The organism is Streptomyces cellostaticus (genome assembly GCF_001513965.1).
In the GTDB taxonomy this organism is placed as follows: Bacteria; Actinomycetota; Actinomycetes; order Streptomycetales; family Streptomycetaceae; genus Streptomyces; species Streptomyces cellostaticus.
Genome location: NZ_KQ948028.1, coordinates 171,021 through 227,433 on the forward strand (window position 1 = coordinate 171,021; position 56,413 = coordinate 227,433).

The window sequence follows — 56,413 nt, forward strand, 5'->3', positions numbered from 1 at the left end:
ATGAGCGGCGGCCGCATCAGCCCCAACTCCGGGGACCCCCGGCACTACGAGGGCGTGCAGAACAGCGGCCTCAAGCTGTACTGGCAGCCCGACTCCACCGCCCGCGACGGCGACAAGGCGCTCGGCTTCCCGCACCTGAAGGGCTTCCTGGCCGCCGCGATCCGCGAGGTGCGCAGCCCCGGGCTGAACCTGCCCTGGTACTCCACCGTCGGCAACCACGACGCCCTCCCGCTCGGCTGCTACGGCTCCCACGGCGACCCCTACCTCGCCGAGGCGGCCATCGGCGGCAAGAAGCTGATGAGCGTCTCCGCCGCCGACGCCAAGAAACTCCAGGACGCCATCAAGAACGCCACCGACCCCAAGGGCGCCGGCTACCGCGACTTCCTCAAGGCCCACGCCCGCTCGATGCACTCGGTCACCCCGGACGAGAAGCGGGCCCCGTACACCTCCGCGGACTATCTGAAGGCCCACCTGGACCCCGCCTACCAGGGCCACGGCCCGGCCGGCCACGGCTACTCCTCGGCGAACCTGGATGCGGGCACCCAGTTCTACGCCTTCCGTATCTCCGACGACGTCATCGGCATCAGCCTCGACACCACCGACGCCGGCGGGCACTACGAGGGGTCCATCGGCACCGCCCAGCTGAAGTGGCTGGACAAGACGCTCAAGGACAACAAGGACTCCCACGCGGTCGTCTTCAGCCACCACACCAGCAAGACGATGACCAACACCCGCCCCGACCCGGCCCGCCCGGGGGAGCGGCGCCACAACGGTGCCGAGGTGATCTCGCTCCTCGCCTCCCACGCCAACGTGCTGGCCTGGGTGAACGGCCACATCCACAAGAACGTCATCACCCCGCACCAGGCCTCGGGCGGCCGTTCCTTCTGGGAGATCTCCACCGCCTCGCACGTCGACTACCCCCAGCTCGCCCGGGTCATCGAGCTGGTGGACAACAAGGACGGCACGCTGTCCGTCTTCACCACCCTGATCGAGTCGGCCGCCCCGCACCGCACCGACTACGCCGACCTCTCCCAGACCGGCCTCGCCGCCCTCTACCGCGAGCTGTCGTACAACGCCCCCGGCGCCAACAAGACCCTCGCGGGCAGCGCGGCCGACCGGAACACGGAGCTGGTGCTGAAGAAGGGCTGAAATTCACCCAACTGCCCCACATAGAGGCAACCTTCGCGCACCCCCACCAGGTTTCTCCTCCCGACTGAACCGAACGGCACAGTTTGGGGGAAGAAATGCGCGTACGTACGGCTCTGGTGGGCGTCACCACCCTGCTTCTCTCGGCGGCCCTGGCGGGTCCGGCGCTCGCGGCCGGCCCCGCCACGGGCGGCCACTCGGGCGACGGTCACGTGGCCACCCGCCGCGCGATCGAGGCGGCGGTCCGGGCCGGCGTGCCCGGGGTGACCGCCACCGCGAAGGACGCCCACGGCACCTGGTCCACGACCGCCGGCGTGGGCGACCTCGGCACGGGCAGGCCGCGCTCGACGGCCGACCGCTACCGGGTCGGCAGCATCACCAAGAGCTTCGTCTCCACCGTCCTGCTCCAGCTGGAGGCGGAGGGCAGGCTGTCCCTGGACGACACGGTGGACACGTGGCTGCCCGGGGTCGTGCGCGGCCACGGCCACGACGGCCGCAGGATCACCGTCCGCCAGCTCCTCAACCACACCAGCGGCATCTACAGTTACACGGCCGACGACGACTTCGGCCGCGCCTACTTCACCAAGGACGGCTTCTTCGCGCACCGCTACGACACGCTCACCCCGCCCGACCTGGTGGCGATCGCGATGAAGCACAAGCCGGACTTCGCGCCGGGCACGTCCTGGAACTACTCCAACACCAACTACGTCGTGGCCGGCATGGTGATCGAGAAGGTGACGGGGCACTCGTACGCCACCGAAATCACCCGTCGCATCATCAGCCCCTTGCATCTCACGGCCACCTCCCTGCCCGGCACCCGGGTCACGGTCCCGCGCCCCAGCAGCCGCGCCTACTCGAAGTTCGAGGACCCGGCGGGCCCGTCGTACGACGTCACGCACCTCAATCCCTCGATCGCCTCCGCGGCCGGTGAAATGATCTCGAATTCCGCGGACCTCGACCGCTTCTACAGCGCTCTGCTGCGCGGAAAACTCCTTCCGCCCCAGCAGCTGAAGGAAATGAAGACCACGGTGAAGATCGACGGCGCCCCGAACACCCGCTACGGCCTCGGACTCATGGACACCACGCTGACCTGCGGCGTTCATGTCTGGGGCCATGACGGCGGGATCCACGGCTCCGCATCCTCGGCCGTGACGACGGCCGACGGCCGCCATGCTCTGGCGCTGAATTTCAACGGGGACTGGGCCGGGGACACGAACGCCGTGATCAATGGGGAATTCTGTTAGCCAACGTTTCACGCGCGTCGCTCCGTGTTAACGCGGACGCAATGTACGTACCGCCTCATATCGGCTAACCCGCTGTTCACGGGGATGGCTCGATTTTTGTGCAAGGCGGGTGGTCGTGTGCGTACAAGGCACGGACTGCGTGTGCTGTCGGTCTACGAGGGCTTCTTCTCCGGAGGGGCCCGGATCGTGCACAGCGACGTCGTACGGGGACTGGCCGAGGGCGGCCAGTCCCACCAGGTACTCAGCATCCATGGAGAGGTCCACCGCGAGGCCACCCGGCAGCGGATGGAGGACGACACCTGCTACCGGTCGCTCACGGCCGGTGGCGTGGGGGTCACGTCACTGGGGCGCAGCGCCGGCCTGGTGGACGGATCGGTCGCGGCGTCCGTTTTCAGCGGACCGGAGCTGGCCGAAACGGCACGGGCCATGGCGGCCGCGGACGTGATCCTCTCCCTCAAGGAACAGCCGCTCGCCCTCCTGAACCAGGCAGGCCTGCCGCGCCGCCCGGTCGTGGTCGGCCTGCACCGCTCCGACCCCGAGAACCAGGGCCCCGCCCTGGACGAGCTGAAGGCCGCGATCGCCGACGGCACGGTGGTGGCGTGCGTGTGCTGCGCCGAGTCGACCCGGGCGGCGTACGAGGCGGCGGGCATCCCCGGCGAGGTGCTGCATGTGATTCCCAACGGGGTGGACCTGCTCCGCTTCCGCCCGGACGCGGCCGCACGACTCGCCTTCCGCGCGTCTCTCGGCATCCCGGCCCCGGCACCGGTGGTCGTCTTCGCGGCCCGCTACGCGCACATGAAGAACGTCCCGCTCCTCCTCCGGGCCGCCCGCGCGTGGCTGGCCCGCGAGCCTGAGGGACGGGTGCTGATGTGCGGCGCGGGCATGACCGACGAGAACCCGGCCCTCTGGGCCGACATCGAGGTCGCGTTCGGCGAGGACCGGCACCTCGCCGAACGGATCAGGCTCCTCGGCGTACGCCGCGACATGGAGGCGGTGTACGCCGGCGCCGACGTCGTCGCCCTGACCTCCGTCTCCGGGGAGGCGGCGCCTCTGTGCCTGATCGAGGGCATGATGTGCGGTGCCGTCCCCGTGACGACGGACGTGGGCGACAGCGCGGAGATCGTGCGGGGCCACGGCTTCGTGACCCCGCAGGACCCGGAGGCCGTCGCGCGCGCCTGGACCGCGGCGGTCGCCGCCCGGGCCGACCTCACCCCGGCGCTGGTGGCGAGCCGCGAACGCTTCAGCCGTACGCGCATGATCGCGGCGTACGCCGCGCTGCTGGACGGCGTACACACGCAGGCTTCGCGGCTGCCCGAGCCGCGGTAGCGGCTGGACGCGGAAGGCGGCCCGGCTCGGGCAGCAGCGGGGTTCAGGTCGCGTCGGTCAGGGCGGGAAGGTAGCCGAGGGACTGTCCCGGAGCCGTGGGATGGTACGACTCGGTGATCGCCAGCAGGTCGACGCTGTGCAGCCAGGGGCTGGGGGAGCAGATCTCGTGGCCCGCGAAGGCGGCCCGGACATCGGCGAAGGTGAACCCGTGGTCGGCGGCGCGTTGGGCGATCACCGTGTTGAGGTGGTCCACGGCGTCGTTGACGGCGGCGCGCTCTGTGTCCGCAAGGCCCACCACGCAGGTGCCCCTGAGCTGGTAGAGGTGCGGATAGCCGAGCACCACGACATGGGCGGCGGGAGCCCTGCCGCGGATGGCCGAGTAGAGCCGGTCGAGGTTGTCCGCAAGGGGCCCGTCCATGGTGGCGCGCGCACTGGAGACGGCGGACAGGCACCCGGTGGTGCCGCCCAGCGCGCAGCTCGTCATGACGGTGGCGAAGCCCGTGTCGCTGCCGCCGACGGTGAGGGTGACCAGGCCGGTGCGTGCGCTGAGCGGGCCGAGCTGGTCGGCCAGGACGTCGCTCGCCCGGGCGCCGTTGCACGCGGCGAAGACGAAGGACGACGGCGCATGGGCCTCGGCCCACAGGACGGGGTACGCCCGGCTGCTGCGCTTGCAGTCCGTGCCGGAGGACAGATAGTCGCCCGCTCCGACACCGGCGGAGTAGGAGTCACCGAGGGCCACATATCCGGCGGCCACGGTTCGGGGCGCCACCTGTGCCGTCGCGGGGTCGGCGAAGGCACAGGCGGCCGCGAGGAGGAGGGAGGACGCACCTGCCGCTATTCGGGACTGTCTCATGAGTCTCCTCTATCGCGGCCCGCCCGCCCCCGCCCGCCGTGCTCGTCCGTCCGGGTGAGCCCTCACCCGGGCGGCGTACGAAAATTGGATTGACGGTGGAACTCGTCGTCCGGGATGGTCCACCCCGATGACACGAACTGACACGCCTCCCGCCTGGGACGAGCGCACCCAGCTGGCCACCTTCCTCGACTACGTCCGCGCCACCGCCCATGCGAAATGCGAGGGCGTCTCACCGGAGGACGCACGCAAGCCGCCGCTGCCCGGCTCCCCGTTGATGACGATGTGCGGGCTGATCAGCCACCTTCGCTGGGTGGAGTACTACTGGTTCGAGGTGGTGTTCCTGGGCCGGGAGGACGAGGGCCCGTGGACCGACGAGGACCCCGACCGGGAGATGCGCATCGCGGTCGACGTGCCCCTGGCCCAGCTGCTGGAGCAGTACGAGGCGCAGAGTGCCCGGTACCGGGAACTGGTCGCCTCGAGCGACCTCGACACGGAGGCCGAGCGCGAACGGCGCGACCTGGGCCGCCCCAACCTCCGCTGGATCATCCTCCACCTGATCGAGGAGACGGCCCGGCACAACGGCCACCTCGACATCATCCGCGAGCTGCTGGACGGAACGACCGGCGACTGAGCACCGCGGCACGCACGAGGAGGGGCCACCGGTGTGCGGCCCGGTGGCCCCTCCTCTCCCCTCCTGATGCTCCCCCGGTCCGTCACTACCGGGGGAGCACCACGACGTACGCGGCCGGATCACGGTCGCCGGACGCCATCAACGCCGTACGGACCACCGCCGCCTGCTGCTCCAGGGACTGCCTGAGCTTCTTGGGGGTGATGTAGACGACCGTGATTCCCAGGCGCTCCAAGTGCTCCCGCTTGCGCGCGTATTCCGACCACAGCGCGTCCTCGTCCTGGCGCGGAGCCCGCGTGTCCAGCTCCACCGCCACCGCCTGCTCCGGCCAGTAGGCGTCCACGCCGCCCAGGTGGGGGCCGCCGGGCAGGCGCAGGTCCACGTTCCAGACCGGGTCGGGCAGGCCGTACTCCCGGACCATCCGGTACAGCCGGTCCTCCGCGATCGCCCGGCCCTCGGCCAGCAGCGAGTCCACCGCGTCCACCACGTGCGGCCGGTTCAGCAGCTTCGCCACGGTCAACTCCCGTACCACCGAGGCCGGTTCGCAGTGGCCGCCGCGTACCGCCTCCGTCAGCAGGCGCCGTACCGCGCCCGCGTCCGTCAGTTCCGCCACCGCGTCCGCCAGTGCGCGCGGCACCGGCGCCACCGGAAGTCCCGTCACCGCGCGGGGAGTCGGGAGGGCCGGGGTGCGCAGGATCCGCACGTACCCCGCCGAGCGCAGCCGGCGCAGCCGGGGGACCAGGATGTCGACGCGGTCCAGGGACAGCAGCGGCGGGGTGGACGAGAAGCCGTGCAGGGTCAGGGCCGCCAGCCCCGTGATCACCGCCTCCGCGTACACCGGGCGGTGCGGGTCCTCGGCGGTGGGCTGGGACGGGACTCCCGGCGCCGACTCGCGCGCCGCGTACAGCAGCGCTCCGTGCAGCCGCTCCTCGCTCGTGGGCGGGCCGGGGTGGAGCAGGACCACGTTCGGCAGGAGCAGCTGCCAGGGGCCGCCGGGGCGGCACTGTTCGTTCAGTTCGGCCGACGTCACGCCGTGGGAGCGGAGCTGGGCCGCCGTCAGGACGCGGCGGTGGACCTCGGAGAGGTGACGGAGGGGGCGGGGGGAGACCGGGGTGTTGTGCGTCATGGCGTCGGGATTCCCGCGCTCGGTCCCCCCTTTAACCGCTGTTACACGGCCGTCGATAAATGCGGACAAGCTGGAACTAAAGGACAGGTGTTCGGGTGCCGAGTAGGCAGCGAAAACCCCTGGTCCAATCGGGTGCGGACCAGGGGTTACGGCTCCTATTGCCTGAATTCCGTAACGGTCACCGGGGCGACGACCTCAGGCCAAGGCTCAGCTGCCGGCCGCCGCCGCGTCGCACGCCTGGCCGCGCAGCGACCGCGCCAGGTCGTCCCGCGCCTCCAGCACGAGCCGGCGCAGCGCCGGAGCCGCGTCCGCGTGGGACCGAAGCCACGCGTCCGTCGCGTCCAGCGTCTCCGGCCGGTCCTGGAAGGAGGGGAACAGGCCCCGCACGACATCCATGCCGATCTGGATCGACCGCTCCTGCCAGATCCGCTCGATCGCCGCGAAGTACTTCCCGGCGTACGGCGCCGTCAGCTCCCGCTGCGAGGGCCGGCCGAAGCCCGCGATCGTCGCCTCCACCAGGGCGTTCGACAGAGTGTCGGACTCCACGACCTGCGCCCAGGCCTGCGCCTTGACCGCCGCCGACGGCCGCGCGGCCAGGCAGCGGACCTGGTGCCGCTTGCCGGACGCCGTGTCGTCACGGGCCAGTTCGGCCGCGAGTCGGGACTCGTCGGCCACCCCGTGGGCCGCCAGCGGCTCCAGGAACGCCCAGCGCAGCTCCTGGTCCACCTCCAGGCCCTCGACCGTCTCCGTGCCGTCCAGCAGGTCCTTCAGCAGGGCGAGGTCCGCCTCGGCGGAGGCCACCGTCGCGAAGAATCGCGCCCAGGCCAGCTGGTGCTCGCTGCCCGGCCCGGCCGCCCGCAGCTCCCGCAGCGCGCCCTCGGCGACCAGCTTCTCGCCCGTCGCCCGCCACTCGGGCGCCGCGTAGTGCACCAGCGCCGAGTCCGCCCACGCGTGCAGCATCTGGAGCACGCCGATGTCGGACTCGCGGCCCGAGAACCGCAGCACCAGATCCACGAAGTCCCGGGCCGGCAGCAGCGCGTCCCGGGTCAGGTTCCACAGCGCCGACCAGCACAGCGCGCGGGCCAGCGGGTCGGTCAGCGCGCCCAGGTGCTCGCGCAGGGTCACCAGCGAGGTCGCGTCGAAGCGGATCTTGCAGTACGTGAGGTCGTCGTCGTTGACCAGCACCAGTGCCGGAGCCTCGGCGCCGGTCAGCTCCGCCACGACCGTACGCGGACCCTCGACGTCCGTCTCCACGCGCGCGTACCGCTCCAGCGCACCCTCGGGCGTACGGCGGTACAGGCCCACCGCGACCCGGTGCGGGCGCAGCTCGGGGTGCGATTCCGGGGCGTCCTGGACCACGGACAGCTCGGCGATCCGGCCGCCCTCGGTGTCCAGCAGCACCTGCGGGGTCAGCGAGTTCACCCCGGCCGTCTGCAGCCACGCGTGCGCCCAGGTCGTCATGGACCGGCCGCTGGTCTCCGCCAGCACCGACAGCAGGTCGCCCAGGCGCGTGTTGCCGTACGCGTTCCGCTTGAAGTAGCGGCGGGCGCCCTCCAGGAAGGCCTCCTCGCCGACGTACGCCACCAGCTGCTTCAGCGCGGAGGCGCCCTTGGCGTACGTGATGCCGTCGAAGTTCAGCTTCGCGTCCTGGAGATCGCGGATGTCCGCCGTGATCGGGTGCGTGGAGGGCAGCTGGTCCGCGCGGTAGGCCCAGGCCTTGCGGCGGTTGGCGAAGGTGATCCAGGCGTCGGTGAAGCGCGTCGCGCCGACGTTCGCGAACGTGCCCATGAAGTCCGCGAAGGACTCCTTCAGCCACAGGTCGTCCCACCACTCCATGGTGACCAGGTCGCCGAACCACATGTGCGCCATCTCGTGCAGGACGACGTTCGCCCGGGCCTCGTACGACGTCTGCGTCACCTTCCCGCGGAAGATGTACTCCTCGCGGAAGGTCACCAGACCCGGGTTCTCCATCGCGCCCAGGTTGTACTCGGGCACGAACGCCTGGTCGTACTTCCCGAACGGGTACGGGTAGTCGAAGTGGTCGTGGAAGAAGTCCAGGCCCTGCTTGGTGACCAGGAAGACGTCGTCGGCGTCGAAGTGGGGCGCGAGGCCCTTGCGGCACAGGGCGCCGAGCGGGATCTCCAGCTTGGTCCCGTCCTCGAAGGTCCGCTCGTAGGAGTCGGTCACGTAGTGGTACGGGCCCGCCGTCACACAGGTGATGTACGTCGAGATCGGCTTCGTCTCCGCGAACCGCCAGACGCCGTCCACGCGTTCGCCCGCGCCGTTGCTCCACACCGTCCAGCCCTCGGGCGCCTGCACCTCGAAGCGGTACGGGGCCTTGAGGTCCGGCTGCTCGAAGTTCGCGAAGACACGGCGGGCGTCGGCCGGCTCGTACTGCGTGTAGAGGTAGACCTCGTCGTCCTCGGGGTCCACGAAGCGGTGCATGCCCTCGCCGGTGCGGGAGTAGGCGCACTGGGCGTCGACCGTCAGCTCGTTCTCCGCGGCCAGGTCCTCCAGGAGGATCCGGGAGCCGTCGAAGACCTCACCGGGGTCCAGATCCTTCCCGTTGAGCGTGATGGAGGTCACGCTCGGTGCGATCAGGTCGGCGAAGCTCGACGCGCCCGGCTCGTTGCAGCGGAACCTGATCGTGGTCACCGAGCGGAACGTGCGCGGCTCCCCGCCCCCGTCGCCGACGGCGGATCGCAGGTCCAGCGCCACCTCGTACCCGTCGACGGACAGCAGGGCGGCCCGCTCCCGGGCCTCGTCACGGGTCAGATTCTCACCGGGCACGGGCGGCACTCCTCTGTGATCGCTTGGTAGCGGCTGAACAGGACCGATCCTGCCACGCGCACCTGACACGGGGCAGCAGGGAATGGGGGTACGAGGGGCGATGTTGAGCCTTCAAAAGAACCGTTCGGCTGAGGAGAAGCATGTCCGAGACCGCGACCACCCCGTCCGGCAAGACCCCCGTGGACTTCTGGTTCGACCCGCTGTGCCCCTGGGCCTGGATGACCTCCCGCTGGGTGCTGGAGGTGGAGAAGGTCCGCGAGATCGAGGTCCGCTGGCACATCATGAGCCTCGCCGTCCTCAACGAGAACAAGCTGGACGAGCTGCCCGAGGAGTACCGGGAGATGCTCGCCGTCAAGGCGTGGCAGCCCGTGCGCGTGGTCACCGCGGCCTGGCAGAAGCACGGCGCGGACGTCCTCGGCCCGCTGTACACCGCGCTCGGCACCCGCATCCACAACAACGGCGAGGGCCCGACCCTGGAGGCCATCGCCGGTGCGCTCGCGGACGTCGGCCTGCCCGCCGAGCTGATCGAGTACGCCGAGCAGAAGGACTTCGAGTTCGACGCCGAGCTGCGCGCCTCCCACAAGGAGGGCATCGACAAGGTCGGCCAGGACGTCGGCACCCCGGTCATCGCGGTCCCGGGCGCCGACGGCGAGCAGATCGCCTTCTTCGGCCCCGTCGTCACCCCCGCCCCGAAGGGCGAGGAGGCGGCCCGCCTGTGGGACGGCACCCTGGCGGTCGCCTCCGTACCGGGCTTCTACGAGATCAAGCGGAGCAGGACGAAGGGCCCGGACTTCAGCAACCTGTAGACCTCCCCGCACGGGCCCGGTCAGCGCCGGGCCCGTTCCCGCGCCTCGGCCACCCGTTCCAGGTGCTCCTCGTACCCCTTCGCGTAGTACGCCGCCCGTGCCGCGTCCGGCTCGACGACGAGGGTCGGCTCGGTCCAGGCCGCCGCGTCCAGGGCGACGCCGTACCGCTCGGCCGCCGCCAGCACGGCGCCCCGCGCACCCACCTCGCCCTCGACCACCCGGAGCGGGCGGCCCAGGACGTCGGCCAGCAGCCGCATCCAGGCGGGGCTGCGGGTGCCGCCCCCGCACACCGCGAGCGAACCGGTCAGGCCCGCCGCCGCCAGGCAGTGCCGGGCCGCGTAACCGATGCCCTCGCAGGTCGCGCGGATCAGGTCGGCGGGCGTCGACTCCAGGCAGACACCGGTGAGTTCGGCGCGCAGCCGGGGCTCCACGAAGGGGGCCCGCTCGCCGGAGGGCGCGAAGTACGGCAGCACCCGCACCCCGTGGGCGCCGGGCGGGGTGGCGGCCAGCAGGGCGTCGACCTCGGAGTGCCGCACGCCCGTGGTCCGTAGCACCCAGTCCAGGGCCGCCGTCCCCACCATCGCGGGCATCGCCCGCAGCCAGTGGCCGGGCCGGTCGGTGGAGATGTACAGACCGGCCGGTTCACCGCCGAGGTCCAGCTCGGTGGTGGCGACCAGGGCGGCCAGGCAGGTACCGACGATCAGCAGGCCGTCCCCGGGGGCCGTGACGCCCGCGCCGAGCGCACAGGCGGGCAGGTCGTAGGGGCCGTTCGCCAGCCGGGTGCCGGACGGCAGGCCCGCGCCGCACGCCTCGGCCGTCGCCACCGGGTCGGCCACCGGGGCGAGCAGCCCCCGGCGGTGGGCCAGCCCGAGCAGCTCCACGACCCCGTTGTCGTAACGCCGGGTGCGCGGGTCCAGGAACGGCATCGACGCGTCCGACACATCCGTCACCGCACGTGCCCCGCCGGTCAGCCGCTGGAAGACCATGTCCTTGCAGGAGACGGCCGCCGCGGCCGTATCCAGCGACTTCGGCTCGTGCCGGTCCAGCCAGGCCAGCAGCGGGCCCGGGCAGCCGGGGAACACGGCGCTGCCGGTGCGCCGGAAGACGGTCTCGAAGGTGCCGTCCGCCAGCCACTGGTCCACCAGGTCATGGGCCCGGCCGTCCATCCAGGAGGCCGCGGGCCGTACCGGGCGGCCCGCCGCGTCCACCAGCCACACCCCGTCGCCCTGCCCGGTCAGCCCGGCCAGCTCCACGGGCTCCGGCACCCGCGCGGTCACCGCCTCCAGCACGGCGACGACGGCCGCGTACACCTCCTCCATGTCCTGCTCCACGGCGCCACCGCGCAGATCGAGGTCCACCGGCCGTGCCTCCACGGCCAGTTCGCGGCCGCCGGTGTCGAAGGCGGCGGCCTTCACCATGGACGTGCCCACATCGATCCCGACGTACATCACGCCTCCCGGTTCACGTCAGACAGTGCGCGAGCGGCTCCCCGCGCACCCAGCGCCCCACCTCGGCGGCGGCGATCCGCGCGGCCTTCTCCGCCACCGCCCGGCTGGCCCCGCCCAGGTGCGGGGTGAGGACGACACGGTCGGCCAGGCCGGGCAGCCGGGAGCCCGGCGGGAGCGGCTCGCGGGCGTAGGTGTCCAGGGCCGCCGCCGCGAGCCGCCCGCCCTCCAGCGCGTCGCACAGCGCGTCCTCGTCCAGCAGCGGCCCCCGGGCCGCGTTGACCACCACCGCGCCGGGCGGCAGCAGGGCCAGTTCGCGGGCGCCGATCAGACCGCGCGTCTCGGCGGTCAGCCGGGCGTGCAGGGTGATCACCCGGGAGCCGCTCAGCAGCTCGTCCAGTGAGGACATGCGCAGGCCGTGCACCTCCCCGCGCACATAGGGGTCGTACACCATCACCCGCGCCCCGAAGGCGCACAGCGCCCGCGCCACCCGGCTGCCCACCGCGCCGTAGCCGACCAGGCCGACCGGCAGGTCCTCCAGCTCCAGGCCGCTGTGCTCGTACGTGTAGTACGCCGATCCGGCCCAGCTCCCCCGGCGGGCCAGCAGCTCGTGGGCCTGGGGGATGCGGCGCAGGGCCGCGAGCAGCAGGCCGACGGTGAACTCGGCGGTGGCGGCGGCGTTGCGGCCGGGCGCGAAGCACACGCGGACGTCGTGCCGCCCCGCCGCCTCCACGTTGACGTTGACCGGTCCGCCCCGGCAGACCACGACCAGCCGCAGCTCCGGGCAGGCGCCGAGGACGCGTTCGGTGACCGGGCCCATCTGGGTGACCAGGACCTGTGCGCCCGCGAGCGCGCCGATCAGCTCGTCCTCGGCGTCGCTGGCCTCGCTCACCTCGGCGACAGGACCGAACGGCTCCAGGGGCCAGCCGAGCGTCAACTCCCGTACATCGCATGGACATTCGTAGCTGAGAGCCGACGCGATCAGTGACGGCAGGACGAAGTGGTCGCCGGCGGCCACCACACGCACACTGGAGGTCATCGAAGGGAGTCTCCCGTCTCGGCGTCGAAGACATGGGTGAGTCCGGCCGCCACCCGGACGTGTTCGTCGTGCGCGAGGCGCACCTCGGGTCCGGTGAGGGCGACCAGGAGGCGCTCCACCCCGTCGAGGGCGAGGGTGGCGATACCCGACTCCAGCAGGGGCTCATGGGCCACGACCCGGGCGGGGATGCCGGCTGTGCCGGTGAGGCTCAGGTCCTCGGGGCGGATGCCGACGACCACCGCACGCCCCTCGGCCACCGGCACCGGCAACGCGATCCGCACCCCGGCGGACAGCCGGGCGTGGCCGTCGGCGGTCGCGACGCCGGGCAGCAGGTTGACCGAGGGCTCCCCGACGAAGTCGGCGACGAAGGTGGTGGCGGGGCTGTCGTAGATCTCGTAGGGGGTGCCGAGCTGCTGGATCACGCCGTCCTTCATCACGGCGATGCGGTCGGCGAGGGAGAGGGCCTCCTCCTGGTCGTGGGTGACCAGGATCGTGGTGTGGCCCAAGTCGCGTTGAATACGCTTGAGTTCGCGGCGGGTGGTGTCGCGCTGGGCCGCGTCCAGGTGGGACAGCGGCTCGTCGAGGAGGAGGACGTCCGGTTCCCGGATCAGCGCGCGGGCCAGGGACACGCGCTGCTTCTGCCCGCTGGACAGGCCGGCCGGGCGGGCGCCGAGGACGTCGGTGAGCCCGACCCGCTCGGCGATCTCGGCGACCTTGCGGGAGACGTCCCCTCTGCGGCCTCTCGGGCGCGCCTTCAGCCCGAACGCCAGGTTCTCCGCGACCGTCAGCGGCGGATACAGCGCGTAGTTCTCGAACGCCACCCCGATGTTCCGCTGCTGCGCCGGACGGCCGGCCACCGAGGCGCCCCCGACCAGGATGTCTCCGCCGGTCACCGCCTCCAGACCCGCGATCATCCGCAGCGTCGTGGACTTGCCGCAGCCCGACGGGCCGAGCAGTCCGAGGAGTTCGCCCGGCTCCAGGCTCAGGTCGAGCCCCCGGACCGCATCCACCGCCGGGCGGCCCCGCGACCGGTAGGTCTTGCGCAGCTCACGTAGCTCCAGCGCGGCCATCGCCCTCCCTCGGATCCGTGGCGCACACCTCGTAGCGCACCTTGTGCTCGTCCAGGTCGCGCAGCGCCTCCGGCGACGCCCCGTCGTCCACCAGCAGCAGGTCGAAGCGGGAGAGCGGGGCCACCCGGTGCAGGGCGACCCGGCCCAGCTTGGTGTGGTCGACCAGCAGTACGTTGCGGGCGGCCGCGTCGGGCATCGCCCGCTTCACGGAGACGATGTGCTGCTCCTGGTGGTAGGCGTAGCCGCCGTGCACGCCCGATGTGGAGGCGAAGCACACGTCCACCCGCAGCTGTTCGACCGCCTCCACGCAGGACACCCCGAGGAAGGAGGAGTGCAGCCGGTCGTAGTCGCCGCCGAGCGCCATCAGATGGATGCCCCGCTGGTCGGCGAGGAGGTTGATCGCCTCCAGGAAGTTGGTGACCACCGTGAGCGGGGTGATCGCGCCGAGACGGAGCAGGCGGGCTATCTCCAGGGTGGACGTGGAGTCGTCGAGGAGGATCGCCATGCCGGGCTCTATCCGCCGCAGGGCCTGCGAGGCGAGCGCGGCCTTGTGCGGGCGCATGGTCTTCAGCCGGTACTGCACGTTCGACTCGAACACCCCGGACGGCTGCGCGGTCACCCCGCCCCGGAACTTCCGCACGATCCCCTGTCGTTCGAGTTCGTCCAGGTCCCGGTGGATGGTCATCAGGCTCACCCCGAACCGCTCGGCCAGCTCGGCCGCGCCGGCCGAGCCCTCGGCCAGGACGAGTTCGGCCATGGCGGCCTGCCGGGCCGCGGGTCCCTGCTGTGCACCAGTGCTGCTCATCGTCGCTCTATCCGTCGTCCTGGGCGCTCCGGCCGGTCGGCCTCGAACACCAGCAGGCTCTCAGGACGGACGGCCGGGCGGACCGGATCGTCGACACGCAGCCCGCCCGCCTCGCTCCGGGCCGCGACCAGCGACAGCTGCTGCGCGCCGATCCGCACCGTGACCTCGACGGACCGGCCGAGCACCTCGGTGACGTACACGCTCCCGGCGAGCCGGTGGCCGTCCCCGGTCATGTCCCCGGTCAGGGACACGTCCCGGGGGCGTACGCCGACCAGCACCTCGGTGCCGCGCGGCACCGGTACCGCAAGCGGCAGCTCGACGGCGCCGTCCGCCGACCGGAAGACCCCGCCGCCGGTGACCGTCCCCGGCAACAGATTGATCCGCGGCCGTCCGAAGGCGCGGGCGACCTCGGTGTCGTGGGGCCGGTACCAGATGTCCTCCCGGGTGCCGGTCTGCACGATCCGCCCCTGCCGGATGACCCCGATCCGGTCCCCGAGGGCCAGTGCCTCGACGGAGTCGTGGGTGACGTAGAGCGTGGTCGTGCGCCGGACCGCCCCGATCGCCTTCAGCTCGGCCCGCATCTGCTGGCGCAGCTTGGCGTCCAGGTGGGAGAGGGGCTCGTCGAGGAGGAAGGCGCGGGCCGGGCGGACCAGCACCCGGCCGAGGGCGACCCGCTGCCGCTGCCCGTTGGACAGCTGCCCCACCGGCCGGTCCAGCAGCGCGCTGATGCCGAGCAGTTCGGCGATGGCACCGACCCGGTCGCGGGCCTCGGCGGCGGGCAGCCGGTGCCTCGGGGAACGCAGGGGGGAGGCGAGGTTGTCGTACACCGAGCGGTGCGGGTAGAGGGCGTAGCTCTCGAAGCACATGGCCACGCCCCGGTCGTAGGGCTCCACGTCCCGCACGTCCCGGCCGCCGATCTCGACGCTCCCGCGGTCGGGCCGCTCCAGACCGGCGACGGTCTTCAACGTCGTGGTCTTGCCCGCCCCGGACGGCCCGAGCAGACAGAAGAACTCGCCCTCCTCCACCCGGAGTTCGATCCCGTCGAGGGCTTTCGTCCTCCCGTACCTCTTGTGCACGTCCCGCAGCGCGACGCTCATGACTTCACCGCCCCGAACGACAGCCCCCGCACCAGATACCGCTGGATGGTGAGCGCCAGCAGCAGCGGCGGTACGACGGAGACCAGCGCGGCCGCGGCCGTCAGGTTGTACCTGGGCCGGTCGCCGCCGAGGAAGGACAGCGCGCCCACGGTCACGGTCTGCGCCGAGCTGGAGGTGAGGATGAGCGGGAAGACGAAGTTGTTCCAGGCGAAGATGAACGCCAGCAGGGACACGGCCGCGATGCCCGGCTTCACCAGCGGCAGGGCCACCTTGAAGAACGCCTGCTTGCGCGAGTAGCCGTCGAGCAGCGCCGCCTGCTCCAGCTCGGGGGTGAGATCGGCGAAGTACGACCTCATGATCCACACCACCAGCGGCAGCGTGACCAGTTGCAGCACCCACACCATGCCGACGTACGTGTCGAACAGCCCCAGTTTCTGGTACAGCACGAACAGCGGGATGATCACGGTGAGTTCGGGCGCGAACCGGAACGACAGCAGCGTGAACATCAGGTTCTCCGAGCCCTTGAACCGCCAGCGCGCCGAGGCGTACGCCGCCGGCAGTCCGACCACCAGCGACAGCGCGACCGCGCCCACCGACACCACCAGGCTGTTGACGAAGAACCGCACGAAGGGGATGCCCTCGCTGTCGCCCAGCACGGTCCGGTAGGAGCCCAGGGTCGGGGTGAAGGAGAAGTAGGTGGAGAAGAGCTGGTCGGCGGGCTTGAGGGAGAGGATCACCATCCAGGCGATCGGGAAGAGCGCGAAGAGGAAGTAGAGGACCAGCGCGGCATCCGCCAGCCACCCCAACAGGCGCTTTTTGTGCGTCACTTGACCTCGGCCGCCTTCCGCTGGCTCCGCCCCAGATGCCGGACGAGCACCATCGCGGCCAGATACACCACGGCCCACAGCACGATCGTGTAGCTGATCCCGAAGGAGTACCGCTGGAACCGGATCGCCTCCAGGTAGGCCCGGATCTGGAGGGCGACCGTGGAGTCGCCCGGGCCGCCCTCCGTCAGCGCGTAGATGATGTCGAAGACCTTCAGCGAGTCCATGAACCGGAAGATCACCGCGACCAGGACGTACGGCCACAGCATCGGCAGGGTGAGCCGCCGGAAGGTGTACCACCAGCCGGCGCCGTCCACGGCCGCCGCCTCGAAGGGGGAGGTGGGCAGCGACCGCAGACCGGCCAGCGCCAGTATCGCCACGAACGGGGTGTAGACCCAGACGTCCACGGCGATCGACGACAACAGGGCCCCGGTCGGGGTGTCCGTCCACTGGACCCCGCCGAGCCCGAAGGGTTTCAGCAGGTGGTCGACCACGCCGACCGACGGCTGGAGCATCAGCTTCCACATGATCGCCGCGATCACCGGGGCGATCATCAGGGGCAGGATCAGGATCTTCTCCAGGACCCGGCCGACCAGGGACGACCGGTGCAGCAGCAGGGCGACGGCGACCCCGAGCACGGTCTCCACGGCGGCCGCGCCGACCGCGTACTGCACGGTCACCCAGGCCGAGTTCCAGAAGGCGTCCTCGGTGAAGACCGTCTCGTAGTTGTGCAGGCGGACCATGTCCGGCTGCGGTTTGCTCGCCGAGAAGTCGAACAGGGTGTAGTACAGGCCGAGCCCGAAGGGGTAGAGAATCCCGCAGGTCAGCAGCAGCGCGGGGGCGATGAGGAGGTACGGGCGCAGGGCGAGTCGCAGGCGCATCAGCCGACCTTCGACTTCAGGTCGCTCGCCAGCCCGTCCAGCACGGACTTCGCGTTCTTGCCGCCGTAGATCTCCTGGAGGGCTGCGGCCCAGCTGGTGGTGGCGTCGAAGAACTGGGCCTGCGGGGTGAACTGGATCTTCGTCTGGTCCACGACCGTCTCGAAGGTCTCGATGAAGCCCGGCAGGTGCCGCATCCTGTCCTTGTAGGCGCCGTCCTGGCCGACCGACTTCCGCACGGGGTCGATGTGGTTCCCGGTGAGGGCGGCCTTGCGGAGGTGCTCCTTGCCGGTCGCCCACTGAAGGAACAGCCAACTGGCGCTCTTGTGCTTGCTCCTGGCGCTCATGCCGAGCGACCAGATCCACATGTTGGTGGCGAGGGACCCGTCCGGCCCCTTGGGCCCGGGATGGAAGGCGATCTTCCCGGAGGCCGGGCTCGCCCCCTTCACCGCCTGGAAATAGGCGGCCGTGTCCGCGTCGAACAGCATCCCGGCCTTCTTCGCGCCGAGGTCGCCGGAGCACTGGTACCAGGTGTACGACGTCCAGGACGGCGGACCGCCCTGCCTGACCATGCCGGCCCAGTCCTCGGTGAAGGCGACGGCCTTCGGGCTGTTCATGGCGGGGGTGAGCTTCCCGTTCTCGACGGTGAAGTCATGCAGCCCGTTGCGGGCGTACATGGTCATGAACCCGGGGTGGATGGTGGCCCAGCTCCTCGACCCCCGCACGGCGATCCCGTACATCCCGTCGAACCCGGCGCCGGGAGCCTTCTTCTTGATCGCGCCCGCCAGCTCGCGCAGCTCGTCGAAGGACTCGGCCGGCTTCAGCCCCAGTCTGCCGAACACCTCGGTGTTGTAGGCGACCACGTTGGTCTCCCAGCCCCACGGCAGTGCGTACTGCCCGCCCTGGCCGAGCGGTTCGCCCGCCGTCAGCGACCACTGGTCGGCCTGGAGGAGGTTGGGGAAGAAGTCGGCCTGGTCCCACTCTGCGCCGGTGGCGGAGGAGTTGCGCATCCAGGGGCCGAGATCCTCCAGCCATCCCGGCGGCCCGTACTGCCACACCATGTAGGCGCCGAGCATGAAGACGTCGTAGGAGGTGCGCCCGCTGGAGAGGTCGACGGTGAGCTTGTCGAAGTAGTTGTCCTCGGGGAAGACGTCGTACTCGACCTTGATGCCGGTCTTCTCGGTGAAGGACTTCAGGTCGGCGATCAGGGCGTCCGTGTACGGGTGCTTGTTGAGCAGCGCCTTGACGGTCTTGCCCTTCTCCCGTTTCCAGTCGAAGGAGCCGGTGACGTCGTTCGCGGCCGAACCGCCCCGCTCGGGGCCGCCGGGGTTGCCGTCGCCGAAGCCGGTGTCGCAGGCGGACAGCAGCGGGGCCGCGGCGGTGGCTGCGGTGAGGGCTCCGGTGAGGGCGAGGAAGCGCCGGCGGTCGTACAGGTGCCTGTCCATCCGTGACCTCCGTCGGTGGGGCGGTGGGGCCGGGCGGGGTTAACAGCGCGAGTCGACTCGACAACAGAGGGTGTAACGGCGAAGGAAGGCCGTCAATCCCTTGTGCACGGGGAAATCAGGGGGAAATCTCAGAAGAGCGTGGGAACTTCACATCCGATCGCGATGTACGGGAGGTCTGGATGGAGTCGGCGTGGCTCGGGATCGATCTGGGCACGCAAGGGGTGCGTGCCCTGCTCGTGACGGCCGACGGCAGCGTCCTCGGCAGCGGTGCGGCACCCCTGCGGCGCGGGCGGCGGGAGGGGGTGCGGCACGAGCAGGATCCGGGGGAGTGGTGGGAGGCGGTGTGCACGGCCTGCCGGGGCGCGCTCGGCGGGGTGCGGGTGCGGGTGGGTGGCCTCGCGGTGTGCGGCACCTCGGGGACCGTGCTGCTCACGGACGGTGCCGGTCGCCCGCTGGGGCCCGCGCTGATGTACGACGACCGGCGGGCGGCGGCCGAGGCGGGACGGCTGCGGTCGGCGGGGCTCGCGGTGCAGGACACCTGGGCGCTGCCGAAGGTGCGGTGGCTCGTCGACCGGTTCGGCCCCGGCCGGGTGGCGCACCAGCCCGACCTGATCAACGCGCACCTCGTCGGCGAGCCGGTCCCCGCCGACTCCAGCCACGCCCTGAAGACGGCGTACGACGTGGAGCGCGACCGCTGGCCGGACCTCACCGGGCTCCCCGAGGGCACCCTCCCGGACGTCGTACGCCCCGGCACCCGGCTCGGCGAGGTCTGCCCGGCGGCCGCCGAGGCCACCGGCGTCCCGGCCGGCACGCCCGTCATCGCGGGCATGACGGACGGCTGCGCGGCGCAGATCGCCTCCGGCGCGCTGCGGGAGGGCGCATGGAACTCGGTGCTCGGTACGACGCTCGTCCTGAAGGGAGCCGCCGCCGAGCCGGTCCGCGACCCGACCGGGGTGGTCTACAACCACCGTGCGCCGGAAGGAACTTGGCTGCCGGGCGGGGCGTCCAGCGTCGGCGCCGGGGTCCTCACCGCCCGCTTTCCGGGCGCCGACCCGGCCGCGCTCGACGCCCGGGCCACCGCCTTCGAACCGTCGAACGCGATCGCCTACCCCCTCGTCTCACCGGGCGAACGCTTCCCGTTCCACGCCCCCCAGGCCGCCGCCCTCCTCCTCGGCGACCCGGCCTCGGACGCCGACCTGTGGGCGGCCCTGCTCCAGGGGGTGGCCTTCGCGGAACGCCTCTGCCTGGACTACCTGCACCACCTGGGCGCCCCCCTGGACGGCCCGCTCACTTTCACTGGTGGCGCGGCCCGCAGTGCGTACTGGAACCAGCTCCGCGCGGACGTCCTCGGCCGCCCGGCCAGGGTGCCGCGCGAGACGGAACCGGCCCTGGGCATGGCCGCGCTGGCGGCATACGGCACGGGCGCGGCGCCGACTCTCGCGGAGGCGGCGGAGGGCATGGTCAGGGTTGCTGCGACCGTGGATCCCCGCCCGGATCACACGACACGTTTTGCGGAGCCGTACGCCCGGCTGGTGGGGGAGCTGGAGTCACGGGGGTGGCTGCCGGGGGCGGTGGCGGCGCATGCGCGGGAGCGGCTGGAGCGGGGATAGGCGGCCCGCGCTTCACTGCGCTGGGCGCTGGGCGCTGGGCGCTGGGCGCTCGGGCTCAGGCGAAGAGGTCCGTGCCGCGCACCGTCAGCTTCGAGAGCCCCTTGCCGGCGCAGTCGGCGTTGGGGGTCGCCGCACCCGCGAAGGTGGACATGTCGCCCTTGAACGGACCGCTGGTGACCTTGGCACTGAGGGTGACCGTGCCCTTGGTCGGGTCGGTGTTCACGGTGAAGGAGAACCGGCTCTTCTCGCCGGTGTTCCAGTTGTAGGTTCCGGTGCCCGAGGCCGTGAACAGCAACGCGCACGGTGCGCCGGAACCGGCTGTCGCGGAGCCCGTCGCGCCGGCCGTGCCAGAGGTGATCCTGGAGCCGTTGGCCGAGGCGCACTTGCTGAGCTCTGCCGAGGCGTTCACCTTCACGCCGGCGTTGCTGGTGAGCGGCGGAACGAAGGCCAGCGCGCCCTCGGCCGTACAGTTCAGGTCGCCCACGGCCGCGTGGGCCGAGACGGCGGGGAAGGCGAACGAGGCAGCCGTCAGGGCTGCTGAGGCCGCGAGAACGCCCGCTGTGCGCATCGGGCCACGGGGCTTGGGTGTGCGCGAGATCATGCCGGTCTCCTGTCGTGAGAGGAAGTCATCAGACTTCTGCGTATATATGCGTGCGCCGGGCAGGGCAGGAGAAACCCCGTCTCCCTGGCGCACGAGCGGGCGGACCGGCGCCCGGTGTGTACGAGGGGCAGGCGACCTCGCGTCGCAACACCGTGCCCCGGCCCGGCAGACCCCGACCCGGGGATACTGCTCACCATGAGCCCGACCACCCTCCTCCTCGCCCGCCACGGCCAGACCGTCTGGCACGCCGAGAACCGGTACGCCGGGGTGAGCGACGTCGCCCTCACCGACACCGGGCTTGCCCAGGCCGAGGCGTTGGGACGGTGGGTTGCCGTCCATCCCGTGGATGCCGTGTGGACCTCGCCGCTGTCCCGGGCGATCGCCACCGCCGAGCCCGCCTGCCGTGCCCTCGGGCTCACCCCGCACCGCGACCCCGACCTGCGGGAATGCGACTTCGGCGTGGTGGAGGGCCGTACGCTCGCGGAGTTCGCGGCCGAGGACCCGAAGGCGGCGCAGGCCTTTCGGGCCGATCCGGTGGCCCACCCCTTTCCCGACGCCGAGGACCCCAGGTCAGCGGCCGAACGAGGCACCGCCGCCCTGCGCCGGATCGCCGCCGCCCACCCCGGTGAACGCGTCCTCGTCGTCGCCCACAACACTTTGCTGCGGTTGGTGCTGTGCGCACTCCTGCACATTCCCCTGGGTGAATTCCGCCGTGTCTTCCCGCAGTTGCGCAACACGGCGGTGAGTGAGATCCGCATCGACGGAGAACACACGGCGTTGCTGTCGCTCAACGTGCCTGTCACGGCCTGGGCAGCAACCCCCGCTCCATCGCCACCACCACCGCCCGCGTCCGGTCGTTGACGTCCAGCTTGGCGAACAGGCGCAGCAGATGTGTCTTGACGGTGGCCTCGGAGATGACGAGGCGGCGGCCGATCTCGGCGTTGGTGAGGCCGTCGGCCACCGCGGTCAGGACGTCGGTCTCGCGGGCGGTGAGCGGGTCGTGGACCGGGCGGCGCATGCGGGCGACCAGTTTCTCCGCCACCCGGGGTGCGAGCACGGTCTCGCCGCGGGCTGCCGAGCGGATCGCGTCGGCCAGTTGCTCTCGAGTGGTGTCCTTGAGCAGGTAGCCGATGGCACCGGCCTCGACCCCGCGCTCGATGTCGGCGTCGGTGTCGTAGGTGGTGAGGATCAGCACGCGGGTGCGCGGGTGACCGGCGACGATCCCGGTGGTCGTCGCGACCCCGTCCAGCACCGGCATACGCAGGTCGACCAGGGCCACGTCCGGGTCGTGGCGGGCGACGAGGTCGAGGGCGGCGCGGCCGTCGCCCGCCTCGCCGACGACCTCGATGTCCGCCTCGCCGTCGAGGAGGGCGATCACCCCGGCGCGCATCACGGTGTGGTCGTCGACCACGACGACCCGCAGCACTGCGCCGCTCATGCCGGAATCACCGCCAGGATCCGCGTCCCGTCCCCGACCGAACTGGTCACCGTCAGCCGTCCGCCCAGCTCGGCGAGCCGCTTGCGCATCCCGTCCAGACCGAAGCCCGTCGAGGCCCCCACCACGAACCCGACGCCGTCGTCGGTCACCTCCAGCTCGACGCCGTACGGCCACCGGGCCAGCACCACGCCGACCGTGGAGGCGCGGGCGTGCTTGCGCACGTTGGCCAGGGACTCCTGGGTGCAGCGCAGCAGTGCGATCCGGGTCTGCTGGTCGCAGTCCAGGTCGGCCAGTTCGGCGGTCACGCTCAGCCCGGTGTCCTCGGCGAACCGGTCCAGGATCCGTCGCAGGGTCTGCGCCACCGAGCCGGAATGCGCGCCGCCCGGCCGCCGGCCCGAGCCGACCAGCTCCCTGGCCTCCGCCAGGTTCTCCCGGGCGGTCGACTCGATCGACACCAGCTGCCGGGCGGTGCGTCCGGGATCGGTGGCGAGTCCGGCCCGGGCCGCCTCCGCCAGTACGACGATCGATGCGAAGCCCTGCGCGAGCGTGTCGTGGATCTCCCGTGCCATCCGCTCCCGCTCCTCCGCCGCGCCCTGCCGCAGATGCGCCTCGGCCAGCTCCGCCTGCGTGCGCTCCAACTCCACGATCAGCCGCGCGCGTTCGCTGCTCTGCTCGACCACCGCGCGGACCCACAGCCCGATCAGCACACCCACCGCGACCACGATCAGCGTGCCCACGACCGACTCGCCGAAGAACTTGCCGGACCAGCCCTGCCGCAGCCAGCTCCCCAGCAGCGTTCCCGCGGTGGCGAACCCCAGGAAGGCGAGGGAGATCCTCCGGGTGCGGCCGAACATCCAGTAGTGCGGCAGCGTGACCATGAACAGGGCCGCGTAACTGGTCCCCAGGTAGGCGAGACCGGCGAGGGCCAGCACCAGCACCGCGAGGTACCCGTGCGGCCGTACGACGGGATGTGCGGGGAAGCGGACCAGCATGGCGAAGCACCCGGCCACGCTGCCCAGCAGAGCCAGCGCCGCGTATCGGCCGGCGCCGTCGCTCAGCGCGGTGATCCCGACCGCCATCGCGGCGAACAGGACCCAGCACACGGCGTTCCAGCGGCGCAGCGAGGTCGCCCACAGGGCGTCGGACGTGGTCATACCCGTCAACCTACGTCGACCGGCGTGGGGTTCGGGCCGGGGACGGCGGTCCGCGCTGGCCGTACCGGCCACCAGGCGCGCTCGCCGAGCAGCAGCAGGGCCGCCGGCAGGATCAGCACGCGCACCACGAAGGCGTCCAGCAGGACGGCCGCGGCGAGCACGAAACCGATCTGCTTCATCTCGATGATGTGCAGGAAGACGAAGCTGACGAAGACGGTCGTCATGACCACGGCCGCGCTGGTCACCACGCCCGCCGAGCGCCGGATGCCCTCGACGACGGCCTGCCGGGTGGGCGTGCCGGCGAGCACCGCCTCCCGGATCCGGCTGACCACGAACACCTGGTAGTCCATCGACAGACCGAAGAGGATCACGAAGAGGAACAGCGGCACGCGCGCGCCGATCGACCCCGTGGAGCGGAAGTCCAGCAGCCCCTCGGCCCAGGTGTGCTGGAAGACCAGCACGAGCAGGCCGAGCGCGGCCGCCGCCGACAGCAGGTTCAAGGCGACACCGAGCACGCCGAGCACCACCGAGCGGAACGCGTACAGCGTCATCAGGAACGTCACCAGCAGCAATGCGCCGAGGACCAGGGGCAGCTTGCCGTCCTGATGGGCCGGATAGTCGGTGTAGCGGGCCACGTCGCCGCTCACGCCGTACTGCGCTCCGGTGATCTTGCCGACGGTGGCGGGCAGGTAGTCGTGCCGCAGATGGTCCAGGGAGGCGTGCGCCTGCGGGGAGTTGCCCAGGTACGGCACCCGCAGTTCCAGGGTGCTGGTCCGGTGGTCGGCGGCGGTGCGGATGCGGGCGGCACCGGTGAACAGCGGGTCGGCGGCGGCCCGGCGGGCCAGTGCGCGCAGTTCCCCGGTGACCTCGGCGGAGCGCGAGGCCGCGGCCCGTACGACGATCTGGTGGGTGACCCGCCGCTCGGGGAACTCCGCGTTGAGGCGGTCGTACACGCGCATCGCGGGGATCGCGCGGGAGTGGGTGTCCCGGCTCATCTCCGTGATCTTCAGCCCGGACAGCGGCAGGGCGAGCCCGAGCAGGGCGAGCAGCGAGAGGACCAGCGTGGCCGCCGGGCGCCGGGTCGCGGGCCGCAGCAGCGCCGGCCAGAACCGGCCGCTTTTCCCGTCCCGGATCCGGCGGGCCGGCCGGCCGCGCCGGGCCCGGCGCAGTGCCCTGCGTTCGGTTCGCCGCCCCAGCAGGGTCAGCAGCGCGGGCAGTGCGGTCAGAGAGCTGACCACCGCGGTCAGGACGACCAGGACCGTGCCGGTGGCGAGCGAGGAGAAGATGACGTCCGAGGCCAGGTACAGGGTGGCCGTGGAGGCGACGACCGCGAGCCCGGATACCACGACCGCCCGCCCGGAGGTGGCCGCTGCCAGCTCGACCAGCGCCTCGCTGCTCAGGCGGCCGCCGCTGCGGGCCCGCTCTTCGCGCTCCCGCTTGAGGTGGAAGAGCGTGTAGTCGACGCCGACCGCGAGGCCCATCATGAGGATCACATTGGTGCCGACGCCCACGTCCGGGCTGAGGTGAGAGGCGACCATCGCCAGCCCGACGGCGGCGGCGATCGAGGACAGCGCCAGCAGCAGCGGTACGGCGGCCATGGTGAGCGAGCCGAAGGCGATCAGCAGGGTGACCAGGGTGACCGGCAGGGTGATCTTCTCGGACAGGGCCAGGTCGTCATCGCGTTGCCGGTCGACTCCCTTGCTGGTGGAGGGGGATCCGGTCTCCTGCACGAGCAGCGCAGGATGCCGGCGCTGTACCGCCTCGGTCTGTGCGACGAGCGCGCCGACCTTGTCATCGGCGTCCAGCTCCTCGCCCTTGATCGCCACCTCCACCAGCAGGACGCGCCCGTCCGCCGAGCGGACCGGGGCGGCCACCTGGGCTACCTCGGGCAGCCGTTTCATCCGAGTGGTGAGGTCTTGTACGGCTGTGGCGGCGGCCTTGGCGTCCAGGGCTCCCGACCGGGCGGAGACCAGGATCTGTTCGGTGGGCCTGCGCTCCAGATGACCGTCGGCGGCCAGTGCCTCGGCCCGGCCCGCCTCGCCGACCCGGTAGTCGGCGGTCGTGGCCTTGTGGGTGCCGACGGCACTGCCCACGGCGAGGCACAGCGCCACGAACAGCAGCCAGCCGACCAGCGCCCGCCAGGGGTGCCTGGCGCTCAGACGCGCGATGCGCACGGTAGGTGATGTCATGCCCGAAAGCCTTGCTGAGCAGGGCGGTTGCGGGACACGGGTGCCCGGTGGAACTTCCCGTCGACCGATCGGTGGACCCGGGGGAGGGGAAAACCCCCGCGCGTCACGTGGGAAGACCCCCGTGAGTCACGTCCTCACGAGGGTCTTCCGTTCATCCGCCTGCCCGCGTGAAGGTTGAGAAGACGATCACGAGGCAGGACGACTCAGGGGGCGAGCAGCAAGGCATTCGTGCGGGACGTGGCAGCTTCGTGACGCCGCGCCACGTCCTGCCAGTTGACGACCTGCCACATCGCCTCGATGAAGTCCACCTTCTGGTTGCGGTACTGGAGGTAGAAGGCGTGCTCCCAGGCGTCGAAGACAAGGAGGGGGGTCGCGCCCTGGCCCACGTTGCCCTGGTGGTCGTAGATCTGCTCCACGATCAGCCGCCCGCTCAGCGGCTCGTACGCCAGCACGCCCCAGCCCGAACCCTGGGTGGTGGCCGCCGCCTTGGACAGCTGCGTCTTGAAGGCGGCGAAGGAGCCGAAGGACTCCTTGACCGCCTCCGCCAGCTCGCCCACGCCGTCCTGCGCCAGCGGTTCGCCGCCGCCGTCCTTCGGGCCGGTCATGTTCTGCCAGTAGATGCTGTGCAGGATGTGCCCGGAGAGGTGGAAGGCCAGGTTCTTCTCCAGGCCGTTGACCGAGCCCCACTGCTCCGTGTCGCGTGCCTCGGCGAGCTGCTCCAGGGTGTCGTTGGCGCCCTTCACATAGGCCGCGTGGTGCTTGTCGTGGTGCAGCTCGATGATCTCGGGGCTGATCACGGGGGCGAGCGCGGAGTAGTCGTAGGGCAGGTCGGGCAGCGTGTAGACGGGCATGGGTGGGTCCCCTCCGGAGCTTATTGCAAAGAGCTTGCAACTACATGCTAGCAACAAAAAGACCCCCGCGGCGCACCGCGGGGGTCTTTCGGGAGGGAGGGGCGAGGGTCAGGACCTGGCGCGTACCCGCTGCCAGGCGTAGCCCACGGCCGCGAGGACCAGCGTCATTGCGCCGGTCGAGTAGAGCTGGACACGGGTGCCGGGCTCCCTGGCCATGAGCACGAAGATCGCCACCATGCCGGCCAGGGCGACCCAGGTGAGGAACGGGAACGCCCACATCCGCACGACCAGCTTCTCGGGCGTCTCCCGCTCCACGCGGCGGCGCAGCAGCAGCTGGGAGACCGCGATGAAGATCCAGACGACCAGGATCACCGCGCCGATCATGTTCAGCAGCCACGGGAAGACGTCGTTCGGCCGCCAGTAGCTGAGCAGCACGCAGACGAATCCGAACACGCAGGAGGTGAGGACGGCGACGCGCGGGACCCCGCCGGACACCTTCGCCAGGGCCTTCGGGCCCTGGCCGCGCTGCACCAGCGAGTAGGCGATGCGCGAGGAGCCGTAGATGTTGGCGTTCATCGCGGAGAGCAGGGCGACCAGGATGACCACCTTCATCAGCTGGTCGGCGCCGGGAATGCCGATCTGCTTCAGGGCGGCGACGTAGGGGCCGTCCGTCACGACCGACCTGGCGTCCCACGGGACCAGCGTCACGATGACCGCCATCGAGCCGATGTAGAACAGGGCGATCCGCCACATCGCGGTGCGCACGGCGCTCGCCACGCCCCGCACCGGGTTCTCCGACTCCGCCGCCGCGATGGTCACCGTCTCCAGGCCGCCGTAGGCGAAGACCGAGGCCAGCAGGCCGATGAGCAGGCCCTCGCTGCCGTTGGGGAGGAAGCCTCCCTGACCGGTGAGGTTCGAGGCGCCCGGGGAGTCCGTGCCCGGCAGCACGCCGGCGACGGCCAGCACGCCGAGGACCAGGAACAGGGAGATGGCGCCGACCTTCAGCGCGGCGAACCAGAACTCGAACTCGCCGAAGTTCTTCACGGCGGCGAGGTTCGCGCCGCAGAACACCACCATGAACAGCGCCACCCAGGCCCACTCGGGCGTGCCCGGCAGCCAGCCGGTGACGATGTGTGCCGCACCGATGCCCTCCAGGCCGACGGCCGTGCACAGCAGGACCCAGAAGGACCAGCCCGCCGTGAAGCCCGCCCAGGGGCCCATCGCCCGCTCGGCGTGTGCGGAGAAGGAGCCCGAGGAGGGGTAGGCGGCCGACATCTCGCCGAGCATCCGCATCACCAGCATCACCAGGAGGCCGGAGAGGGTGTAGGCGATCACGATGGACGGACCCGCCGCGGCGATACCCGCGCCGGAGCCGACGAACAGGCCCGCGCCGATCACACCGCCGAGGGCGATCATCGACAGGTGGCGCTGCTTGAGACCGTGGGAGAGGGAGGCGTTCTCCTGCTGGGGAGGCGTCTCGACTGTGCTGCTGGGCATGGGAGCGGCTCGTCCAGTGCAATAGGCGGGTAAAAACGCCCACAGTCTGGGCGGCCCGTCCGCTCACGCGAATGAGCAGCCCAGTATGCGGACACCCTCTGTACGCTGGGTGAACTCGCGGTTACGTCGCCACGGGTGGGCCGTGCGAGGCGTCGCCCTCGATCGAGCAGCTCTCCTTGTCCTCAGGCCTTTGGCGGAACCCTACAGATGCGGTGCCAGGTCCCCGCGTACCGTGAACCACCCCACCTCAGTGACCGGTATCACGCCGTACCCGGTGTAACCCGCATCCTTTGTCCGGAGCCCACCAAGCGGCTGTTCCTGCCTTTGTCGAGCGCTGACCATGATCGGCGCGAGGGGGCCGGTATAGCGTCACGGTGTTCCCGCCTGCCCACACCACCCGCGGAGTCCCCATGAGCACCGCCACCGCCGTCGCCCGCCCCGGCGCCGTCCTCGCCGACCTCCTGCCCGCGTCCCGCGTGCGCGACGCCGCCCTCGTGCTCGGCGGTGCCGCGCTCACCGGTCTCGCGGCCCAGCTGTCGGTCCCGGTCCCCGGCTCCCCCGTGCCGGTGACCGGCCAGACCTTCGCCGCGCTGCTCGTCGGCACCGCGCTCGGCGCCCGCCGCGGCTTCCTCTCGCTCGCCCTGTACGCGCTCGCCGGCGTGGCCGGCCTGCCGTGGTTCGCGGGCGGCACCTCCGGTGCGGGCGCCGTCTCCTTCGGCTACATCCTCGGCATGCTGCTCGCCTCCGCGGCCGTGGGCGCGCTGGCCCGCCGCGGCGCCGACCGCTCCGTGCTGCGCATGGCGGGCACGATGATCCTCGGCGAGGCCGTCATCTACGCCGTCGGCGTGCCCTACCTGGCCCTGGCCGCCGACCTGTCCGCCTCCCAGGCGATCTCCCTCGGCCTCACCCCGTTCCTCATCGGCGACGCCCTGAAGGCCGCCCTGGCGATGGGCGTGCTGCCGACCGCCTGGAAGTTCGTCAGCAAGCGCTGACGCCGTAAGTCCTGCGGAAAAGGTTCGCCGGGTCGTACTGCTCCTTCAGCCCGGCGAGCCTCTTTTGCGTCTCCGGGTCGTACAGACCCGCGCCCCGGTCCCCGGCCCCGAAGGCGAAGTTCAGCGCGCGGCCGAGGGTGTCGTCCGCCAGCAGGGCGAACGCCGGGTCGAGCACCGCCCGCGCCTGCTCCCGCTCGCCGACGGCCAACAGCCGCACCAGGAACCGCCCTTCGCGGAACGGCACCGCATTCGGCGCGGGCCGGCCGAGCGCCCCGCCCAGGTGGTTGACCTGGACCACGCACATCCTGGATGCCTCGGGCCCGGTCAGCCTCAGCAGCTCCCCGGCCCGCTCCACATCCAGCTCCCGCAGCACCGCGCTGTCGCCGTAGTAGGCGTGCGGGAAGTCCGGGTCGCTGTGGATGGTGTGGCTCTCGGCGTACGGCATGACGCGCAGCGAGTCCGCGAGCACCGGCCCGATCTCCCGCAGCGGGGCGACGAGCGCGTCCCCGTCGGCGCCCGTGTAGGCGACCCGGACCGAGATGACGTACCGCCCGCGCAGCTGCGGCGGCAGCGCGGGCAGATCCGGGTACGGTACGGCGGCGAAGGAAGAGGTCAGCCCCTCCGGTACGGTCCGCGTCCACGCCTCGTACGCGCGCAGCACCGCCGCCGGGTCCACCGCGCGCCCGTCGAAGGCGACCGAGCCGCCGTACAGCGTCCGCACCGGCACGAGACCGATCTCCAGCTCGGTGACGATGCCGAAGTTCTGCCCGGCCCCGAGCAGTGCCCAGTACAGGTCGGGGTCGGACTCCCGGGTGACCTGCCGCACTTCGCCGTCGGCGGTGACGACCTCCAGCCACCGCACATGGTCGGCGGCGTACCCGAACTCCCTCGCCAGGATCCCGAGCCCGCCGCCGAGGGTGTACGACACCGCGCCCACGCTCGGCGCCGACCCGTTGAGCGGCGCCAGCCCGTACGGCTCCGCCGCCGCGACCACCTGCCCCCAGCGCACTCCCGCCTGCACCCGCACGGTACGGGCCCCGGCATCGACGGTGATCCCGTCCATCCGCCGGGTCGTCACCAGCACTCCGCCCTCGGCGGCGCCGGGCAGCCCGTGCCCGGTCGCCTGGACGCCGACGGGCAGGTTCCCGGCGGCCGCGTGCCGCACGGCGGCGGCCACCTCGGCGGCGCAGCGGGCGGCCACGACCATGGCGGGCCGCTGGGCGAAACCGAGCTGGAATCCGGCGAGTTCGTCCTCGTAGCCCGCGTCGCCGGGGTGGAGAAGGGGCAGGTCTGCGCTGTTGTCCACGTACGTCATGTGACGCAGGATGGCCGCATATCTTGACAGATTCCGTCAGATTATGCGGCCGTTGTCTTTTCGTCTCACGTCTCCTGCCGCCTGCGCTGCGACCACCACACCCCGGCCGCGCCGACCGCGATCAGTACGGCGCCCGCGGCGCCCAGGGGCAGCACCTCACGCCCCACGCCGGTCTTCGGCAGTTCGTCGCCGCCCGGCGCGACCGGCTTGTTGTCGGTGCCGAGCAGCAGCGGGGTGGCCGGGGCGTTCGGGGACGGGTTGACCGTGCCGAAGGGCACCGGGCCCTGCTGCCAGAAGGTCTTCCTGCCGTCCGTGGTCTTCACGGGAAGACAGATCTTCCCGGCCTTGCTCAGGTCGTACGTGGCCTGGACGGCGTACGACTTGGACTGCCCGGCCGCAAGCGAACCGACCGGGCAACTGAAACCGCTGTTCGAGCCTTTCGGCAGGTCCTTTTCGGCGATCACCGAGCAGCCCTGAACACTCGTGACCTTCAGTGCGTCGTATCCGACCACCCAAAGCCGGATGTCGCCGCTGTCCTTGGTTCCTTCGTTCTTCACGGTGGCGGTGAGCGCCGTTTTCTTCGAACTGTTGTCGACCGAGATCTTCTCCGGCAGCAGAGTGCGCAGCTGTACGCCCGCCGGTGCCTGGTCGATCGCCTTTCCCCCCTTTTCGCTGCCCGGTCCCTGGTCATCGGCGGCGGCCGGGCAGGACAGGATCAGCACGACCGAGAAAGATGCCGTGACCAGCGATCCCGTGATGCCCGCCCTGCGACGAGAACTCATGTTCGCCCCCCTTGTAACCCCCTGGACTGCGCCTGAATTCGCAGTACTTGAAGAGGTACCACAAGATTTCCCCGCACTATGCTGGTACGGCCTGAAGTGTGACCTTTGTGTTTCAGCAGGGGCGGTCGTTGAGGGGGGTGCGGCGCATTGCCGGGAAATATGGGGGAAGCGGGAGAGGCGGGGGCCGGCGGGATTCCGGGGCTGCTGGTGAACGCGCGCTATCGGCTGGTCGAAAGCATCGGACAGGGCGGAATGGGGCGGGTGTGGCGGGCCGTCGACGAAATACTCGACCGGCTGGTCGCGGTGAAGGAAATACGCATCGTCGGGCAGGCCGCGGAGGACAGCCGCACCCACCGGGAACGCACCCTGCGCGAGGGCCGGGCGACGGCCCGGATCGACCACCCCAACGTCGTGCGCGTGTACGACGTGGTGGACGAGGGCGAACGCCTGTGGATCGTCATGGAGTTGGTGCCCGGGCGCTCACTGGAGCGGATCATGACGGAGGAGGGACCGCTGAGCCCGCGGGAGACCGCGCACATCGGACTGGGCCTGGCGGCGGCGCTCGGCCAGGTGCACGCCGGGGGTGTACTGCACCGGGACATCAAACCGGGCAACGTCCTGGTCGAGGGCGGTGCGGTCGGGGCGGGCGGCGCGGGCCGGGTGGTCCTCACGGACTTCGGCATCGCCGCGATCCAGGATGCCAAGGCCCTCACCATGGTCGGCATGCTCGTCGGCTCCCCCGACTACATGGCCCCCGAGCGCATCTCCGGCCGCCGCCAGGGCCCGCCGTCCGACCTGTGGTCACTCGGCGCCACCCTCTGCGCGGCCCTGGCCGGCCGCTCCCCGTTCTCCCGCGACACCACCCTGGCAACCCTGCACGCCGTCCTCTACGAGAACCCCGAACTCCCGCCCACAGCGGGCCCGTTGCACTCCCTCCTCGCCGCCCTGCTGACGAAGGAGCCGTCGTCCCGGCCCGCCCTTGCGGAGGTGGAACGCGCCCTGCGGCAGGTGGCGTATCCGTCGCCCACACCGACGGTCCTGAGCGGGGAGGGGGCGACGGCGGGGCCGGGGCAGGGCGGATCGGTGGGCGCCGACTCGGCGGGGCAGGGCCGGGGTGAGCCCGGTGAGGCTCAAGCCGGGCGGGGACCGTCCGGTCGGCCGTCCCAGGGTGCCTCCGACGGCGGCGGCCGCGTCCCCGTCGCCTTCGGTCCTGTTCCTGTCGGCGACCGCTCCGCCCCCGTCGGTGACGGCCCCGTCCTTGCCGGTGGCAGCCCTGCTCCTGACGGTGGCGGGCCCGCCCTCACGCGTGCCGGGGCGGTGGCCGGGCGGCGCGCGGTCACCTCGTCCGGAACGGCGGCTCCCGTGTCCTCGGGCGGCCCCGGCCGTACCGCGCTCCTGGCCGCGCTCGGAGTCGTCGCGGTTGCCGTCGTGGCCGCCGTGCTTCTCGCCACCTCGGGCGGGGGCGCAGGGCCGGAGGGCGCCCGCACCGGAACCGGCACCGCTTCCTCTTCCGCGGCCGCCTCCCCGGCCGTCGAGGGCACCTCCCGGCCGCGAACCCCGCCGGCGGACGCGCGGACGGAGGCGGGCGGGTTCGCGTGGGTGCCGCCGCAGGGGTGGCGGCGGGACGTGAAGACGGCCGCCGAGGTGCACTACACCTCGCCCGACGGCCGGCAGGAACTCGTGGGCAAGTCCTCGCTGGCCCGGGGCGACCTCATGGACACCTGGCGGCGCTCGGAACAGGACGCCCGCCAAGGCCGGGACTACGTCAAGATCCGGCTGGCGCAGACCACCTTCCAGGGGCACCCGGCGGTCGTCTGGGAGTACACCTTCACCCTCAAGGGCACCCCCTGGCACGCCCGCCTGCTCGGCTTCGACGCGGGCGGGAAGTCGTACCAGATCAACACCTGGTACCAGCCGGAGACCGAACCCCGGGCCCTGAAGACGTACAGCACGGTGAAGGAGACCTTCACCGTGCTGTGAGCCGAAGAGGAGAGCGGGTCAGGCCGTGGGGACCTTGTCGTTCACCTCGACCGCGGGCGCCTCGGTCGCGCGGCCCGCCGTCACCTTCTCCTTCACGAAGGCGATCACGAGCACGATCGCCGCGACCAGCAGGGACAGCAGCACGGTCGTACGGCCGCTGCTCTCACCCTTGGTGTCCGTCAGCATGTAGCCGAGGACGAAGACGATCAGACCGGCCGTCGCCCAGGTCAGGTACGGGTACAGCCACATCTTCACGACGAGCTTCTCCGGCGCCTCACGCTGGATGATCTTCCGCATGCGCAGCTGCGAGAAGCAGATGGCCAGCCACACGAACAGCGCGACCGCGCCGGAGGAGTTGACCAGGAAGAGGAAGATCGTCTTCGGGTACTGGTAGTTGAAGAAGACCGCCACGAAACCGAAGACGACGGACGCGAGGATCGCCGTCATCGGCACGCCCCGGGAGGTGGTGCGGGCGAACGCCTTCGGGGCGTCGCCGCGCTGGCCGAGCGAGAAGGCCATCCGGGAGGCCGTGTACAGGCCCGAGTTGAGGCAGGACAGCACCGAGGTCAGCACGATGAAGTTCATGATCTGACCGGCGTGCGCGATGCCGAGGGAGTCCAGGGCGGCGACGTACGAGCCGTTCTTCTGGATGGACGCGTCGTTCCACGGCAGCAGCGAGACGACGACCAGGATCGAGCCCAGGTAGAAGACGCCGATACGCCAGATGATGCTGTTCGTGGACTTGGTGACGGCCCGCTGCGGGTCCTCCGACTCACCGGCCGCCAGCGTCGCGATCTCGCTGCCCATGAAGGAGAAGACGACCAGCAGCACACCGGTCAGGATCGCGCCGGGGCCGTGCGGCAGGAAGCCGCCGTGGGAGGTCAGGTTGCCGAAGCTCGCCTTGTCGGCGTGCACGCCCGGCAGGACGCCGAAGATGGCCAGGGCGCCGACGACGATGAACGCGCCGATCGCCACGACCTTGATGCCGGCGAACCAGAACTCGAACTCGCCGTAGGAGCTGACCGAGACCAGGTTGGTCGCGGTCAGGACGGTCATCACGATGAGGGCCCAGCCCCACTGCGGGACAGCGGGTATCCAGCCCTCCAGGATCTTCGCGCCGGCGGTCGCCTCGACGGCGAGCACGACGACCCAGAAGAACCAGTAGAGCCAGCCGATGGAGAACCCGGCCCAGCGGCCGAGGGCACGGTCGGCGTGCGCGGAGAAGGAGCCGGAGGTCGGGTTGGCGGCGGACATCTCGCCGAGCATCCGCATCACGAGGACGACGAGAGTGCCGACGAGAGCGTAGGACAGCAGGATGCCGGGGCCCGCGGTGGCAATGCCGGAGCTGGAGCCGACGAACAGTCCGGCACCGATCACACCACCGATGGCGATCATCGAGAGGTGGCGGTTCTTGAGGCCTGCTTGAAGTCCGGAACCAGGGGTCATGGGACGGATTTCCTTTGCGCCGGTGGAGCGATTCCCGTACGAGCGGGGGTGCCGTTGTGTGGCGGAGTACGGGGCCTCGCACGAGCGGTGTACGAGCCGGTCCAGTGAATCCGAGGCGAACGAATTCGGGAACCTCTGAATCCGGATTGTTACTTGAGGTTTCCTTGAGGTTCTATGGTCTGGTTCACATTTTTCCGTGCTGACACCCGAAGCTGCTGCCCTGAAACAGGCGTGTCACACTCGTCCCATGCGCGTGTACCTCGGCTCCGACCATGCGGGCTACGAACTCAAGAACCACCTCGTCGACTGGCTCAGGGCGGCGGGGCACGAGCCCGTCGACTGCGGGCCCCACATCTACGACGCCCAGGACGACTACCCGCCCTTCTGCCTGCGTGCCGCGGAGAAGGCGGCGGGCGACCCCGACGCGCTCTGCGTCGTGATCGGTGGCTCCGGCAACGGGGAGCAGATCGCCGCGAACAAGGTGAAGGGGGTGCGGGCGGCGCTGGCCTGGAGCGAGGAGACGGCGGCGCTGGGCCGGCAGCACAACAACGCCAACGTGGTGGCCGTGGGTGCGCGGATGCACAGCCAGGAGGAGGCGACGAAGTTCGTCGAGGTCTTCCTCAACACGCCGTTCTCCGGTGACGAGCGTCACCTCCGCCGCATCGACATGCTGGCGGAGTACGAGACGACCGGCGACCTTCCCCCGATCCCGCCCCACCACCCGCAGCAGTAACGGCACCCCCTGGGGGCTCCGCCCCCAGGCCCCCGTTTTTGCCCACCCGCCCACCTCTCGACCGACCGAGACAGGTGGGTGGGAGACTTTGGTAGGAAAGGACAGCTCAGTCTTGCCAGAAGGGCATACGATCCACCGGCTGGCCCAGGACTACGCCGAGCACTTCCGGGGCACCGCCCCACGGGTGACCAGCCCCCAGGGCAAGTTCTCGGACGCGGCAGCCCTGCTGGACGGCGCCGCACTCACCCGCACCGAGGCCCACGGCAAACACCTCTTCCTCCGGTTCCGGGACGCCGACTGGATCCACATCCACCTCGGCCTCTTCGGCAAGGTCGGCTTCGGCCCGGTCCCCGCACCCCCGCCGACCGACACCGTCCGCCTCCGCCTCGCGAACGCCACCTCGTACGTCGACCTGCGCGGCCCCACGACCTGCGCGCTCATCACGGATGACGAGAAGCGCGCGATACACGACCGCCTCGGCCCCGACCCCCTGCGCGAGGACGCCGACCCGGCCACCGCGTACGCCCGCATCCGCCGCAGCCGTACGACGATCGCCGCCCTGCTGATGGACCAGAAGGTCATCGCCGGCGTCGGCAACGTCTACCGCGCCGAGGTCCTCTTCCGGCACGGCATCGACCCGTACCGCGCGGGCAAGGACATCACCCCCGCCGAATGGGACGCCATCTGGGCCGACCTCGTCGCGCTCATGCGCGAGGGCGTCCGCAACAACCGCATCGACACCGTCCGGCCCGAGCACACCCCCGAGGCCATGGGCCGCCCGCCCCGCGTGGACGACCACGGCGGCGAGGTGTACGTCTACCGCCGGGCCACCCTGCCCTGCCACATCTGCGACACCGGGATCCGCACCGCCGACCTCGCCGCCCGCAACCTCTTCTGGTGCCCCGCCTGCCAGAAGCCCTGAGCGGGAGCCGTCAGAAGCCGTGCGGCAGCCACGGCAGCACCGGTGAGCCGAACGCGACCGACGCCTCCGTCAGCGCGCCCCGCCGCAGCTCCCGCACCCGCCCGGCCGCCGCCAGCGACAGCAGCGTCACGCCACCGAGGTAGGCCGCCCCCAGCTCCCGTACGGACAGGGCGAGACCGGCCGCGTCGGTCGTGCGCACGCAGGACGCGCCCTTGGCGTCGCCCGTCAGCCGCCAACGCCCCGCGTTCCAGGGGCAGAAGGTGTCCTCGACCTCGAACACGACGTCCACCGGCGCCTGGTAGGCACGCGCCGACAGCGCCGAACCGACGTCGACCAGACGGAGGTGGCACGAGTCCCGGAACCGCGGCCGGCAGCGCCGGATGTCGGAGACCATGTGCTGCCAGGCGTCGTCGAGCGGCCGCCCCCGCACGGTCAGGGTCGTCATCAGGTCGATGTCGAACAGGAAGCGCCACAGCGCCGCCTCGGTCGCGGGATCCAGCGCGGCGAGGTCCTCCAGCGTCACCGTGCCGTCGTGCCCGCTCGGCCCCCAGCCGAGCTTGGTGCGGAAGCGGGCGTACCCCGTGACCTCGCCCTCCCGCTCGGCGACCACGCACTGCAGCGCCGACGCCCCGTCCCGCTCGCTCGCCGGATCGAGCAGCCCCGCCCGCTCCCAGCCGGGCCGGCGGGCCAGCATCCCGGGCCGCAGCGGCACCAGCGCCGCGTACACCGCCTCGCAGGAGTCGAGGACGTCGGCCGGCTTCGCATAGTGCAGTCGTACGTCGTCGGTGCCGGAAGGCAGCGCCAGCGCCACCCGGCTCGTGTCGATCTCGGCGTGCAGCTGGAAGGTCGCGGCGCCGTACCCGAAGCGGCCGTAGATCGCCGGCTCGGAGGCCTGCAGCACCGCCAGCGGCTCGCCCAGGGCGCGCACGTCGTCCAGCTGGCGCCGCATCATCGAGGTCAGCACCCCGCGCCGCCGGTGCGTGGCCGCCACGCTCACCATGGTGACGCCGGCGGCGGGTATCAGCGCCCCGCCGGGCACGGTCATGCGGAAGCTGAACGCCCCCGCCGTCCCGACGACGGCGTCCCCGTCCCGGACGGCCAGCGAGCGGTCGAACTCGGTGAGGGATTTGTCCAGTTCGCGCTCTTCGGCCGACGCCGGACCGTCACCGAAGGCGCGGACCAGGTGGTCCCACCATCCGTCCCATTCGTCCGGGCGCAGCACCTTCAACTCGGTCGCACGGTCAGTCGCCATGAGCCATGCCTATCAGGACATTGCGGGACGAGCCAGTGAATTTCTCCCGGGCGGCGGCGAGATGGCCCTCCGTGCCGTTCACTGTGAAGTTGAAACGTGAAGTTGAGCCTCTCACGGGGGACAAGTGGGACCTCCCGTGCCAAGCGGCTGGTCCGATGGATAGGGTCCCGAACTAATGGCAGCAGGACGAGAGCGGCGCGCGAAGGCCGAGACGTTCACGGCCCGGTGGAAGATGCTGTGGCACCGGGCCCGCGTCGGCCTGCGCAGAAGCGCCGTGGACTACTTCCGCGGCGACGGCTCGGACTGGATCGCGCTCGCAGGTCTGCTGCTCACCATCCCCGTCCTCGCGGCCATGACACTCGGCAACTCTGTCTGGTTCTCGCCGGCCGCGCTGGTCCTGCCGATCGTCGCCGGCGGCCTGCTGCTGCGCCCGGCGAGCCTGCTGGGCCTGTACGCGGCGGGGGCCACCGCGCTGATCGTGGAGTCGGTGCGGCTCGGCCCGTACACCGAGGGTCCTTCGCGGGTGACCCCGGGCGTGGTCCTGGTGGTCGCCGCGTGCGGCTTCTTCGGGCTGCTGACCGCGCAGTTCCGCAGCCGGGTCGGCGTGCCCTGGCGGCGCGGCGGCACCATGCTCTTCGACCTGCGCGAGCGCATCCGGGTGCAGAGCAAGCTGCCGAAGCTGCCGCAGGGCTGGCACCGCGAGATGGCGCTGCGCCCGGCGGGCGGCCAGTCCTTCTCGGGCGACTTCGTCGTCGCCGCTCGGACGAACGGCGGCCGCACCCTGGAGGTCGTGCTCACGGACGTGTCCGGCAAGGGCATGGACGCGGGCTCGCGCGCCCTGCTCCTGTCGGGCGCGTTCGGCGGCCTCCTGGGCTCCCTCCCCCCGCACGCCTTCCTCCCCGCCGCCAACGGCTACCTCCTCCGCCAGGACTGGGACGAGGGCTTCGCCACCTCCATCCACCTGGTCCTGGACCTGGACTCCGGGGACTACGAGTTGTACTCCGCGGGCCATCCGCCGGGGCTCCAGCTGAGCGCGGGCAGCGGCCGCTGGGAGGAGAAGGCCGCCGAGGGCCCGCTGCTGGGTGTGTACGACGGCGCGCAGTTCGACTCCATGAAGGGCTCGCTGCGGCCGGGGGACGTGCTGATGCTGTTCACGGACGGTCTGGTGGAGACCTCCGACCGGGACATCGTCGAGGGCATCGACCGCCTCACCGGCGAGGCCGACCGCTATGTCGCCGGCGGCTTCCACGGCGCCGCCTGGCACCTCATCGAGGCGGTCGCGAGAGACGTCAACGACGACCGCGCACTCCTCCTGATCTGCCGCGAGGCATCGACACCCACACGCTGAGCCCGGCCCTCCCCGAGACAGGGTGGGGTTTTCCCCCACCCGGATCCGCCAGCCGCCCGCATGGTCCGGACCCCCTCCGCATCCGTACGTTCGAGACACACCAGCGAACGCCCCGGACCGGAAGGACCCCCATGCCAAGCGACTGGGCCGTAGAACTGCACGGAGTCACGCGCCGCTACGGCCGCGGCGGCTCCGCCGTGCACGCCCTGCGCGGCATCGACCTCACCCTCCCGCCCGGCACCTTCACCGCCGTGATGGGACCCTCCGGCTCCGGCAAGTCCACGTTCCTGCAGTGCGCGGCGGGCCTGGACCGCCCCACCGCCGGCCGGATCGTGCTGGGCGGCACGGACATCACCGGCCTGAGCGAGAACAAGCTCACCGCGCTGCGCCGCACCCGCCTCGGCTTCGTCTTCCAGGCCTTCAACCTGCTGCCCTCCCTCACGGTCGAGCAGAACGTCGTGCTGCCGATGCGGCTGGCCGGCCACCGCCCCGACCGTCGCCGTGCCGCCGAGGTGCTCGGGCAGGTCGGCCTCGCGGACAAGGGCCGCCGTCGCCCGGGCCAGCTCTCCGGTGGCCAGCAGCAGCGCGTCGCCATCGCCCGGGCGCTGGTCACCCACCCCGACGTCGTCTTCGCGGACGAGCCCACGGGCGCCCTGGACACCACCACCGCCGCCGAGATCCTCGCGCTGCTGCGCGGAGCCGTCGACACCCAGCACGCCACGGTCGTCATGGTCACCCACGATCCGTCGGCCGCCGCCTGGGCGGACCGCGTCCTGTTCCTGGCCGACGGCACGATCATCGACCACCTGGACCGGGCTCCCGCCGACCGCATCGCCGCCCGCATGAGGGACCTCACAGCCCGCCCCACCTACACACAGACCGCCGCTTGACCCACCAAGCCGCACCCCGGACCGGCCGCAGGGCCGCCGCGTGATCCACCCGCCTTGACCCCCGCCGGGCCGGAAGCCGCCGACGGCGAAGCCGAGGCGGACCACCCCACGACTCCCGAACGGCACCCCGATGCATCCCAACGGCCTGGCCCGCGCAGCCCTCCGCTTCAAGCCCTCCACCTTCACCGGCACCTTCATCGCCCTCGCACTGGCCGCGCTGATCGTGACGGCCTGCGGAATCCTGCTGGAGACCGGCATCCGGGCCGAGGTCCCACCCCAGCGCTACGCCCACGCCCCGGTCGTCGCCGCAGCCGACCAGCGCGCCCGCCTCGGCCACCACCACGACGACGGCGACAGCCAACCCGTCCCGGACCGAGCCCGCCTGGCCGCCTCCCTCGTCGCCGAGGCCGCCGCCGCCCCCGGCGCCCGGGCCGCCGTCGCCGACATCACCTTCCCGGTGCGCGGCCCGCACGGCACCGACGGCACCGCCCGCACCGCCCACAACTGGGCCTCCACCGCCTTCACCGCCGAGCGGCTCACCACCGGCCGCGCACCCGGCCCCGGCGAGGTCGTCCTCTCCGACGGCACCGTCGGCAGCCGCGTCACCCTCACCACCCCCGACGGCGCCCGCACCGCCTACCGCGTCTCCGGCACCGTCCAAGCCCCGGACGCCACCGCCTGGTTCGCCGACTCCGACGCCCTGCGGCACTCCGGGCACCCGGGCCGCGTCGACGCCATCGCCGTACTCCCCGAGCCGGGCGTCACCCCCGGCACCCTCAAGTCCCAGGTGGCCCGCGCTCTCGGCCACCGCGCCCTGGTCCACACCGGCGACGACCGCGGCGCCGTCGAGGATCCCTTGCTCTCCCAGGCCCGTGAACTGCTCACCGGACTCGGCGGCTCCTTCGGCGGCATCGCCACGCTCGTCGCCGTGTTCACCGCCGCCGGCACCGTCGCCCTCGGCGTCGGCCAGCGCGCCCGCGAGTTCGCCCTGTTGCGGGCCATCGGCACCACCCCGCGGCAGATCCGCCGGACCATCGCCACCGAGGCGCTGCTCGTCGCCCCGCTCGCGGGCGCGGCCGGCTGCCTGCCCGGCATCGCGCTGGCCCACTGGTGGTTCGGCCAGCTCCAGGACAAGGGGGCGATCCCGGACGCCGTCCGCCTCTCCGTCTCCTGGATTCCGCTGGTCACCGCCGTCGGCGCCGTCCTCGTCACCGCCCTGGGCGCCGGATACCTGGCCGCCCGCCGCAGCTCCCGCATCAAGCCGGGGCAGGCGCTCGGCGAGGCGTCCGTGGAGCGGCTGCGCGTCGGCTGGATCCGGACGCCCCTGGGGCTCGCCGCCGCCGTCGGAGGGTGCGTCTGCGCGGGCCTCGCGTCCACCCTCCAGGGGGAGGACGCGGCCAATGCGGCGCTCGGGATCGTGTTCCTGCTCATGCTCGCCGTAGCCCTGCTCGGCCCGCTCGTCGCCCGCGGCTGCGCCGCCCTGTTCGGGCTGCCGCTGCGCGGCGCCGGCGCCCCGGCCGCGCTCGCCGCCGCCAACTCCCGTACCAACGCCCGTCGGCTGGCCTCCGCGATCACTCCGATCGTGCTCGCCATGGCCTTCGCCTCGGTGCTGGTGTTCCTGCAGACCAGCGTGGACAAGGTCACCGCCGACCAGCAGCGCGCCGGCGTCACCGCCGACCACGTCGTCACCGCAGAGCCGGGGCTCGCCCCCGACGCCGTACGACAGGCCCGCCAGGCGCCCGGAGTCACCGCCGCCGTCGGCCTGCTGCGGACCTCGGTCCTCGTCCCGGTCGCGGGATCGCTGGAGTCGGCCTCCACCCAGGGCGTCACCGGCTCCGTGCGCGACCTGGCCGCCGTGCAGGACCTGGACGTCCGCGACGGGCGGCTCTCCCTCAAGCCCGGCGAGGTCGCCGTGGACGCCTCTCTCGCCCACGACGCCCATGTGCGCGTCGGCGAACGGCTGCACCTGTACCTGCCCGACGGCACCCGCGCCGCACCGGTGGTCGTGGCGACGTACGGCCGCGGCCTCGGCCTCTCCCAGCTCACGATGGCCCGCGCCGGCCTCGCAGCTCACGTCAGCTCCGCCTTCGACACCGAGCTGTGGACCAAGGGCGGTACGGCCACCGCGCTCGCGCCCCTCGGCACCGTCCTGGACCGCACCGGCTACTCCGCCGCCCAGTCCCTGGACCGGGAACTCAACGCCTGGGCCAACTCCGTGATGGCGGCCGTCCTCGGCGGCTTCGCGGCCGTCGCCGCCGGCAACACCCTGATGATGACCGTCCTGGACCGGCGCCGCGAACTCGGCACCCTGCGGCTGATCGGCTCCACCCGGCGGCAGATCCTGCGCATGGTCCGCTGGGAGGCCCTGCTGGTCGCCCTCGCCGGCATCGTGCTCGGCACCGCGATCGCACTGGCCACGCTGGTGCCGATGATGAAGGGGCTGACCGGGCAGGGGCCGTACATCCCCCCGCTGCTCTACGGCGCCTTCGCCGGCGGAATCCTGGTCCTCGGCCTGACCGCGGTCACCGTCCCGGCCCGGGCGGCGCTGCGCCGGGAGACACTGGAGGGGTGACCGAGACCCATCTCACCCTGGCAGAAGTCGAGGGCCTCGCCCGTAGGGCCCACGAAGGGCAGACCGACAAGGCGGGACGGCCGTACGCCGAACATCTCGCGGCCGTCGCCGAGGGCGTACGGGCCCGCGGCGGCGACGCCGAGCAGATCGCGGCGGCCTGGCTGCACGACGCCGTCGAGGACGACGCGCTGTCGGAGGAGTGGCTGATGGCAGCCGCGCTGACCGCGCGCACCAAGGCCGTCGTCCAGGCCCTCACCAAGAGGGCGGGGGAGGGGCCGGAGGCGTACGCGCGCCGGATCCTCGCCACCCCGGGCGCGCTGTTGGTGAAGGAGGCCGACCTGGCCCACAACGCCGACCCGGGCCGTCTCGCCGTCCTCGACGAGCCGACCCGGAAACGACTGACCGAGAAGTACATGCGGATGCGCAAACTTCTCGGTCTTGGGCAAGGGTGAGCGAAGGGTGAGCCGAAGGCGGGCTAGGCGGGGCTAGGCGCTGACCTTCTCGCGCTCGCGCTCCTTCTGCTGGCGCTCGCGGGCCAGTTCGGCCGCGTCCTGTCGGAAGGCCCAGTCCATTTTCGGCTCCATCGCGAAGCGGAACACCCGCTGCACCGGCCGGGTGCACAGCAGCGTGACGGCGGTGGCCGCGACGACGGTCACCGCGATCTCGCCGAGCGGGCGGTGCAGCGAAGCGTGGTCGAACCAGCCGCGGTAGTCGGCGAACTTCACCAGGAAGCCGTGCAGCAGATAGCCGTACAGGGTGCCCGCGCCGAGCGCCGTGAACCACATCCTGCGGCGCGGCACCCAGGCGAAGAAGCAGGCCGTCAGCAGCAGCGAGCAGCCCATCATCGCGAGCACCATCACCGGGCCGCACCACCACGGGGCGCCCAGCTCCTGCGCGGAGTCGCGGTGGTAGAACCACGCGGTGTTCATGCGCGGCACCGCCCACCAGCCGACCGCCAGAGCGACGGCGAACACCGGCACCGAGGCGATCCGCACCGAGCGGCGGCGCACCAGCTGGAAGTGCTCGGGCTTCATACACAGGCCGAGCACGAAGTAGGGCAGGAACTGCAGGACGCGCTGGAGGTCGAGGTCGTCACCGATGCTCGGGGTGACGGTGGCCAGCATGGCGATGCCGATGGCGAGCGGGAGCGGCCAGCGCACCAGTTTCCAGACGGGCGTGGTGAGCCGCCAGACGAACAGGGCCGCCAGGAACCAGGTCAGATACCAGGGGTCGAGGAGACTGATCTCCTCGTGGGAGCCCACGACGACGTTCTTGAAGAGCGGGTACGCGGTCTCGAACAGGACGTACGGCACGGCGACACCGGTGATCAGCCGCTTCAGCCGGTCCGGGCGCATGTCGAAACTGCGGGAGAAGAAGCCGGAGATGATGATGAACGCCGGCATGTGGAAGCTGTACACGACCGTGTACACGCCCTCCAGGATCCGGCTGTCGCCTTTCAGCGGCTCCCAGGCGTGCCCCATCGCGACGAGCACGATCGCCAGGTACTTGGCGTTGTCGAAGAACGAGTCGCGCTGTCTGCCCGGTCTGTCCGCCACCGGCCGCCGCTTCTGCGCACTCGTCGGGGTACGCGGACCGGGCACTGCGTCCACCGGCGACTGTGCCGGGGGAAGAGGGCTGCGGTTCTGGCCGGGGGACGAGGCGGCGTCAAACATCTCAGGCACCCTAGCGTCGACTGTGGGATTTCGTAAAACCCCCGCGGTCATTCCTGGTTATCGCCTTCGAGTACCCGCTGATTTACATAACTCGTCACCCCTGTCCACGTGATGGTGGGCACATCGAAGCCCGCCGTTCACCCTTGATGTCCCCATTCATCCCGACTAATTGGGGCATACGTCACCTCTGTGTCATCAATTCGAATTACCTGCGGATGTGATGTGTGGACACGGAAACGAAGTCGCGCAATTCCCTGTGCTGCCGCGCATGGATGCCCCGTCGAATTGCTGCGCGGCCCATCGCCCGCATCGGGCCGGTGTCCGACGTCGTGTCACGAGCCGCATACGGGAGCCGGGTTGGTGGCACGATGGTTCTGGCGGGGGTGCGCGGGCCGTACCCCCGGGCCGGGAGAGCGGACCGACCGAAGGTGTGATCAGTTGTGGCGATTTCAGTATCCGCGGTGCTGATGTTGGCGATCATCCTGGTGATGCTGATCCGAGGGGGGAACATCAAGACCGGCCCGGCCATCGTCGCCGCGCTCTTCGGTTTCTTCCTCGCCTCGAGCGGCATGGCGCCGTCCATCAACCGGTTCCTGAACTCCATAGCGGAGACCATCAACCAGATCAACTTCTGACCCGGTGGGGCGGACCGGCGGAGTGGGACAACTGAAGAAACGGGGGGACGTACGGGGATGGCGCTGCGCGACTCGGACCCGGCGGAAGTGGGCGGCTACCGGATCGAGGACCGCCTCGGCAGCGGCGGCATGGGTGTGGTCTACCTCGCCCGCTCGGCCTCCGGCCGTCCGCTCGCCCTGAAGGTCGTCCACGCCCAGTACGCCGACGACGAAGAGTTCCGCACCCGCTTCAGCCGCGAGGTGGCCGCCGCCCGCCAGGTCAGCGGCGCCTTCACGGCACCCGTGGTGGACGCGGACGCCGACGCGCCGCGCCCCTGGATGGCCACGCTCTACATCCCCGGCGAGGACCTCGGCACCCATGTCCGCCGCCACGGCCCGCTGCCGCCCCGCCGCCTGCGTGAACTCGCCGCCGGTCTCGCCGAGGCCCTGCGCGACATCCACCGCGCCGGCGTGGTCCACCGCGACCTGAAACCGGCCAATGTGATGCTCGCCGAGGACGGCCCCCGGGTCATCGACTTCGGCATCTCCCGCGCCGCCGACTTCGCCCCCGCCGACGCCCTCACCCAGACGGGCCGCGTGATGGGCACCCCGCCCTTCATGTCCCCCGAGCAGTTCACCTCTCCGCACGACGTCGGCCCCGCCGCCGACATCTTCTCCCTCGGCGCGGTCGTGGTGTACGCGGGCACCCGGCGCGGCCCGTTCGACGGCGCGAGCCCCTGGGAGGCGGCGACGAGGGTCGTCGAGGGCGATCCCGACCTCGACGGCGTCCCCGGCGAACTGCTCCCCTTCGTCCGCCTGTGCCTGGAGAAGCACCCCAAGTCCCGGCCGACCCCCGACGAACTCCTGCACCTGCTGCGCGAGGGGCGGCTGCCCGAACCGGGCCCGGAGCCCGTGGAGCCGGACGCCGAGCCGGTACGGCCGCGCCGGCGCTGGTGGCCGGCCGCCGTCGCCGCCCTCGCCGTCCTGGCGGCCGTGGCGGCCACGGCCGTCGCCGTCACCCGCGACGACGGCGGATCCCGGGGCACCCTCCCGGCCGGGTGGCACGCCTGGCACCGGCAGGCGTCGGACCCCTACCGCGGCAACCCGGACGTCCAGAGCCCGAGCGACTCCTTCAGCGACTGCGCCGCCACCGGAACCTCCCTCGTGTGCGCGGGCGACGGCATCATGGCCGCCCGCTTCGCGCTCGCGGACGGCAGACAGACCTACAGCAAGGGAACCGACCCGACCCCCGTCAAGTCCGGCTTCACGGGCGGTGGCGCCGTCTTCGGCACCGGCCCCGGCGGCGTGGTGTACGTCTACGGCGCCGACGACCGGGACGTGCCGGGCAAGCCGGACGAGCCCTCCGTGACCCACTACTCCATACAGGCGCTGCGGGCGGCCACCGGTGAGGTGCTCTGGCAGAAGCCCACCGCCGGGGGCCAGGGCGCTCTGCTGCCCGTCGGCACGAGCCGAAGCGGCCGCGCCGACGCGGCCTCGTCGTACCTGTCCTTCGGCGGACTCGCCAACGACACCGGCTACGCCATCCCCGTCGCCCGAGGCGTCATCACCGTGTACGGCGACGAGGGCGGGTCGTACGCCCTGCTCGGCGCCGCCCACGGCGATGTCCTGTGGAAGCGGGCGATGCCGCACAGATACACGGGCGACAAGGCCGAGTGCGGGCTGCGCGCGGCCGGTGGACGGCCGTACATGCTGTGCACGACCTACAACGACGACGGCGACGCCACCAGCACGCACATCGCCGAACTCGACCCGGGCAGTGGCCGGCCCCGCTGGTGGGTGGCGGCCGACGAAGGCCTCACCCTGCTCGGCCGGGCCCACGGCCACCTGGTCCTGTCCTCCGCCGGGGCCACCCGGCGCAAGCTGACCCTGATCGACCTCTCCTCGCACGTGCTGACGACCGTGGGCCTCAAGCAGCCGGAGGCCGGCGCGACCGCCTACGTCGGACACGAGACCGTCTACTTCACCCGCACCAGCGGCAGCCTGCACGCGGTCGACCCGCTCACCGGCCGCCTGCTGTGGCAGAGCGCCTCCACAGTCGAACAGCCCGGCCCGCCCCTGGCCACCGCCGACCGCGTCTACGTCGCCTCCGCAGCGGGCCGTCTGGCCGTCCTGGACGCACGCTCCGGCAGGGTGGTGGGGACGGCCCCCGGCCGCGACGACGGCGGCACCTCCGACTCCGGCGACCCCGCCCACACCCCCCTCGTCCTGGTCGGCGACGCCCTCTACGTCCCCTACGGCATCCGCTCCGTCTACACCCTGAACGTCAAGGACCTCTGAGCACACCGAAGGCCCGGCCCCGCCGAAGCGGGAGCCGGGCCCCTGGACCGTACAGAGCGGGCGACGGGAATCGAACCCGCGTAGCTAGTTTGGAAGATCGCGTATGCGGATCGGGGCTGAGCTGGCGAGACGCTGACCTGCGCGTTCCTGGGGTGCTCACCGATGTTCCCCGTCGCTTGCCGTCCGATCGGGCACGTGGGGGACACGCTAGTCGCTCGGCTTGGTGACCTGCTGCCAGCCGTCGACGGACCGTGTGAAGAAGAGCACGCGATAGACGTCGCGGGTCCACACCGTAGCCCCTTCCCCGTACTCAGGAAGCGCTTCGAACGCCTCTTCTTCCGAGTCGAAGCTGTACTTGCGGCCTTTCGCGTCCCGGACCATCCACTCTCCGCCGGGCACCCCTGCCAGTCCGGCCATGACGATCTTCCCTCCTCAGTGATGCGGGCGGCCGTAGCTTCAGGTTGCCTCCTTTGGGCTGGAGCTGCCCTTCCGCAGGCGCACCATCTGGCTAGTCAGCGGGCCACGCGGTCGGCGGAGTCTCAATTGCCGAGTCAAGGCGACGGGCGCCGACCGACAGCGAGGATGGCGTCCGTACTGGTCCAGGCTCTGAGGTCTGTCCTCATCCTTATCAGGTCGATCACGGGGCGTCGGAGACGTCGATCAACTCGCGCTGAGCCTCGGCTGATCGTCCGCTCGGGTTCGGCGCCGACCGCTCATGTACGTGCCTGTTGGTGTCAGCCGCTGATGTCAGCCACGGCACGTGGTCTTGACAGATGCACCCCATCTTGCCCGACGGCTGATCCCCGGCGGAAACCCGTATGGTCGGTGGCCGTTGACCTGGGGTTTCACCGTTGGGGGCCGTAGCTCGACTGTCACTGGCGGTCGTCGTTGGTCGACCTTGGGGGGCCTCGGACGGCCCAGAGACGGCCCGGCCGTGAAGCTCACAGCCGACGTCAAACAGCGGAGGCAGCCCACTGCGGCCTGATGCGTGCCAGCCCGTGCGGTCGCCGCCACGGTCGTACGGGCACAGGATGGAGATGATGGCTGGCAAGCGGGTTGGCCAGTCGCAACGCCGGGACGCGGAAGTCGGAAGGAGGTGCGACGCCATGCCCCAGTTCATGGACATCCACCACGGGATGAAGGACATCACGACCGACCAGCTGAGGGAGGCCTACCAGGATAACGTCGCCATCGAAGGGGAAGAAGGCGTCCACTTCGAGAGGGCCTGGGCGGACCCGGAGTCCGGCACGGTCTACTGCCTCTCCGAGGCTCCCTCGGCCGAAGCGGTCAAACGCATTCACGAACGCACAGGTCACCCGGCCGACGAGATCCACCCTGTCCCCCTCACCGTGTGAACAAAGCCCCCACCCGCGGAGAACCGCAGTCGGGAACGTACTGCGTCTGCTCGGCTCTGCCTGGGTTGATGGTGGACGGGATGGGAGCCCGCCACGCTCGCCACAGTGTGCCCGCAGTCGGGAACGGCGCCCCCTTCATCCCGGTGCCGAAGGGGCACGCAGGGGACACGAAGGGCTGAGCAGCCCCAGGAACGGCTGAAGGCCCAGGGAGAGGAAAACAACCTCTCACCTGGGCCTTCGGCGTACAGAGCGGGCGACGGGAATCGAACCCGCGTAGCTAGTTTGGAAGACTAGGGCTCTACCATTGAGCTACGCCCGCAACAACGCGCCGCAGGTTCGTGACCGCGGCACTGCAGAGCATCGTAGCGGGTCGCCCGCCGCGGAGGCCAACGTGTTGGACTGCGGGGATGTCACGCGTGCGGCGCTGGGATAAAGCGGCCGACGGATCCGGCCCGGGCATGTACCCTACGTGTCGCACCAGACGGGGTGTGGCGCAGCTTGGTAGCGCGTCCGCTTTGGGAGCGGAAGGCCGTGGGTTCAAATCCCGCCACCCCGACCACCGACTCGCGTCACCGCGATGATCGCCTTTTGGGGCGCTGACCGGCTGCGGTTACTATGCAAGCTGCGCGCCCGTGTGTCCCGGCCCACTCGGCCTACGAACTCCTCCGGGCGGCGAAATCCGCCGGAGCTGTCTGGCTCCGGCAGAACCCAAGAAGTCAGCCACAAGGAGACCGAACCGTGAAGAGCGCCGTGGAGACCCTGAACCCGACCCGGGTTCGGCTCACTGTCGAGGTGCCCTTCGAGGAGCTCAAGGACAGCCTCGACGCGGCGTACAAGAAGATCAACCAGCAGGTCACGGTGAAGGGCTTCCGCAAGGGCAAGATCCCTGCCCGCGTCATCGACCAGCGGTTCGGCCGCGGTGCGGTGCTGGAGGAGGCGGTCAACGACGCGCTTCCGAAGTTCTACACCGAAGCGGTCAACGAGGCCGAGCTCAACGTCCTCGGCCAGCCCGAGGTCGACATCACCGAGCTGAAGGACGGCGAGACGCTGAACTTCACCGCCGAGGTCGACATCCGCCCGGCCCTCGAGATCCCGGACTACTCCGGCATCGAGGTCGAGGTCGACGCCGTCGAGGTCACCGACGAGGACGTCGAGAAGTCGGTCGAACAGCTGCGCGAGCGCTTCGCCTCCACCTCCCCGGTCGAGCGCGCCGCCGAGGACGGCGACGTGGTCACCATCGACCTGGAGGCCAAGGTCGACGGCGAGGTCCTCGAGGACGGCATCGCCAACGGCGTCTCCTACACCATCGGCTCCGGCGAGCTGCTGGACGGCATCGACGACGCCGTCAAGGGCCTGGAGGCCGGTGGCGAGGCCACCTTCACCTCCGAGCTGAAGGGCGGCTCCGCCGCGGGCAAGGAGTCCGAGGTCACCGTCAAGGTCACCCAGGTCGCCGCCCGTGAACTGCCCGAGCTGGACGACGAGTTCGCGCAGCTCGCCTCCGAGTTCGACACCCTGGACGAGCTGAAGGCCGACAGCCGCAAGCGCCTGGCCAACATGAAGCAGTACGACCAGGCCACCCAGGCCCAGGAGCGCGTCCTGGAGAAGCTCCTCGAGCTGGTCGAGGTCCCGGTCCCCGAGAAGCTGCTCGAGGACGAGATCAACACCCGCAAGCACAACCTGGAGCACCACCAGCTCGGCCAGATGGGCCTCACCCTCGACAAGTACCTGGAGATCCAGGGCAAGACCGCCGAGGAGTTCGACGCCGAGACCCGCGAGGCCGCGGTCAAGGGCATCAAGACCCAGTTCGTCCTCGACGAGCTGGTCAAGAAGGAGAGCCTCAACGTCAACCAGGAGGAGCTCACCGAGCACCTCATGCGGCGTGCAGCCTCCTCCGGCATGTCCCCCGACCAGTTCGCCCAGGCCGTCGTCGAGGGCGGCCAGGTTCCGCTCCTGGTCGGCGAGGTCGCCCGCGGCAAGGCCCTGGCCGTCGTGGTCGAGGCCGCCACGGTGAAGGACACGAACGGCGAGGTCATCGACCTGGACGACGAGGACGAGACCGAGGCCGCCATCGAGACGGTCGAGGCCGCCGAGGGCGCCGCCGAGGCCGCGGACGAGGAGAAGGCCGAGGGCTGAGCGGCCCTGCGGCGCCTCTGACGACGTAGACGGGCCCCTGGGAGTGTGTCTCCCAGGGGCCTTGTCGTACCGCGGGCAGCGGCCGACCCGAGGGGCACGGGGCTGTACCGATATGCGGCTCCGCCGCGGGGCGCGACCGGCCCCCACGCACCCGCAGCCATCCGTGACGGGTGGGCACCACGGCGCTACGCCCCCGGCGAACACCCGCTTCTCCGGGATTCCCCGAAGGGGCCTGAGCGTTAGGGTCCATGAATACGAGGGCAGGGGAGTCCCCTGAAACCCCCGGCAGGACCTTGCAGGACAACGTGAGACGGCCCGGCGCCGTCGTAAGACGAGCAGGTGGATACGTGACGAATCTGATGCCCTCCGCTGCCGGCGAGCCTTCCATCGGTGGTGGCCTCGGCGACCAGGTCTACAACCGGCTGCTCGGCGAGCGGATCATCTTCCTCGGCCAGCAGGTCGACGACGACATCGCCAACAAGATCACCGCACAGCTGCTGCTCCTCGCCGCCGACCCGACGAAGGACATCTACCTCTACATCAACAGCCCCGGCGGCTCGGTGACGGCCGGTATGGCGATCTACGACACCATGCAGTACATCCCGAACGACGTGGTCACGATCGGCATGGGCATGGCGGCCTCGATGGGCCAGTTCCTGCTCACCGGCGGCACCTCCGGCAAGCGCTTCGCCCTGCCGCACACGGACATCATGATGCACCAGGGCTCCGCGGGCCTCGGCGGTACGGTCTCGGACATCAAGATCCAGGCCCAGTACCTGCTGCGTACCAAGAAGACCATGTCCGAGCTGACCGCTCTGCACTCCGGCCAGACCGTCGAGACGATCATCCGCGACGGCGACCGCGACCGCTGGTTCACCCCGGAAGAGGCCAAGGAGTACGGTCTCATTGACGAGATCATCACGCACGCCTCGGGTGTTCCGGGAGGCGGCGGCACCGGTGCCTGACCGGCCCGGCCACGCCACGCACCGCCACGACCCCAGCCCCCAGAACGCCACCAGGACGGTGAACACCCTCATGAGCAACTTCCACGGCGCCGCCAGCGGCATGTACGAAGGGCCCCGGCCCGACAGCCGCTACGTCATCCCGCGCTTCGTCGAGCGCACCTCCCAGGGCATCCGCGAGTACGACCCGTACGCGAAGCTCTTCGAGGAGCGCGTGATCTTCCTGGGCGTCCAGATCGACGACGCCTCCGCCAACGACGTCATGGCGCAGCTGCTGTGCCTGGAGTCGATGGACCCCGACCGGGACATCTCGATCTACATCAACAGCCCCGGCGGCGACATGACGGCCCTGACGGCCATCTACGACACGATGCAGTTCGTGAAGCCGGACATCCAGACGGTGTGCATGGGCCAGGCGGCCTCCGCCGCGGCCATCCTGCTCGCCGCCGGTACGCCGGGCAAGCGCATGGCGCTGCCGAACTCCCGGGTGCTGATCCACCAGCCGGCCGGCTCCACCGGCCGCGGTCAGCTCTCCGACCTGGAGATCATCGCCAACGAGTTCACCCGGATGCGTGAGCAGCTGGAGAACATGCTGGCCAAGCACTCCAACCGGCCGATCGAGAAGGTCCGCGAGGACATCGAGCGCGACAAGATCCTCACGGCCGAGGAAGCGCTCGAGTACGGCATCGTCGACCAGATCATCTCCACCCGGAAGATGAACAACGCATCGGTCCGCTGACCCGGAGCGGCAACTCTCAGGCCCCCTTGGCAGGGAGCACGTCAAAGTGAACCCTGCCAAGGGGGACCCGAACACGGGGCCCGGCAAGGTACCGTCGGACATAAGGCAGCACCAGGAGCCGCTGGACTCGAAAGCGTCCGGGCGTCTCCCAGGCGAAGGGGAAGCACACCGTGGCACGCATCGGTGACGGCGGCGATCTGCTCAAGTGCTCGTTCTGCGGCAAGAGCCAGAAGCAGGTCAAGAAGCTCATCGCAGGGCCCGGTGTGTACATCTGCGACGAGTGCATCGATCTCTGCAACGAGATCATCGAGGAGGAGCTCGCGGAGACGAGCGAGGTGCGCTGGGAGGAGCTCCCGAAGCCCCGCGAGATCTACGAGTTCCTGGAGGGCTACGTAGTCGGCCAGGAAGCCGCCAAGAAAGCCCTCTCGGTCGCGGTGTACAACCACTACAAGCGGGTCCAGGCGGGTGAGAACGGCGGCGCCCAAGGCCGCGACGACGCCATCGAGTTGGCGAAGTCCAACATCCTGCTCCTCGGCCCCACGGGCTCCGGCAAGACCCTGCTGGCCCAGACCCTGGCCCGCATGCTGAACGTCCCGTTCGCCATCGCCGACGCGACGGCGCTGACGGAGGCGGGCTACGTGGGCGAGGACGTCGAGAACATCCTCCTGAAGCTGATCCAGGCGGCCGACTACGACGTCAAGAAAGCCGAAACCGGCATCATCTACATCGACGAGATCGACAAGGTAGCCCGGAAGAGCGAAAACCCTTCGATCACCCGCGACGTCTCCGGTGAGGGCGTGCAGCAGGCGCTCCTCAAGATCCTCGAGGGCACCACGGCCTCCGTCCCGCCCCAGGGCGGCCGCAAGCACCCCCACCAGGAGTTCATCCAGATCGACACGACGAACGTCCTGTTCATCGTGGGCGGCGCCTTCGCGGGCCTGGAGAAGATCATCGAGTCCCGGGCCGGCGCGAAGGGCATCGGCTTCGGCGCGACGATCCGCTCCAAGCGCGAGCTGGAGGCCAAGGACCAGTTCGAGGACGTCATGCCCGAGGACCTGGTCAAGTTCGGCATGATCCCGGAGTTCATCGGCCGGCTCCCGGTGATCACCTCGGTCCACAACCTGGACCGTGAGGCCCTGCTCCAGATCCTGGTGGAGCCCCGCAACGCGCTCGTCAAGCAGTACCAGCGCCTCTTCGAACTCGACGGCGTGGAACTGGACTTCGAGCGCGAGGCCCTGGAGGCCATCGCCGACCAGGCCATCCTCCGCCAGACCGGCGCCCGAGGCCTGCGCGCCATCATGGAAGAGGTCCTGATGTCCGTGATGTACGAGGTCCCGTCCCGCAAGGACGTGGCCCGGGTCGTCATCACGGCGGATGTCGTCCACTCGAACGTGAACCCGACCCTGATCCCGCGGGACGCCCGCGGGCGGGGTTCGGGGGAGCAGAAGACAGCCTGAGCTTCTCGGCGCCGACGGGCAGGCACCCTGTGTTGGGTGCCTGCCCGTCGGCCTGTCAGACCAGTGCCGATCGGATCGAGCCATCGTTCCGGCGGCAACTGGAGCCCTCCCTGTTTCCGTGATCAAATCAGCCCGACCAGGTCAGACGTGCGTTCGAATGTCTGGCTGTGCAAAACGGGAGGACTCCGAATGACTTTCCAGAGGGTGAAGCGCATGGTGGCCGCGGCCGGTGTGGTGGTGGCGGCAGGGGCCCTGCCGATCCTCGTGGCCTCGCCGGCGAGCGCCACGCAGGGCGACTGCTCCAACTACGTGGCCACGCATGGATACCGCGCCGGCGTGAAGGTGAAGGCGGCGTGCGGCAACAAGGCAATGCCCTTCCCTGGCGGCCCCGACATCGCCAATCCGTACTGTATCTACGATCTGGTGGCCCTCGGCGTGAGTAACGGCGTTGCCAACGAGGCGTGTGTACGAGCCTGACCATGCAGTGAAGGCGGCTCGGTACCACCGAGCCGCCTTCTGCGATGCGGGAGTGCTGCTACGGGGCCCTCAGGCCTTGACGCGTACGTCCTTGCGGAGCTTGGCGGTGATCTCCGCGGCTTCGCCGAGGGACATGCTCTTGCCCGCCATCGCGCTGGCCACGTCGGCGTTGATGGTCACGCCGACGGTGCTGTGGTCGCCCCAGATGCACACCGGCATGATCATCTGCTTCGGACCCGAGGAACCGGCGCCCGATCCACTCATGTCCAGCTTCACGGACTGGCACTTCAAGACGGCGCCGTCGAGGCCCGCCGGCTCCTGCTCCTCGGGGCTGCCGACCAGCGTGCCCTTGGTGTCGTCGCCGCTCTGGTCCTTCTCGGAGTCCTTCTTCATGTTGGCGAACATCGCGTCGACGACGGCAGCGGGGTCGTCGATCTGGCCGTAGACGCCGCCGAACTTCAGCATCTTCATGGCGAGGGGGTTGCTCTTGTCGCCGGACTGGTATTCCGCGCCCACTGACTTGGCGTTCTTGACGCCGGCCTTCCGGGCAGCCGACACATCGCTGTCCGTCATGGCGTCGTCGTTGGAGCTGGCACCCTTCTGGTACTCACCGTTGATCACGCTGGTCGGAGTGATCAGCTTGTGCGGGCCGTCGTCCGCGACATCGCTGCTGCCGCCCTTGTTGAGCAGGAAGGCCGCGGCCACCGCGACGGCCGCCACGACCGCCACGGCCCCGATGATCAGACCCGTCTTCTTCTTGCCGCCGCCCGCGACCGGCGGCTGCGGGACGCCGTAGGGCTGCTGGCCGTACGGCGGCTGCTGGCCGTACGCGTTCGGCTGCTGCGGCACGCCCTGCTGCGGGTAGCCGTACCCGGGCTGCGGCGGGGCCGGAGGAGCCTGCTGGGGGTAGCCATAGCCGGGCTGGGGTGCCTGCGGCTGCTGGCCGTAGGGGCCCGGCTGGCCGTACGGCCCGGGCTGCTGGGGCTGTCCACCGTACGGGCCCGGCTGGTTGTAGCTCATGAACTTCTCAGTCCCCTCCGTTGCTTATGCGTTCTTCACATCTTGGCGTGCCGCCTCGTGGTGCGGGTTGGCGGGGGGTCTATTGATGCTCAGTTGTTGAAGTCCTGTGCCTGTAGCCGGATGTACTCGGCTACGGCGGCTACGGATTGGGGCACTGCTGACGAGGCGAAGTATGACTCCGACCAGACACGGACCTGTTCGGCCGCCGGTGTCGAGCCGGTTTGCTGGCGCACTGCCCGGGCTGCCGAGCGTCTGAACCGCCTGGCCAACTGCGCGATCGAGTGCTCTGCTGGATAGGCGACAACGAAATGAATGTGGTCAGCCGCACCGGCGAACTCCGTCACCTCCGTGTCGGCTTCAGCAGCGGCTGCACGGATCGCCTGCTCGCTGACCCGGAGCAATGGGTCAGTGAGCAATGTGCGGCAGCTGTCCGTCGCGAATGCCAGCCGTGCCTGGAGGCTGTGAAACCGCGTGGTGGGGCGCCCCTTCATGGGCCTGGGGCTCGACGGTGCCTGCCTCCGCCGTTTTGAGGGATGAGCGGACCTCCATGCGTCCAGCGCCGAGCGCGTCCAGCTGGGTGTGCGCCCTGTGTAGGTCGGGATCGGAAAGTCGTTCGGGCGTGAGTTGAGGACGTAGATCGCCTGGAGGGAGATACCCAGGTAGTCGGCTGCCTGAGCTGGAGTGAACTGCGTGTCCATCATGGATTTCACCGTATGACAGGCAAGTTGAGCTTGTCTGTCATACGGTTGGGGCGGTGGCAGAGGGACGGCTGCAGGGGGAGAGAGGCGGTGGCGGTGTCACGGCGACGCGGACGTGTGCAGCGGGAGAACATCGCGGATTCTGGGCGTAAGTACCGCCTGTACCCCACGCCTCACCAGGCGGAGCGACTCCGCGAATGGGGCCACACCTGCCGCGCCGTTTGGAATGTGGCCTTGGAGCAGCGGACCTACGTGTACCGGCAGCGTGGCAGGACTCTGCGCGCTGACGAGCAGTGCCGCTTTCTGACGCAGGCGCGACATGATCTTGAGTGGATCGGGGATCTGCCGTCCCAAGCGCCGCAGCAAGTCCTTCGTCACCTTGATCGTGCCTTCGACAACTTCTGGAATCCGGAACACCCAGCCGAGTTCCCCCGCTTCAAGAAGCGGACCGCATGCGTGGTGATCCCTCTCCCGGGACAGGCCGTTCGCGTGACCAAGCTGAACCGCAGGTGGGCGTGTGTCAGGATCCCCAAGCTCGGTGAGGTCAGGTTCAGGCTGACTCGCTCCCTCGGGGGTCTGATCAAGAACGCCTCCATTCGCGTCGACGGAGCCGGCCGGTGGTGTATCGCCTTCGGTGTCCGCGTCGGAAGGCCAGAAGCTCCGCCCAACGGGCAGCCATGCGTGGGGGTGGACTTCGGCGTGAAGCAGTCGGCGTACCTGTCGGATGAAACAGCTCCCCGGCTCATGCGTAGGACGCTGACCGATGGCGAGAAGCGCCGACTGGCGGGGTTGGAACGTCGTAGAGAGCGTCAGATCAAGCAGGCCAAACGACACCAGGGAGGGCGATACAGTAACCGGCTGAAGAGGACACTCCGTGCCATTGCGGAGTTGAA

The 56,413-nt window shown here is 70.8% G+C and carries 49 protein-coding genes and 2 tRNA genes (2 of these 51 only partly in view); 25 read left to right on the forward strand and 26 right to left on the reverse strand.

Annotated elements, in window-relative coordinates; translation table 11 throughout:
- From AQI88_RS25530 to AQI88_RS25540, 3 genes are all read left to right on the forward strand, one after another.
- On the forward strand, nt 1-1,149 hold the 3' portion of the coding sequence (locus AQI88_RS25530; RefSeq protein ID WP_067003477.1) for a TIGR03767 family metallophosphoesterase. Its footprint begins 606 nt before the window's first position; the window shows 1,149 of its 1,755 coding nt (coding positions 607-1,755); the start codon falls outside the window, past its left edge; the stop codon is at nt 1,147-1,149.
- 95 nt (nt 1,150-1,244) lie between these two features.
- On the forward strand, nt 1,245-2,390 hold the full coding sequence (locus AQI88_RS25535; RefSeq protein WP_208615898.1) for a serine hydrolase domain-containing protein: 1,146 nt from the start codon (nt 1,245-1,247) through the stop codon (nt 2,388-2,390).
- 141 nt (nt 2,391-2,531) lie between these two features.
- Nucleotides 2,532-3,716 carry a glycosyltransferase gene (locus AQI88_RS25540; RefSeq protein ID WP_067003478.1) on the forward strand — a complete coding sequence of 395 codons (1,185 nt, stop codon included), beginning with the start codon at nt 2,532-2,534 and terminating at the stop codon, nt 3,714-3,716.
- A 43-nt stretch (nt 3,717-3,759) separates the two neighbouring features.
- On the opposite strand, the gene AQI88_RS25545 is transcribed toward AQI88_RS25540, so the two are convergent.
- On the reverse strand, nt 3,760-4,569 hold the full coding sequence (locus AQI88_RS25545; protein ID WP_067003479.1) for an SGNH/GDSL hydrolase family protein: 810 nt from the start codon (nt 4,567-4,569) through the stop codon (nt 3,760-3,762).
- Between the two features lie 127 nt (nt 4,570-4,696).
- Between AQI88_RS25545 and AQI88_RS25550 the strand changes: the two genes are divergently transcribed.
- On the forward strand, nt 4,697-5,200 hold the full coding sequence (locus AQI88_RS25550) for a DinB family protein (protein WP_067003480.1): 504 nt from the start codon (nt 4,697-4,699) through the stop codon (nt 5,198-5,200).
- A gap of 85 nt (nt 5,201-5,285) precedes the next feature.
- Here AQI88_RS25550 and AQI88_RS25555 read toward each other — a convergent pair whose 3' ends face one another.
- Both AQI88_RS25555 and pepN read right to left on the reverse strand, forming a co-directional pair.
- Nucleotides 5,286-6,323: a hypothetical protein gene (locus tag AQI88_RS25555; RefSeq protein ID WP_067003483.1), complete on the reverse strand. Its 1,038-nt coding sequence runs from the start codon at nt 6,321-6,323 to the stop codon at nt 5,286-5,288.
- 207 nt (nt 6,324-6,530) lie between these two features.
- Nucleotides 6,531-9,113, reverse strand: a complete 2,583-nt coding sequence (gene pepN, locus AQI88_RS25560) for an aminopeptidase N (RefSeq protein WP_067003484.1) — start codon at nt 9,111-9,113, stop codon at nt 6,531-6,533.
- 140 nt (nt 9,114-9,253) lie between these two features.
- Here pepN and AQI88_RS25565 point away from each other — a divergent pair, with 140 nt between their 5' ends.
- Nucleotides 9,254-9,919, forward strand: coding sequence for a mycothiol-dependent nitroreductase Rv2466c family protein (locus AQI88_RS25565; RefSeq protein ID WP_067003486.1), 666 nt, complete (start codon nt 9,254-9,256; stop codon nt 9,917-9,919).
- A 20-nt stretch (nt 9,920-9,939) separates the two neighbouring features.
- Here the strand turns inward: AQI88_RS25565 and AQI88_RS25570 are convergent, their stop codons facing one another.
- The 8 genes from AQI88_RS25570 to AQI88_RS25605 are packed head-to-tail and all read right to left on the reverse strand — an operon-like array spanning nt 9,940 to nt 18,522.
- Entirely contained in the window at nt 9,940-11,367 is a 1,428-nt protein-coding gene (locus tag AQI88_RS25570) for an FGGY-family carbohydrate kinase (RefSeq protein ID WP_067003488.1), read from the reverse strand.
- A gap of 13 nt (nt 11,368-11,380) precedes the next feature.
- A complete protein-coding gene (locus AQI88_RS25575; protein WP_067003490.1) occupies nt 11,381-12,403 on the reverse strand; it encodes a 2-hydroxyacid dehydrogenase in 1,023 nt (340 codons plus the stop codon).
- On the reverse strand, nt 12,400-13,473 hold the full coding sequence (locus AQI88_RS25580; RefSeq protein ID WP_067003492.1) for an ABC transporter ATP-binding protein: 1,074 nt from the start codon (nt 13,471-13,473) through the stop codon (nt 12,400-12,402). The genes AQI88_RS25575 and AQI88_RS25580 overlap by 4 nt, the downstream gene beginning before the upstream one ends.
- Nucleotides 13,451-14,278: a DeoR/GlpR family DNA-binding transcription regulator gene (locus AQI88_RS25585; protein WP_067003494.1), complete on the reverse strand. Its 828-nt coding sequence runs from the start codon at nt 14,276-14,278 to the stop codon at nt 13,451-13,453. The genes AQI88_RS25580 and AQI88_RS25585 overlap by 23 nt, the downstream gene beginning before the upstream one ends.
- Nucleotides 14,275-15,375 (reverse strand): ABC transporter ATP-binding protein, encoded by a 1,101-nt coding sequence (locus AQI88_RS25590; RefSeq protein ID WP_067003496.1) that lies wholly within the window; start codon nt 15,373-15,375, stop codon nt 14,275-14,277. Before AQI88_RS25590 ends, AQI88_RS25585 begins: the two co-directional genes overlap by 4 nt.
- Nucleotides 15,372-16,202, reverse strand: coding sequence for a carbohydrate ABC transporter permease (locus AQI88_RS25595; RefSeq protein WP_067003498.1), 831 nt, complete (start codon nt 16,200-16,202; stop codon nt 15,372-15,374). Before AQI88_RS25595 ends, AQI88_RS25590 begins: the two co-directional genes overlap by 4 nt.
- On the reverse strand, nt 16,199-17,080 hold the full coding sequence (locus tag AQI88_RS25600; RefSeq protein WP_067003500.1) for a carbohydrate ABC transporter permease: 882 nt from the start codon (nt 17,078-17,080) through the stop codon (nt 16,199-16,201). Before AQI88_RS25600 ends, AQI88_RS25595 begins: the two co-directional genes overlap by 4 nt.
- A complete protein-coding gene (locus AQI88_RS25605; protein WP_067003502.1) occupies nt 17,080-18,522 on the reverse strand; it encodes an ABC transporter substrate-binding protein in 1,443 nt (480 codons plus the stop codon). Before AQI88_RS25605 ends, AQI88_RS25600 begins: the two co-directional genes overlap by 1 nt.
- Before the next feature lie 179 nt (nt 18,523-18,701).
- Here AQI88_RS25605 and AQI88_RS25610 point away from each other — a divergent pair, with 179 nt between their 5' ends.
- Nucleotides 18,702-20,132 carry an FGGY-family carbohydrate kinase gene (locus AQI88_RS25610; RefSeq protein ID WP_067003504.1) on the forward strand — a complete coding sequence of 477 codons (1,431 nt, stop codon included), beginning with the start codon at nt 18,702-18,704 and terminating at the stop codon, nt 20,130-20,132.
- A 55-nt stretch (nt 20,133-20,187) separates the two neighbouring features.
- Here the strand turns inward: AQI88_RS25610 and AQI88_RS25615 are convergent, their stop codons facing one another.
- The gene (locus AQI88_RS25615; RefSeq protein WP_067003506.1) at nt 20,188-20,733 is read right to left on the reverse strand and encodes a hypothetical protein; all 546 of its coding nucleotides are present in this window, start codon (nt 20,731-20,733) and stop codon (nt 20,188-20,190) included.
- Nucleotides 20,734-20,928: 195 nt separating this feature from the next.
- Here AQI88_RS25615 and AQI88_RS25620 point away from each other — a divergent pair, with 195 nt between their 5' ends.
- On the forward strand, nt 20,929-21,594 hold the full coding sequence (locus AQI88_RS25620) for a histidine phosphatase family protein (RefSeq protein ID WP_067003508.1): 666 nt from the start codon (nt 20,929-20,931) through the stop codon (nt 21,592-21,594).
- Here the strand turns inward: AQI88_RS25620 and AQI88_RS25625 are convergent.
- The 5 genes from AQI88_RS25625 to AQI88_RS25645 all read right to left on the reverse strand — a co-directional run bounded on the left by AQI88_RS25625 (nt 21,533) and on the right by AQI88_RS25645 (nt 27,862).
- Nucleotides 21,533-22,171: a response regulator gene (locus AQI88_RS25625; RefSeq protein ID WP_067003510.1), complete on the reverse strand. Its 639-nt coding sequence runs from the start codon at nt 22,169-22,171 to the stop codon at nt 21,533-21,535. The genes AQI88_RS25620 and AQI88_RS25625 overlap by 62 nt on opposite strands.
- Nucleotides 22,168-23,325 carry a sensor histidine kinase gene (locus AQI88_RS25630; protein ID WP_107118656.1) on the reverse strand — a complete coding sequence of 386 codons (1,158 nt, stop codon included), beginning with the start codon at nt 23,323-23,325 and terminating at the stop codon, nt 22,168-22,170. Before AQI88_RS25630 ends, AQI88_RS25625 begins: the two co-directional genes overlap by 4 nt.
- Before the next feature lie 5 nt (nt 23,326-23,330).
- On the reverse strand, nt 23,331-25,514 hold the full coding sequence (locus tag AQI88_RS25635) for an MMPL family transporter (protein ID WP_067003514.1): 2,184 nt from the start codon (nt 25,512-25,514) through the stop codon (nt 23,331-23,333).
- Nucleotides 25,515-25,717: 203 nt separating this feature from the next.
- Nucleotides 25,718-26,365 (reverse strand): superoxide dismutase, encoded by a 648-nt coding sequence (locus AQI88_RS25640; RefSeq protein ID WP_067003516.1) that lies wholly within the window; start codon nt 26,363-26,365, stop codon nt 25,718-25,720.
- Nucleotides 26,366-26,473: 108 nt separating this feature from the next.
- A complete protein-coding gene (locus AQI88_RS25645; protein WP_067003518.1) occupies nt 26,474-27,862 on the reverse strand; it encodes an amino acid permease in 1,389 nt (462 codons plus the stop codon).
- Between the two features lie 410 nt (nt 27,863-28,272).
- Between AQI88_RS25645 and AQI88_RS25650 the strand changes: the two genes are divergently transcribed.
- Nucleotides 28,273-28,854, forward strand: a complete 582-nt coding sequence (locus AQI88_RS25650) for a biotin transporter BioY (protein ID WP_067003520.1) — start codon at nt 28,273-28,275, stop codon at nt 28,852-28,854.
- Here AQI88_RS25650 and AQI88_RS25655 read toward each other — a convergent pair.
- Nucleotides 28,841-30,169, reverse strand: coding sequence for an FAD-binding oxidoreductase (locus AQI88_RS25655; protein WP_079057788.1), 1,329 nt, complete (start codon nt 30,167-30,169; stop codon nt 28,841-28,843). The genes AQI88_RS25650 and AQI88_RS25655 overlap by 14 nt on opposite strands.
- Nucleotides 30,170-30,234: 65 nt before the next feature.
- Entirely contained in the window at nt 30,235-30,951 is a 717-nt protein-coding gene (locus AQI88_RS25660; RefSeq protein ID WP_067003522.1) for an LPXTG cell wall anchor domain-containing protein, read from the reverse strand.
- A 159-nt stretch (nt 30,952-31,110) separates the two neighbouring features.
- Between AQI88_RS25660 and AQI88_RS25665 the strand changes: the two genes are divergently transcribed.
- Nucleotides 31,111-32,931, forward strand: coding sequence for a serine/threonine-protein kinase (locus AQI88_RS25665; protein ID WP_079057789.1), 1,821 nt, complete (start codon nt 31,111-31,113; stop codon nt 32,929-32,931).
- Nucleotides 32,932-32,949: 18 nt separating this feature from the next.
- On the opposite strand, the gene AQI88_RS25670 is transcribed toward AQI88_RS25665, so the two are convergent.
- Nucleotides 32,950-34,377 carry an amino acid permease gene (locus AQI88_RS25670; protein WP_067003524.1) on the reverse strand — a complete coding sequence of 476 codons (1,428 nt, stop codon included), beginning with the start codon at nt 34,375-34,377 and terminating at the stop codon, nt 32,950-32,952.
- A gap of 247 nt (nt 34,378-34,624) precedes the next feature.
- Here AQI88_RS25670 and AQI88_RS25675 point away from each other — a divergent pair, with 247 nt between their 5' ends.
- Both AQI88_RS25675 and AQI88_RS25680 read left to right on the forward strand, forming a co-directional pair.
- On the forward strand, nt 34,625-35,110 hold the full coding sequence (locus AQI88_RS25675) for a ribose-5-phosphate isomerase (RefSeq protein WP_067003526.1): 486 nt from the start codon (nt 34,625-34,627) through the stop codon (nt 35,108-35,110).
- Between the two features lie 112 nt (nt 35,111-35,222).
- Nucleotides 35,223-36,032 carry an Fpg/Nei family DNA glycosylase gene (locus AQI88_RS25680; RefSeq protein ID WP_067003528.1) on the forward strand — a complete coding sequence of 270 codons (810 nt, stop codon included), beginning with the start codon at nt 35,223-35,225 and terminating at the stop codon, nt 36,030-36,032.
- Between the two features lie 10 nt (nt 36,033-36,042).
- On the opposite strand, the gene AQI88_RS25685 is transcribed toward AQI88_RS25680, so the two are convergent.
- On the reverse strand, nt 36,043-37,284 hold the full coding sequence (locus tag AQI88_RS25685; protein WP_067003530.1) for a GNAT family N-acetyltransferase: 1,242 nt from the start codon (nt 37,282-37,284) through the stop codon (nt 36,043-36,045).
- 175 nt (nt 37,285-37,459) lie between these two features.
- On the opposite strand from AQI88_RS25685, the gene AQI88_RS25690 reads away from it, so the two are divergent.
- The 4 genes from AQI88_RS25690 to AQI88_RS25705 all read left to right on the forward strand — a co-directional run bounded on the left by AQI88_RS25690 (nt 37,460) and on the right by AQI88_RS25705 (nt 42,546).
- Complete coding sequence (locus AQI88_RS25690; RefSeq protein WP_067003532.1) at nt 37,460-38,632, forward strand: PP2C family protein-serine/threonine phosphatase; 1,173 nt, start codon at nt 37,460-37,462, stop codon at nt 38,630-38,632.
- 131 nt (nt 38,633-38,763) lie between these two features.
- Nucleotides 38,764-39,522, forward strand: a complete 759-nt coding sequence (locus AQI88_RS25695; protein WP_067003534.1) for an ABC transporter ATP-binding protein — start codon at nt 38,764-38,766, stop codon at nt 39,520-39,522.
- A gap of 130 nt (nt 39,523-39,652) precedes the next feature.
- Nucleotides 39,653-42,094, forward strand: a complete 2,442-nt coding sequence (locus AQI88_RS25700) for an FtsX-like permease family protein (protein ID WP_067003536.1) — start codon at nt 39,653-39,655, stop codon at nt 42,092-42,094.
- Nucleotides 42,091-42,546, forward strand: a complete 456-nt coding sequence (locus AQI88_RS25705) for an HD domain-containing protein (RefSeq protein ID WP_067003539.1) — start codon at nt 42,091-42,093, stop codon at nt 42,544-42,546. Before AQI88_RS25700 ends, AQI88_RS25705 begins: the two co-directional genes overlap by 4 nt.
- A 33-nt stretch (nt 42,547-42,579) precedes the next feature.
- Here AQI88_RS25705 and AQI88_RS25710 read toward each other — a convergent pair whose 3' ends face one another.
- Nucleotides 42,580-43,695 carry an acyltransferase family protein gene (locus AQI88_RS25710; protein WP_398698704.1) on the reverse strand — a complete coding sequence of 372 codons (1,116 nt, stop codon included), beginning with the start codon at nt 43,693-43,695 and terminating at the stop codon, nt 42,580-42,582.
- A gap of 512 nt (nt 43,696-44,207) precedes the next feature.
- Between AQI88_RS25710 and AQI88_RS25715 the strand changes: the two genes are divergently transcribed.
- Nucleotides 44,208-44,402: a hypothetical protein gene (locus tag AQI88_RS25715; protein ID WP_067003544.1), complete on the forward strand. Its 195-nt coding sequence runs from the start codon at nt 44,208-44,210 to the stop codon at nt 44,400-44,402.
- A 57-nt stretch (nt 44,403-44,459) separates the two neighbouring features.
- Nucleotides 44,460-46,679, forward strand: coding sequence for a protein kinase domain-containing protein (locus tag AQI88_RS25720; protein ID WP_067003546.1), 2,220 nt, complete (start codon nt 44,460-44,462; stop codon nt 46,677-46,679).
- A 207-nt stretch (nt 46,680-46,886) separates the two neighbouring features.
- Here the strand turns inward: AQI88_RS25720 and AQI88_RS25725 are convergent, their stop codons facing one another.
- On the reverse strand, nt 46,887-47,096 hold the full coding sequence (locus AQI88_RS25725) for a hypothetical protein (RefSeq protein ID WP_067003548.1): 210 nt from the start codon (nt 47,094-47,096) through the stop codon (nt 46,887-46,889).
- Nucleotides 47,097-47,785: 689 nt separating this feature from the next.
- Here AQI88_RS25725 and AQI88_RS25730 point away from each other — a divergent pair.
- Nucleotides 47,786-48,034: an SCO4226 family nickel-binding protein gene (locus AQI88_RS25730; protein ID WP_067003621.1), complete on the forward strand. Its 249-nt coding sequence runs from the start codon at nt 47,786-47,788 to the stop codon at nt 48,032-48,034.
- 248 nt (nt 48,035-48,282) lie between these two features.
- Here AQI88_RS25730 and AQI88_RS25735 read toward each other — a convergent pair.
- Nucleotides 48,283-48,353, reverse strand: a tRNA-Gly gene (locus AQI88_RS25735).
- Nucleotides 48,354-48,516: 163 nt separating this feature from the next.
- Here AQI88_RS25735 and AQI88_RS25740 point away from each other — a divergent pair.
- The 6 genes from AQI88_RS25740 to AQI88_RS25765 all read left to right on the forward strand — a co-directional run bounded on the left by AQI88_RS25740 (nt 48,517) and on the right by AQI88_RS25765 (nt 53,802).
- Nucleotides 48,517-48,593, forward strand: a tRNA-Pro gene (locus AQI88_RS25740).
- Nucleotides 48,594-48,772: 179 nt separating this feature from the next.
- Nucleotides 48,773-50,167, forward strand: coding sequence for a trigger factor (tig, locus tag AQI88_RS25745; RefSeq protein ID WP_067003550.1), 1,395 nt, complete (start codon nt 48,773-48,775; stop codon nt 50,165-50,167).
- 359 nt (nt 50,168-50,526) lie between these two features.
- Nucleotides 50,527-51,132 (forward strand): ATP-dependent Clp protease proteolytic subunit, encoded by a 606-nt coding sequence (locus AQI88_RS25750; RefSeq protein WP_067003623.1) that lies wholly within the window; start codon nt 50,527-50,529, stop codon nt 51,130-51,132.
- Nucleotides 51,133-51,202: 70 nt separating this feature from the next.
- Nucleotides 51,203-51,868: an ATP-dependent Clp protease proteolytic subunit gene (locus AQI88_RS25755; RefSeq protein ID WP_067003625.1), complete on the forward strand. Its 666-nt coding sequence runs from the start codon at nt 51,203-51,205 to the stop codon at nt 51,866-51,868.
- A gap of 170 nt (nt 51,869-52,038) precedes the next feature.
- Nucleotides 52,039-53,325, forward strand: coding sequence for an ATP-dependent Clp protease ATP-binding subunit ClpX (clpX, locus tag AQI88_RS25760; protein ID WP_067003552.1), 1,287 nt, complete (start codon nt 52,039-52,041; stop codon nt 53,323-53,325).
- Between the two features lie 204 nt (nt 53,326-53,529).
- On the forward strand, nt 53,530-53,802 hold the full coding sequence (locus tag AQI88_RS25765) for a hypothetical protein (RefSeq protein WP_208615899.1): 273 nt from the start codon (nt 53,530-53,532) through the stop codon (nt 53,800-53,802).
- A gap of 69 nt (nt 53,803-53,871) precedes the next feature.
- Here AQI88_RS25765 and AQI88_RS25770 read toward each other — a convergent pair whose 3' ends face one another.
- Entirely contained in the window at nt 53,872-54,822 is a 951-nt protein-coding gene (locus AQI88_RS25770) for a hypothetical protein (protein WP_067003557.1), read from the reverse strand.
- An 89-nt stretch (nt 54,823-54,911) separates the two neighbouring features.
- Complete coding sequence (gene tnpA / locus AQI88_RS25775) at nt 54,912-55,523, reverse strand: IS200/IS605 family transposase (protein ID WP_079057791.1); 612 nt, start codon at nt 55,521-55,523, stop codon at nt 54,912-54,914.
- 114 nt (nt 55,524-55,637) lie between these two features.
- Here tnpA and AQI88_RS25780 point away from each other — a divergent pair, with 114 nt between their 5' ends.
- On the forward strand, nt 55,638-56,413 hold the 5' portion of the coding sequence (locus AQI88_RS25780) for an RNA-guided endonuclease InsQ/TnpB family protein (protein ID WP_079057792.1). It continues 514 nt past the right edge of the window; only the first 776 of its 1,290 coding nucleotides appear in the window; it begins with the start codon at nt 55,638-55,640; its stop codon lies beyond the right edge, outside the window.

What these genes read in the sequence shown, in the direction of transcription:
- AQI88_RS25535 (WP_208615898.1), top strand. Translation starts at nt 1,245, where the DNA reads ATGCGCGTACGTACGGCTCTGGTGGGCGTCACCACCCTGCTTCTCTCG.
- AQI88_RS25545 (WP_067003479.1), bottom strand. Translation starts at nt 4,569, where the DNA reads ATGAGACAGTCCCGAATAGCGGCAGGTGCGTCCTCCCTCCTCCTCGCG.
- AQI88_RS25550 (WP_067003480.1), top strand. Translation starts at nt 4,697, where the DNA reads ATGACACGAACTGACACGCCTCCCGCCTGGGACGAGCGCACCCAGCTG.
- AQI88_RS25555 (WP_067003483.1), bottom strand. Translation starts at nt 6,323, where the DNA reads ATGACGCACAACACCCCGGTCTCCCCCCGCCCCCTCCGTCACCTCTCC.
- AQI88_RS25565 (WP_067003486.1), top strand. Translation starts at nt 9,254, where the DNA reads ATGTCCGAGACCGCGACCACCCCGTCCGGCAAGACCCCCGTGGACTTC.
- AQI88_RS25570 (WP_067003488.1), bottom strand. Translation starts at nt 11,367, where the DNA reads ATGTACGTCGGGATCGATGTGGGCACGTCCATGGTGAAGGCCGCCGCC.
- AQI88_RS25575 (WP_067003490.1), bottom strand. Translation starts at nt 12,403, where the DNA reads ATGACCTCCAGTGTGCGTGTGGTGGCCGCCGGCGACCACTTCGTCCTG.
- AQI88_RS25580 (WP_067003492.1), bottom strand. Translation starts at nt 13,473, where the DNA reads ATGGCCGCGCTGGAGCTACGTGAGCTGCGCAAGACCTACCGGTCGCGG.
- AQI88_RS25585 (WP_067003494.1), bottom strand. Translation starts at nt 14,278, where the DNA reads ATGAGCAGCACTGGTGCACAGCAGGGACCCGCGGCCCGGCAGGCCGCC.
- AQI88_RS25590 (WP_067003496.1), bottom strand. Translation starts at nt 15,375, where the DNA reads ATGAGCGTCGCGCTGCGGGACGTGCACAAGAGGTACGGGAGGACGAAA.
- AQI88_RS25600 (WP_067003500.1), bottom strand. Translation starts at nt 17,080, where the DNA reads ATGCGCCTGCGACTCGCCCTGCGCCCGTACCTCCTCATCGCCCCCGCG.
- AQI88_RS25605 (WP_067003502.1), bottom strand. Translation starts at nt 18,522, where the DNA reads ATGGACAGGCACCTGTACGACCGCCGGCGCTTCCTCGCCCTCACCGGA.
- AQI88_RS25610 (WP_067003504.1), top strand. Translation starts at nt 18,702, where the DNA reads ATGGAGTCGGCGTGGCTCGGGATCGATCTGGGCACGCAAGGGGTGCGT.
- AQI88_RS25615 (WP_067003506.1), bottom strand. Translation starts at nt 20,733, where the DNA reads ATGATCTCGCGCACACCCAAGCCCCGTGGCCCGATGCGCACAGCGGGC.
- AQI88_RS25620 (WP_067003508.1), top strand. Translation starts at nt 20,929, where the DNA reads ATGAGCCCGACCACCCTCCTCCTCGCCCGCCACGGCCAGACCGTCTGG.
- AQI88_RS25625 (WP_067003510.1), bottom strand. Translation starts at nt 22,171, where the DNA reads ATGAGCGGCGCAGTGCTGCGGGTCGTCGTGGTCGACGACCACACCGTG.
- AQI88_RS25630 (WP_107118656.1), bottom strand. Translation starts at nt 23,325, where the DNA reads ATGACCACGTCCGACGCCCTGTGGGCGACCTCGCTGCGCCGCTGGAAC.
- AQI88_RS25635 (WP_067003514.1), bottom strand. Translation starts at nt 25,514, where the DNA reads ATGACATCACCTACCGTGCGCATCGCGCGTCTGAGCGCCAGGCACCCC.
- AQI88_RS25640 (WP_067003516.1), bottom strand. Translation starts at nt 26,365, where the DNA reads ATGCCCGTCTACACGCTGCCCGACCTGCCCTACGACTACTCCGCGCTC.
- AQI88_RS25645 (WP_067003518.1), bottom strand. Translation starts at nt 27,862, where the DNA reads ATGCCCAGCAGCACAGTCGAGACGCCTCCCCAGCAGGAGAACGCCTCC.
- AQI88_RS25650 (WP_067003520.1), top strand. Translation starts at nt 28,273, where the DNA reads ATGAGCACCGCCACCGCCGTCGCCCGCCCCGGCGCCGTCCTCGCCGAC.
- AQI88_RS25655 (WP_079057788.1), bottom strand. Translation starts at nt 30,169, where the DNA reads ATGACGTACGTGGACAACAGCGCAGACCTGCCCCTTCTCCACCCCGGC.
- AQI88_RS25660 (WP_067003522.1), bottom strand. Translation starts at nt 30,951, where the DNA reads ATGAGTTCTCGTCGCAGGGCGGGCATCACGGGATCGCTGGTCACGGCA.
- AQI88_RS25665 (WP_079057789.1), top strand. Translation starts at nt 31,111, where the DNA reads ATGGGGGAAGCGGGAGAGGCGGGGGCCGGCGGGATTCCGGGGCTGCTG.
- AQI88_RS25670 (WP_067003524.1), bottom strand. Translation starts at nt 34,377, where the DNA reads ATGACCCCTGGTTCCGGACTTCAAGCAGGCCTCAAGAACCGCCACCTC.
- AQI88_RS25675 (WP_067003526.1), top strand. Translation starts at nt 34,625, where the DNA reads ATGCGCGTGTACCTCGGCTCCGACCATGCGGGCTACGAACTCAAGAAC.
- AQI88_RS25685 (WP_067003530.1), bottom strand. Translation starts at nt 37,284, where the DNA reads ATGGCGACTGACCGTGCGACCGAGTTGAAGGTGCTGCGCCCGGACGAA.
- AQI88_RS25690 (WP_067003532.1), top strand. Translation starts at nt 37,460, where the DNA reads ATGGCAGCAGGACGAGAGCGGCGCGCGAAGGCCGAGACGTTCACGGCC.
- AQI88_RS25695 (WP_067003534.1), top strand. Translation starts at nt 38,764, where the DNA reads ATGCCAAGCGACTGGGCCGTAGAACTGCACGGAGTCACGCGCCGCTAC.
- AQI88_RS25700 (WP_067003536.1), top strand. Translation starts at nt 39,653, where the DNA reads ATGCATCCCAACGGCCTGGCCCGCGCAGCCCTCCGCTTCAAGCCCTCC.
- AQI88_RS25720 (WP_067003546.1), top strand. Translation starts at nt 44,460, where the DNA reads ATGGCGCTGCGCGACTCGGACCCGGCGGAAGTGGGCGGCTACCGGATC.
- AQI88_RS25725 (WP_067003548.1), bottom strand. Translation starts at nt 47,096, where the DNA reads ATGGCCGGACTGGCAGGGGTGCCCGGCGGAGAGTGGATGGTCCGGGAC.
- AQI88_RS25730 (WP_067003621.1), top strand. Translation starts at nt 47,786, where the DNA reads ATGCCCCAGTTCATGGACATCCACCACGGGATGAAGGACATCACGACC.
- AQI88_RS25750 (WP_067003623.1), top strand. Translation starts at nt 50,527, where the DNA reads ATGCCCTCCGCTGCCGGCGAGCCTTCCATCGGTGGTGGCCTCGGCGAC.
- AQI88_RS25755 (WP_067003625.1), top strand. Translation starts at nt 51,203, where the DNA reads ATGAGCAACTTCCACGGCGCCGCCAGCGGCATGTACGAAGGGCCCCGG.
- AQI88_RS25770 (WP_067003557.1), bottom strand. Translation starts at nt 54,822, where the DNA reads ATGAGCTACAACCAGCCGGGCCCGTACGGTGGACAGCCCCAGCAGCCC.
- tnpA (WP_079057791.1), bottom strand. Translation starts at nt 55,523, where the DNA reads ATGATGGACACGCAGTTCACTCCAGCTCAGGCAGCCGACTACCTGGGT.